Below are 55,831 nucleotides of genomic sequence, written 5' to 3' on the forward strand. Positions count from 1 at the left end.
CCGGCTGAGCGGACCGGACGCTCCGGCCGGGCCGGCGTCCTGTGGACCTGCGGCTAGCGCACGACGGCGCGCTGGTGGATCCGGCAGTGACGGTGCTTCTTGCAGATGGCGTTGTTCCTGCTGATGGTGGTCTGGTTGTTCTGGTCGGCCGTGGTCTGCACGCCATGGACGTGGGAGGGGCTTCGGATCGTGAACGAGAAGATGTTGTGCCGGCCGTTTCCGAAGTTGTTGTGATCGCCCGCCGGCACCGTTCCCGGCGCCGTCCAGGGCATCGGCGCCGCCGCCGCGCCGGTCTCCATCGGCCCCGCGACCGCCGCGAAGGCCGCGAGGCCCACAAGGGCGCCGAGCCGGCCGGGGACGGTTCGTCTCATGAGGCTCTCCTTTCGCAGACGGATCATTGCGGCACCTCGCCGGACACGATGCGGTGAACGCCTCACGTCTACGACATCCGGTGCATCGGCCTGCATACCCGGTGAACGACCGTGGGTCGCGCTCGCGAACAGATGATGGGCCGGGCTTTGCCGCCCTCTCCGACAGCGTGGTCGGTCCTGGGCGGTTCATGGCAATGGGATGGACCCGCCGCCTATCCGGACGCCGGCCGGTCGACGCGCCGGATGCGGCGGCCGGTGATGCGGCTCGGGACGACGCGGAGGAACAGCTCCCGCTCTCCACCGGGCCACGGTTCGACGCCCGCCCGGCTCAGCGACGCGCGCTCGGCTCCGTGGATCGCCGTGTCGAGGTTCTCCTTCGTCCGCTGCGCGTGGACCTTGGGCGCACCGGCCGTGACCGTCACCGGGTGGACCTCCGGCGCCGTGGGGACGCTCCCGCGCCCGCTCTCGGCGACGCCGAGGGCCGTGGGGGAGTGTGAGGGAAAGCCGCAAAGATCAGACTTAGTTGCGGGATTCCATCAAAGAGGGGCTTGCGTTGCTGGAATCCGTCGGCGACGATGGGGCGATGGTCGATGAAGAGCCACTCGGCGAGGTGGACCGCCTCTTGATGGCGGCGTTGCAACTGGACGGCCGCGCCCCCTGGCACCTCGTGGCGCGCGCCGCCGGCGTGAGCGAGTCGACGGCGCAGCGGCGCTTCGCCGCGCTGCGGGAGCGCGGTGCGGCCCGCGTCATCGGCGTCGTCGATGTGCTCCGCTGCGGACTCGGGGTTCCGGTCCTGACCCGGGTCTCGTGCCGGCCGGGGACGGCCGAGAGCGTCGCCGTCTGCCTGGCGGCACGGCCGGAGGCGCGTTTCGTGGCGGTCGTGACCGGCGCCGCCGACGCGGTCGCCGAGTTCGTGGTGCCGACCCACCGTCACCTGACCCAGCTGCTGGCGCGGGACATGCCGGCCCGGGATCAGCTCACCGAGAGCGAGACGTTCACCGTGATGCGGACGTTCACCGCCGCGCACGACTGGGACCCGGGGCTGCTCGACCCGGACGCCGCCGCGCTGCTCCGCCCGGAGCCGGTGCGTCCCTTCGAGGACCAGGTGTGGGAGCGGCCGCCGGACCGGCTCGACGATCTGGAGCTGGCCATCGCGGCCGAGCTCGGTGAGGACGGCCGGCTGCCCGTCAAGGAGCTGGCCGGCCGGGTCGGCGTCAGCGAGTCGACCGTGGCGCGCCGCATCGACTCGATGGTCGAGCGCGGCTGCCTGCGATTCCGCACGTTGGTCGAGCCGGTGCTCCTCGGCTTCGCCGTCGAGTTCATGCTCTGGCTCGACATCGAGCCGGCCCTCCTCGCGGCTGCCGGGCGTGAGCTGGCCTCCCGGCCCGGCGTCAAGTACCTGTCGGCGACGGCCGGCCGGTTCAACCTCTGCGGGCAGGTGTCCCTGCGGCACTTCGCCGACCTCTACGGCTTCATGACCGACGTCGTCGGCGCCCTGCCGGGTGTGCGGCGCGCCGACACGACCCTGCAGCTCGAAACGCTGAAGCGCGCCTGGGTGCCGACCGCGCCCGAGCGGCCGGCCGAGCCCCGGAAAGAAAGGAGTGGCCGTTGAACGCAACGATCGAACCCTGGCAGTGGGATGAGGCGACCTGGCGCGGCCATGTGAACCGGGTGCGGGCCGGCCGCCGGCTCGCACCATCGTGGCCCGGCGGGGCGACGGTCGCGGTGGCGCTGTCGTTCGACTCCGACCACGAGACCATCCCCCTGCGGGAGGGAGAGACCCGGCCCGGCAAGCTCTCCCAGGGCGAGTACGGCTCGCGGGTCGCCGCGCCGCGGATCCTGGCCGCCCTCGAGAAGCACGGGGTGCCGGCCACCTTCTTCATGCCGGCGGTGTCCGCGCTGCTGCATCCGGAGGAGGCCCGCGCTTACGTCGCGGCCGGCCACGAGATCGCCGCGCACGGCTGGATCCATGAGCGGAACATGCTGCTGTCGCCGGAGGACGAGCGCACCCTCGCCGTCCGCGCCCTGGACACCCTCGAGGAGGTCACCGGCGTACGCCCGGTCGGGGTGCGCACTCCCTCGTGGGACTTCTCCGACAGCACCCTGGCGATCATCCGTGAGACCGGGCTCGTCTACGACTCGTCCCTGATGGCCGACGACGAGTGCTACGAGCTCCTCGCGGACGGCGAGCCGACCGGAATCGTCGAGCTCCCGGTCGAGTGGATCCGCGACGACGCCCCGTACTTCATGATGGAGCGGTACGGCTCACTGCGCCCGTACACGCCGCCACGCGAGGTGCTGCGGCTGTGGTGCGACGAGTTCGACGCCGCCCGTGGCGAGGGCGGCCTGTTCCAGCTCACGATGCACCCGCACATCATCGGGCACCGCTCGCGGATGGGGGTGCTCACCGAGTTGCTGTCCTACATCGGCGGCTTCGGCGACGTGTGGTTCGCCACCCATGCCCAGATCGCCGAACACGTCCGCACCGCACTCACGGCTTCGCCGGACACCGAGCGGCAGGAGCCGGGCGCATGAGCGAGCGCAGCGAGCGAATCGGTGACGCAGTGCCTCTGGTCACTTCTCCGACGGAGGAGGGCGCATGAGCGAGCGCAGCGAGCGAATCGGTGACGCAGTGCCTCTGGTCACTTCTCCGACGAAGGAGGACGCATGAGCGCACGTATCGCGCACTCCCGTGCAGGGACGACCGCCGCCGCGGCGGGCGAGCGGACGGCGCGGATGACCGACAAGCAGCGCCGGGCGGTCGTCGCCGGGGCCGTCGGCAACACCGTCGAGTGGGTCGACTGGGCGGTGTACTCGGCGTTCGCGCCGATCTTCGCGACGCAGTTCTTCCCCAAGGGCGACAAGACGGCGGACCTGCTGGCGACCCTGGCGGTCTTCGCCGTCGGGTTCGGGATGCGGCCGATCGGCGCGGCGGTGCTGGGTGGTTTCGCCGATCGGCGGGGCCGCAAGGCGGGGATGACACTGACGATCTCGATGATGGCGGTCGCGGCCCTCGTGGTCGCGGTCTGTCCGCCGTACAGCGCCATCGGCATCGCCGCCCCGGCGGTGCTCGTCATCGCCCGCCTGGTGCAGGGCTTCTCCGCCGGCGGCGAGTTCGGCACCTCCTCCGCGTTCCTCATCGAGTCGGCGGCGCCGGGCCGGCGGGCGTTCGTCGGATCGTGGCAGCAGGTGTCCGTCGGCGCCGGCACGCTGATCGCCTCCCTGCTCGGCACCCTCCTCACCAGCACACTGAGCGACGGGGCGTTGACGACGTGGGGCTGGCGCGCCGCGTTCGCCGTCGGCGGGCTGCTCGGGCTCGTGGGCCTGTGGCTGCGGACCGCCGTCGAGGAGACCGACGCGTTCGCCGAGGTCGCCCGGAACCGTGAAGGCGACGCCCGGCCGAGGCCGCTCCGGGACATGGTGAAGAAGCATCCGCGAGCCGCGTGGCGCGTCGTGGCGATCACGATCGCGGGCACGCTGCTCTACTACATCTGGGTCAGCTACATGCCCGGCTACGCGCACGCCGCCGAGGACGTTCCGCTCAGCCGCGCCTTCCTGGCCAACACTCTGGCGATCATCGCCTTCCTCGTGATGCTGCCGTTCGGCGGGATGCTGTCGGACCGGTTCGGCCGCAAGCCGACGATGACCGTCTTCGCCGCCGGCTTCCTGCTGCTGTCGTGGCCGTCGTTCCAGCTCGTCGGGGGTGGCTTCTGGTCCCTGCTGGTCGTCGAGCTGGCCGGGATGTTCTTCCTGGTCGGGTACTCGGCCAACTGCGCGGTCGTGATGGCCGAGCAGTTCCCGGCCGAGGTGCGCACCACCGGGATCGGCCTGCCCTACGCCCTGGCCGTCGCCCTCTTCGGCGGCACGGCGCCGTACGTCACGACGTGGCTGGCCACGCACGGGCACCGCGACCGGGTCTGGATCTACACCGCGATCGCGGCGGCCATCGGCGTCGTCGTCTACGCCACGATGCCCGAGACCAAGGGAAAGGAGCTCGAATGAGCCCGCACGTCCTCGTAACCGGCGCGGCGAGTGGCATCGGCGCCGCCGTCGCGGCCTCGTTCGCGGCGGACGGCTGGGCGGTCACCGGGGTGGACCTGCGGGAGGCTCCGCTCCGCGCGTCCCTGTCGGGCCTCGCCGCCACGCCCATCGTCGCGGACCTGGCCGAGCCGGAGGCGCCGGAGGACGTCGTACGACGGGCATGGGAGTCCGGTGGGCCCCTGGACGCGCTCGTCAACGCCGCCGGCATCTACCCGGCCCGTCCCTTCCTCGACCTGGACGCGGAGCTGTGGGACCGCGTCCAGGCGGTGAACGTCCGGGCGCCCATGCTGGCCACCCGCGCGTACGCCGAACTGGCCGTCGCGGCGGGCCGGCCCGGCAGCGTCGTCAACATCAGCTCCGGGGCCGCCCTGCGCGCCCGGCCCGGCGCGGCCCACTACAGCACGTCGAAGGCGGCGCTGGAGATGCTGACGAAGGCCGCGGCCGTCGAGCTCGGCGGCGCCGGCATCCGGGTGAACGCGGTCAGCCCGGGTTTCGTCACGGTCGACAGCGCGGCCAACCCGGTGACCGAGGAGTATGCCGCCGCCGTCTCGGTCAACCCGCTCGGGCGGCGCGGGCGGCCGGACGACATCGCCGCGGCGGTCCGCTGGCTCGTCTCGCCGGCCGCCGAATGGGTCACCGGCTCGATCCTGCGGGTCGACGGCGGCGCGTCGGCGGGGACGACCACTCTGCCCGCGCACTGGCCCGGGCTCACCGACGTCCAGGCGCCGGGAACCGTGACCGACGACAACGAAGGAGTGAAGGCGTGAGTTCTCGGGAGTACACCGTCGTGGGCGCGGGCGCGATCGGCGGCACCCTCGCCTGGCACCTGGCCCGGGCGGGCCATCCGGTGACCGTCGTGGACGCCGACGCGGAGCACGTGGCGGCGATCGCCCGGGACGGGATCATCCTCGAACGCGACGGCGTGCGGACCCCGCAGCCGGTCGCCGCGGCGTACACCCTCGAGCAGGTGAGCGCGCCGCTCGGCCGGGTGCTGCTCGCGGTCAAGGCCCAGGCCACACCGGCCGCCGCCGAGTGGCTCGCCGGCCGGCTCGCCGCGGACGGCTACGTCGCCAGCCTGCAGAACGGCCTGAACGAGGAGCTGATCGCGGAGTACGTCGGCGCCGAACGCACGGTCGGCGCGTTCGTCGACCTGTTCGCCGACGTCGTCGCCCCGGGCGTGATCAACGACGGCGGCGCGGGCGCCATCGCGATCGGGGAGATGGACGGCGCTGCCTCCGCCCGGGTGCGCGACCTGGCGGCCGACCTGGGCGCGTGGGGGCCGGTCACGGTCACCGGCAACGTCGCCGGGTACCTCTGGGCCAAGCTGGGCTTCGGCGCCATGCTGACCGCGACCGCGCTGGCCGACGACGCGATGGGCGACCTGCTGGACCGGCACCGGCCGGCCGCGCACGAGCTGGCCCGCGAGGTCTTCGCCGTCGCGGCAGCCGAGGGGATCACCCTGGAGCCGTTCGACGCGTTCGAGCCCTCGGCGTACGCCGACGGCGCGGACCCGGAGAAGGCCGCCGCCGCGACCGACCGCCTGGTGGCGTGGCTGCGCACGCAGACCAAGACCAGGAGCGGTATCTGGCGCGACATCGTGGTGCGCCGCCGCCCGACCGAGATCCCGACCCAGTACGCGCCCGTGCTCGCCGCCGCCGACCGGCACCGGATCGACGTGCCCGTCCTGCGGGTCCTGCTCCGCCAGCTCGCCGAGGTCGAGGCCGACGTCGCCACCATGTCCGAGAAGCGCGTCGAACTGCTCGACGCCGTCGCCGAGAGGGAGGTCCGATGAGCGCTCCGACGACCTCGACGGCGCTGGTGGAGTGGGTCCGCGACGGCATCGGCGACATGCTCCGGGACCTGGAGGAGTACGTCCGGCTGGAGACCCCCAGCGACGACCCTGCCGCCCTCGCGGCCGGCCGGGACTGGGTGGTCTCCTGGATCGAGCGTCGCCTGGGCGCGCCGGCGTCCGCGCGCACCGAACCCGGCGCTCCCCACGGTGACACGGTCGTCCTGGACTACCCGGGAACGGGCTCTGGGACCGGTGCAGGGACGGTGCTGATCCTCGCGCACTACGACACGGTGTGGCCGGTCGGCACTCTCGCCGAACTGCCGTTCGGCGTGGACGGTGAGGTGATCCGCGGTCCGGGCGTGTTCGACATGAAGGCCGGCCTCGTCCAGGCGGTCTGGGCGCTGCGCGCGATCCGTGCGGGCGGTCTGGCCTGCCCGCCCGTGCGGTTCGTCCTGAACGGCGACGAGGAGATCGGCAGTCCGGCGTCCCGCCCGGTGATCGAGGAGTGCTGCCGCGACGCCGCCGCCGTGCTCGTGTTCGAGGCGAGAGCGGACGGCGCCGTCAAGACCGCGCGGAAGGGCGTGGGCCTGTTCGACGTGACGCTGACCGGGATCGAGGCGCACGCGGGCCTGGATCCCACGGCCGGTGCCAGCGCGGTGACGGCGCTCGCGGAGTTCGTCACCGCGGCGACCGCGCTGACGGACGTCGCGGCGGGCACGACCGTGAACGTCGGCGTGATCGCCGGTGGTACCCGCCCCAACGTGACGGCGGGGTCGGCCCGCGCCCAGCTCGACGTGCGCGTCGCCGACGAGGCCGAGGCCGCCCGGGTGGAACGGGCGCTGACCACGTGGCGGCCGGCCGACCCGCGGGTGACGGTACGGCTGGACGGAGGCTGGAACCGCCCGGTCATGACCCGGACACCCGCCGTGGCCGGCCTGTACGAGCGGGCCCGGGCACTGGCCGCGACGCTCGGGTTCGACCTGCGGGAGACCGCCGTCGGCGGTGCCAGCGACGGCAACTTCGCGGCCGCGCTCGGCGTCCCCGTGCTCGACGGGTTCGGCGCCGTCGGCGGGGGCGCCCACGCCCGGCACGAGCACGCCACCGTGCCCGGCATGATCGAGCGCTCCGCCCTGGCGGCCGCCGTGCTGACCTCGCTCGCCGACAACGGCGCGGACCTGCCCGCGGCCGGGTGACCCGGCCTCCGGCGCGCCGCGCGACACGAGCTCCGGGCCGTCCGGCCGCCACGCCCGGCGGCCGGTCCCGGGGGGAGAGGCGGGAGACGGCGGATCCGCCGGGCGGCGGAGTGATCGCACCGGGCCGGAGGTCCGTCCGCCGGTCCGTTACGGGACGATGGCCGCATGCTGGTCACCACAGGAACGGACGTCGCGGAGGAGACCCGCGCGTTCAACGACAGGCTCGCCGCCTTGTACGCCGCCGGTCCGCAACTGCACGAGGTCGACGATCCACCGGCGTCCCGGGCGGCCCGCGCCCGCGGAGAAGGACCGTTCGCCATGCCCGAGCGGCTCGCCGAGGGCAGCGCCCGCACGATCCCCGGGCGCGCCGGTGAGATCCCGGTCCGGGTGTTCACGCCCGCCGAGGTGCGGGGCGTCTACCTGCACTTCCACGGCGGCGGCTGGACCCTCGGCACGGCCGACTCCCAGGACCCCACGCTCTGGCGGCTCGCCGCCGAGGCCGGGGTCGCGGTGGTCAGCGTCGACTACCGGCTCGCTCCCGAGCACCCCTACCCGAGCGGCCCGGACGACTGCGAGGACGCCGCGCGCTGGCTCATCGCCGCCGCCGGCCGGGAGTTCGGCGCCGAGCGGCTCGTCATCGGCGGCGAGTCGGCCGGCGCGCATCTCGCCGCCGTCACGCTGCTGCGGCTGGGCGACGCGGCGAGCGCCTTCCGCGCGGCCCAGCTGACCTTCGGCGCCTACGACCTGTCGATGACGCCGAGCCAGCGCGGTTGGGGCGAACGGAACCTGGCGCTGTCGACGCCGGTCCTCCAGTGGTTCACCGGCAAGTTCCTGCCCGGGATGAGTCTCGAAGAGCGCCGCTCCCCGGACGTCTCCCCGCTGTACGCCGACCTTTCCGGGCTGCCGCCGGCCCGGTTCGTCGTCGGAACCCAGGATCCGCTGCTGGACGACACTCTGTTCATGGAGGCGCGCTGGCGGGCCGCCGGCAACGAGACCGAACTGGAGGTCGTCGCGGAGGCGCCCCACGGTTTCGTCGGCTTCCCGCTGACGGTCGCCGAGCGAGAACTGGCCCGCCAGCGCGAGTACATCGCCCGCGCCGTCGGCTCCTGACGCGCCGGACTCCGAGGCGGCAGGATTCCCGCCGCGGCGGGCTCCTGACGTGCCGGGCTCCTGACGTGCCGGATTCCTGGGGCGGCCGGGCGCCGGTTCGCTGAAGGCGGTGCTCGCGCGGCCACCTGTGGCCACGCGAGCACGCCGTGACATGGCGTTGTTACGGACGGTCCTTAACCGATTCTTGACTGCGGCATATCGTGGGGATTTGATACCGGCGATCGCCGGGAGAGACGAATGCGACGAAGGACGACGGCGCTGATCGCGGCGCTGGCGATGCTGACCCCGCTCGCCGGAGGCGCGGTGTCCGCCACCCCGCAGTCCGGCGACGAGGCCGCGACGCGGCCGGCGCGCCCCGCCCCGAACGCGACCGTCGAGGCCCGGGTGAACGCCCTGCTGGCGCGGATGACGCTCGACGAGAAGCTGCAGCAGCTCCAGCTGCTCTCCGACGGCCAGGTGACCGACGAGGACGCCGAGAAGGGCGTCGGCGGAGTGTTCAGCCTCACCGACCCGCAGAAGATCGACCACCTGCAGCACGTCGCCGTCGAGCGGTCGCGGCTGCACATCCCGATCCTGTTCGCCTACGACACGATCCACGGGTACCGCACCGTCTTCCCGGCCCCGCTCGGCGCGGCGAGCAGCTTCGATCCGGGCGTCGTCTCCGCCGACGACACGTACGCCGCGCGCGAGACCGCCGCGGTGGGGATCAAACAGATCTACGGTCCGATGGTCGACGTCTCCCACGAGCCGCGCTGGGGACGTGTCGCCGAAGGCGCGGGGGAGGACCCGTACCTCGGCTCGGTGTTCGCGGCGGCCCGCGTCAAGGCCGCGCAGGGCGGCGACTACAGCGCCCCCGACAAGGTCGTCACGAGTCCCAAGCACTTCGCGGCGTACGGCCAGCCGGAGGGCGGCCGTGACTACAACACGACCGACCTGTCCGAGCAGCGGCTGCGCAACATGTACCTGCCGCCGTTCAAGGCGGCGGTCGACGCCGGCGCGGACACGGTGATGTGCTCGTTCAACGCCATCAACGCCATCAACGGCTCACCGGGCTGCGGCGACGGCCACACCGAGACCGACATCCTCAAACGCGAGTGGGGGTTCGACGGCTTCATCGAGAGCGACTACACCGCGGTCGCGGAGATGCGCGTCTGCCCGCCGAAGACGCCGGACAGCGGACCGTGCGGCCACGGCGTCGCCGCCGACGGTCCCGGCGCCGCCGCCCTCGCGCTCAACTCCGGCACCGACTCGGAGATGGTCAGCACCAACATCCGCGACTACGGCAAGACGCTGCTCGCCCAGCACCGGATCTCGACGGCCCGCGTCGACGACGCCGTACGGCGGATCCTGCGCGTGAAGTTCCGCGCGGGCCTGTTCGACCACCCGTACGTCGACCCGGGCAAGGCCGAGGCGGCGCAGCTCCGGCCCGACGCCGTCGCCGCCGCGCGCAAGGCGGCCGGGCGGTCGATGGTGCTGCTGAAGAACGACGGCGGCACGCTGCCGCTCGACCCGTCGAAGTCGACGGCCGTGATCGGCCCGCTCGGCGACGATCGGCACGACATGCTCGGCCCGTGGTGGGGGCAGGGCCGCGACCAGGACGCCGTCTCGGTCTACGAGGGCATCAAGGCGCAGCACCCGAAGACCACCTTCACCCGGGCCTGCCAGATGATCGACAAGGATCCGCCGGACGTCACGCCCGCCGACGAGTGCGGGTCCGACGCGGACTTCCCGAAGGCGGTCGCGGCGGCCGAGGCCGCCGACCAGGTCGTGCTCGCCCTCAGCGAGACGCGGGGGCAGAGCGGCGAGGCGGCGTCCCGCAGCGACCTCGACCTGCCCGGCAGGCAGCAGGAGCTGATCGACCGGATCAAGGCGACCGGCAAGCCGTTCGTCGTCGTGCTGTTCAACGGCCGGCCGCTGACGCTGTCGAAGGTCGCCGCGAGCGCCCCGGCGATCCTGGAGGCGTGGTTCCCCGGCGTCCAGGCCGGCAACGCGGTCGCCGACGTGCTGTTCGGCAGGGTGAACCCCGGAGGCAAGCTTCCGGTCACCTTCCCCCGCACGATCGGGCAGGTGCCGATCTACTACGACCACGACCCGACCGGCCGCCCCTGCGACCCGAACACCAAGTACGGCTCGCGGTACCGTGACCTGCCGAGCTGCGACCCGCTCTACCCGTTCGGCTACGGCCTCAGCTACACGACGTTCGCAGTCTCCAGCCTCAGGCTGAGCTCGGCGACGATGGCGCCGAACGGCACCGTCACCGCCTCGGTCCGGGTGAAGAACACCGGAGGCCGTGCCGGCGACGAGGTCGTGCAGCTCTACCTCCACGACCCGGTCGCGAGCGTCGAACAGCCCGTCCGCCGGCTGCGCGGGTTCGAGCGCGTCACGCTCCGGCCCGGCGAGAGCAGGACCGTGACGTTCACCCTCGGCCGGAACGACGTCGGCTACTACGACAACGGCGGCCGGTTCGTCGTCGAGCCCGGCACCATCGACGTGTACGCGGGAACGAGCTCCACCGGCGGCCTGCACGCCTCCTTCGAGGTCACCGCGCGTTAGGGCGCCCGGCTCCGCGCCGGGCCGCCGGGCGCCGCCGATCGCGTACGTGGCAGGCTGACGGGTGAGCGCTTTCACCGGCCGCGGGCCGCCCCCGGACGCCGCGGCCCGACCGTAGGAGAGACCCGTGCGACCCGTCGTGCTCCCGCCGAACATGCCGCGTTCGTTCTACCGGGGCGCCGGACGTATCGGCCGGTTCCGCGACGCGCCGACGCCCGCCGAGACGGATCCGTACTTCCCCGAGGACTGGGTGGGGTCGGTCACCGCGCGGCACGGGGCGGCGCCCGCCGGGCTCACGACGCTGCCCGACGGACGACCGCTGGCCACCGCCGTCGCCGAGGACCCGGAGGCGTGGCTCGGCCCCGCGCACCTCGCCCGGCACGGCGCCGACCCGGCCATCCTGGTCAAGCTCCTCGACGCCGGGGAACGCCTCCCGGTCCACGTCCACCCGGACCGCGGGTTCGCCACCGCCCACCTGGCCTCGCCGTACGGCAAGACCGAGGCGTGGGTGATCGTCGACGCGGCTCCGGAGGCGGCCGTGCACCTGGGGTTCCGGCGGGACGTCGCCGCCGGCGAACTGCGCCGGTGGGTGACCGAGCAGCGGACCGGGGACATGCTGGCCGCCACCAACCGGATCCCCGTCCACCCGGGCGACGCGATCGTCTGCCCGGCCGGCGTTCCGCACGCCATCGGCGCGGACATCCTGCTGGTGGAGGTCCAGGAGCCGACCGACTTCTCGGTGCTGCTGGAGTGGGAGGGCTACGACGTCGACGCCGAGGCCGGTCACCTGGGTCTCGGCTACGACGCGGCGCTCGGCTGCGTGGACCGTTCCGCGTGGGACGACCGCCGGATCGACGCGGTGCGCGGCGCGGACCGCGCCGGCCGCGGCATCCGGCCCGGGGTCGACCGGCTCTTCCCGGGGGCGGCCGACCCCTTCTTCGCCGCCGAGCGCGTCCGGCCGGACCCGGTCGGCGTGCTCGACCCGGCCTTCTCGGTGGTCGTCATCACGGAAGGGTCCGGCGAACTGGACCCCGAACACGGCGACCGACTCGCGGTCCGCTCCGGCCAGACGCTGCTCGTCCCGTACGCCGCCGGGCACTGCGCCCTCCGGGGCGACCTGCGGGCGATCCGCTGCCGTCCGCCGTACGACACGCCCGGCGACGGTGCCTGACCTCCCACGAGGGAAGGATCTAGCCTTGGGCCGATGTCACGGACCGCGCTGACGCTGGGCCTGGCCGGCCTGGCCCTGGTGCACGCCGGGCCGGCGGCGAGCTGGCTGCCGGTCGTGCGCCGCCGCCTGCCGCGTCTGGCGGGGGAGGGCGACCGCGACCACGTCGCGCTGACGTTCGACGACGGTCCCGACCCGGACTCGACGCCCCGTTTCCTCGACGAACTGCGGAGGCTGGACTGCCGTGCCACCTTCTTCGTCGTCGGGGAGACCCTGCTGCGCCATCCGGACGTGGGCCGCCGCATCGTGGCGGACGGCCACGAGATCGCCGTGCACGGCTGGCGGCACCGGTACGCGCTGCTGGCCCGTCCGGGCCGGGTCACCGCGGAGATCGGCCGGTCCGTCGACCTCGTCGCCGCCGTCACCGGCGCCGAACCGGTCTGGTACCGGCCGCCGTACGGCGTGCTCAGCGCGGAGGCGCTGGCCGCGGCCCGCCGGCACCGGCTGCGGCCGGTGCTGTGGACGGCGTGGGGGAGGGACTGGACCCGCTCGGCGAGCCCGGCCTCGGTCCTGGCGGCCCTGGGGCCGGGCGTCCGCGGCGGGGCGACGATCCTGCTGCACGACTGCGACCACACCTCGGCCCCGGGCGCGTGGCGCTCGGCCTTGGGTGCGCTGCCCGAGCTGGTGGCCCGGTGCCGCTCGGCCGGGCTGCGCGTCGGACCGCTGCGAGATCACGGCCTGCGGTGAACCGATGCTGGGAGACCGACATGCCGGGTAGAACAGACCCATGGCGGAACGCGCGATCGAGCCGGTGACCAACGGACAGGGGCCGGCGGACGACATCGACGCGGTGACCTCCGCGGTGCTCACCGCGTCGCGTCTGCTGGTGGGCATCTCGCTGCGGTCGCTGACTGCGGTGCGGGAGCAGGTGACGTTGCCGCAGTTTCGCCTGCTCGTGGCGCTTGCGACCCATGAGGACACCAAGCTGGTTACCCTCGCCGATCACCTGACGGTCAACCCGTCGACCGCGATGCGGATGGTGGAGCGGCTGGTGGCCGCGGGGCTGATCGACCGGCGGATCAATCCCGCGAGCCGACGTGAGGTCCTGCTGCGGCTGACCGAGGACGGCCGGCGACTCGTGGAAGAGGTCACCGCCCGCCGCCGGGAGGAGCTCGCGGCCATCGTCACCGCGATGCCCGCCGACCAGCGGGCCCGCCTGGTCGAAGCGCTCCGGGCCTTCACCGACGCCGGCGGCGAGCCGCCCGTGGGCGAGACCAGGGCCTGGGACTGACGGCACGGTCACGGCGGCGGCTCCGGCTGAACCGGCGCCGAGGCGCGCCGTGGTTCAGGCTGGGCGGACGCCGAGGCGTGCGCGGTAGGCGGGGCGGACACCGAGCCCTGCGGCGGTTCAGGCTGAGCAGACGCCGAGGCGTGCGGCGGTCTCCAGGAACAGGGCGTGCACGAACGCCTGCGGGAGATTGGCGCGGAGCTGGCGCTGCCGGATGTCGTACTCCTCGGTGAACAGGCCGGTGGTGCCGCAGCCGGACCGGATGCGTTCGAAGCGGCGTACGGCCTGAGCGGTGTGGCCCTGCTGCTGTTCGGCCAACGCGAGGAAGAAACCGCACAGCATGAACGCCCCCTCGGCGGCGCCGAGCGGGCGATCATCGATCTGATAGCGGTAGACGAATCCGTCGTCGACCAGTTGGTCCCGGACGGCGTCGAGGGTGGCGACCGTGCGCGGGTCGTCGGCGGGCAGCGCGCCCCTGACGGGCGGGATCAGCAGGGACGCGTCGATCCGGTCGTCGTCGGGCGCGCGGCGCCAGTGGCCCGCGGGGCTGAGACTGGTACGGGTGGTGTCGGCGAGGATCGCCTCGGCCAGCGCCAGCCACTCGCGGAGCTCCGGAGGCCCGGCGATGGCGGCCGCGGCCGCGCGGAGCCCGCCGACGCAGCTCAGCCGCGAGTGCGTCCAACATCGATCGCCGGTCTCCCAGATCCCGGCGTCGGGCCGGCGCCAGTGCGCAGCGATGGCGGCCACGGCGACACGGGCGGCGCGGGCCGCCTCCACCGACAGGCGGTCCGCGCGGGCCGCGGCGGCGAACAACTGCAGCGCCTCGCCGAAGGCGTCGAGCTGGAACTGGCTCTGGACGCGGTTGCCGGTGACGAGCCGGGACCCGGGATAGCCCGGAAGGTCGTGGTGTTCTTCCGCCGGGATGGGGCCACCGGTGACCGTGTAGGCGGGACGAAGGCGATCACCGTCCGCGAGGAGCCGCTCGGCCACGAACCGCACCGCCGTGTCGAGGAGAGCGGGCCGTGCCCCGTGGACGGCGATCGCCTGCCCGGCATAGCACTGGTCGCGGATCCAGGCGTAGCGGTAGTCGTAGTTGCGGTCGTCTCCCATCCGTTCGGGCAGGGAGGTGGTCGCGGCGGCCACCATTCCGCCGCAGCGGCTCGTGAGCCCGGTGAGCACCGCGTAGGCGAGCTTGGTGTCGCGTGGGGCGAGCGTGTCATCGCACCGGGGCACGTGCGTCTGCCAGTCGGCCTCGGTCGCCGCCCACAGATCTCCCGCGTCGAGAGGTTCGTCGGACCGGCCGGTCGACAGTTCGAGCACCAGGTCATGCGTCTGTCCTTCGGCGAGCTCCAGCTCCAGCACCAGCCCGCCGTTCTCGGCGGCCTGCGCCGCGCCGGTCCAGCGGAGGTGGACGGGGCCACTGCGCGCGCTCCAGACGCCGTCATCGGCGCGCAGACCGGTCACCTTGTCGGCCCCGAACCCGGCGTGCGGCTCCAGATGCGCGCGAAAGCGAGCCCGGCCGCGGACGGCCTTCAGCCGGCGGAGGAGGATGGCGCGGTCGCGGCGCGCCGGGAGGGCCAGCGCCTGCCGGCACTCCACCACGCCGCCGCCGGTCACCCAGCGACTGCGCCAGATCAGGCTGCCCTCTTCGTAGTAGCCGCCCCACACCCGCCACTCGTCGACCGGGTGGACGCTGTAGCGGCCCCGGGTGCCGACCAGACCGCCGAAGATCGCCGGGGACTCCCATGACGGGAAGCACATCCACGCGACGTCCCCCTGCGGGCCGATCACCGCGCCGCGTTCCCCGTCGGCGATGAGGGAGTACTCGCGGAGCACGTGCGGCGACGTGACGTCCTGACCTGTCATAACCGCTGCCTTTCCCGAACCCGGCCCCCTATGCATCGGCCGGCGCCCGCTCACGGAGCGTCGGTACCCGCTTGAAAGCGACCGCAACTTCTGCCAAGGTTCGGCGCCTTGTATGGGAGGTTTTCGCCAATATGTGGCCCAGTGTCCGACCGCTAGGTTGGGCGTTCGTCTCAACCTCGGGAAGTAAGGAACGCCGTACGTCATGCAGAGCTCAGGGGGACGTTTCAGTCCGGTGCCGCGATGGTGCTCGTGCCGGGTCCCGGAGGAGACCGCGGAGGACACGGGTGTCAGCCGGCGGAAGGTGCTCGGCGGGCTGACCGCCGCGGGCGCGCTCGCCATGGCGGGCTGGCCGGGCTCGGCCGAGGCCGCGACGGCCGGCAAGGGCGGGAACGGGCCGGTGACCATCACGGTCATGGGCACCTCCGACCTCCACAGCCACGCCGTCGACTGGGACTACTACAACGACGCCGCGTACAGCGACAGCGCCCACAACGTGGTCGGCCTGGCGCGGGTGTCGAGTCTGGTGAAGCAGATCCGCGCCGACCGGGGACGCGAGCGCACCCTGTTGTTCGACGCCGGGGACACCATCCAGGGCACCCCGCTCGGCTTCTACTACGCCACGGTCGAGCCGATCACCGAGACCGGTCAGGTCCACCCGATGGCACTGCAGATGAACGCCATCGGCTACGACGCCGTGGCGCTCGGGAACCACGAGTTCAACTACGGCCTGCCGCTGCTGCGGAAGTGGATCGGCCAGATGCGCGCCCCGGTGCTGGCCGCCAACGCGGTGCACGCGGGCACCGACCGGCCGGCGTTCCGCCCGTACATCATCAAGACGATGCGCGTGCCGGGGCATCCGCCGATCCGGGTCGGCCTGCTCGGCCTGACCAATCCGGGCGTCGCCATCTGGGACAAGGCGAACGTCTCCGGCGAGCTGGACTTCCTGGACCTGGTCGAGACCGCTAAGAAGTGGGTGCCGATCATCCGCGCGCAGGGCGTCGACGTCGTGATCGTCAGCGCGCACGCCGGTGACAGCGGCCTGTCGTCCTACACCGGCGACATCCCGGTGGAGAACGCCTCGGCCATGGTGGCGCAGCAGGTGCCCGGGATCGACGCCATCCTCTTCGGTCACGCGCACAACGACGTACCGCAGCGGTTCGTCACCAACGAGACCACCGGCCGCACCGTGGTGATGAGCGAGCCGAAGTGCTGGGGCCAGCGGCTGTCGGTCTTCGATCTCACGCTGACCCGGGAGCGCGGCCGCTGGAAGGTCGCCGGCGGCTCCGCGACGACGGTGAACACGAACACGGTCCAGGAGGACCCGGCGCTCGTGGCGGTCGTGAAGAAGCAGCACGACGCGGTGGTCGCCTACGTCAACCAGGAGGTCGCCACCTCCACCGAGGCGATGTCCGCCGCGGAGTCCTGCTGGAAGGACACCGCGATCCTCGACTACGTGAACCTCGTGCAGACCGAGACGGTCAAGAAGGCCGTCGCCGGCACCGCGTACGCGTCGCTCCCGGTCCTGTCCATCGCCGCGCCGTTCAGCCGTCTCGCCACCTTCCCCGCCGGCAAGGTGACGATCAGGGACATCGCCGGACTCTACATCTACGACAACACGCTGCTGGCCAGCGTCCTGACCGGCGCCCAGATCAAGGACTACCTGGAGTACTCGGCGCAGTACTTCAAGCAGGTCGCCGCGAGCGCCCCGGTCGACCCGGCGTCGTGGACGAACGCCCACGACCGTCCCGACTACAACTACGACCAGTTCTCCGGCGTCACCTACGACATCGACCTCACCCGGCCCGAGGGCTCCCGGATCCGCAACCTCGCCTACAACGGCACGGCGGTAGGCGGCGACCAGCAGTTCGTGGTCGCGGTGAACAACTACCGGCAGTCCGGTGGTGGCGGGTTCCCGCACATCGCCACCGCCCCGGTCGTCTACAACGCCCAGGTGGCGATCCGTGAGGCGATCGTCGCCTTCGCCTCCGCCGCCAAGACCATCGACCCGGCGACCTTCCACGTGGAGAACTGGAGACTCGTCCGCGACGGCGCCCCGGTCTTCTGATCAGGAGAGAATCGGCGGTTGACGCTGATGGCGGGGACGCGGCCGCGGGCGAGGTCCCCGGTGGGGAAGGGATGCCCGGATGAGTCTGCTGCTCGGAGTCGACATCGGCACCTCCAGCGCCAAGGGGGTGCTGACCACTCCGGACGGTGAGGTGGTCGCGACGGCGGTGCGCGAGCACGCGGTGTCGCGGCCGCGTCCGGGCTGGGCCGAGCACGACGCCCGCACGGTCTGGTGGGCCGGGTTCGCCGCCGTCACCGGCGAACTCATCGCGCGGGCGGACACCCCGATCGCGGGCGTCGGCGTCAGCGGCATCGGGCCGTGCGCGCTGCCCGCGACCGCCGTCGGCGAACCGCTGCGGCCGGCGATCCTCTACGGCGTCGACACGCGCGCGGTCGCCGAGATCGAGGAGCTGACCGCCCGTTACGGCGCCGAGACGATCGTCGAACGCGGCGGCTCGCCGCTGACCACGCAGGCGGTCGGGCCCAAGCTCGCCTGGCTGCGCCGCCACGAGCCGCGGGTGTGGGAGCGAACCCGGCGGCTGTTCATGGCGAGTTCCCACCTCGTGCACGAACTGACGGGCGAGTACGTCCTCGACCACCACTCGGCCAGCCAGTGCTCGCCGCTGTACGACAGCCGCGAGCACGCCTGGATCGCCGACTGGGCGGCGGAGATCGCCCCGGGCCTGGACCTGCCGCCGCTGGCCTGGCCCGGCGAGGTCGCCGGTACGGTCACCGAGGCCGCGGCCGAGCGCACGGGCCTCACCGCCGGCACCCCGGTCATCGCCGGCACCATCGACGCGTGGGCCGAGGCGGTGAGCGTCGGAGTGACCGAGCCCGGCGACGTCATGGTGATGTACGGCACGACCATGTTCCTCATCGAGGTCCTCGCGGAACGCCGCACCTGGCCGGGCCTGTGGGGCACGGTCGGCGTCACGCCCGGCACGTACGACCTGGCGGCGGGCATGGCGACCTCCGGCGCGGTCACCGACTGGCTCCGGCAGCTGACCGGGGCGGCGTACGAGGAGCTCACCGAGGAGGCGCGCGCGGTCGGACCCGGAGCCGGCGGGCTGCTCATGCTGCCCTACTTCGCCGGTGAGCGGACGCCGCTGTTCGACCCGGACGCGCGCGGCCTCGTCCTCGGTCTGACGCTCGACCACGGTCGCGGGCACCTGTACCGCGCCGCGCTGGAGGGTACGGCGTTCGGCGTCCGGCACAACCTGGAGGCCATGCGGGCGGCGGGCGGCGAGGCCGCCCGGCTGGTCGCGGTGGGCGGCGGCACCAAGGGCGGGCTGTGGACCCGGATCGTGTCGGACGTGCTCGGCCGGGCGCAGGAGCTGCCCTCGGTCACGATCGGCGCCTGTTACGGCGACGCGCTGCTCGCCGCGCGCGCCACCGGCCTCTCGGACGGCGCGGGGTGGAATCCGCCGGCGGGCACGATCGAGCCCGACCCGGTCGCCGGGCGGATCTACGACGCGTTGTACGAGCTGTACCGCGGCCTGTACCCGGCCACCCGTGACGCGGCCCACGCCCTGGCCGCGCTCTCCCGCGACCCGGCCTGAGCCCGGCCGGCCGCCCCGGCCTGAGCCTGGTCGCCTCGGCCCGTCCGGCCCGGATGGGCCGGTGACCGTGAGACGCCGACGAGGATCGGGCGGCCCGCCTGGATCAGCGCCGGTCCGCCATGGCGGCCTCGATGCGCCGGGCCGCCGTGGCCAGCGCGTGCACCCACGCGGGCAGCAGGTCCCGGTCGAACCGGGCGGTCGGCAGCGCGATGGACACCCCGGCCAGCGGGTCTCCCACCGCGTCCCTGACCACGACGCCGATCGCGGTCAGGCCGGTCTCGGTGAGCTGGTCGTTTATGGCGAACCCACGCTTGCGCACCAGCCCGAGCTCGGGCCTGGGCATCGCTGGTCGCGATGAACAACGCGTTGCCCAGGCCCCAGCCGGCGCGGAAGCCGACGATGCCGCCGATCGAGTTCGAGGCGCCGGCGAGCGCGGCGAGAACACGACGATGAGCGCCAGGCCGATGACCAGCGTGCGCTTGGCGCCGAAGCGGCTGGACACCCAGCCGACCACCAGCATCGCGACCGCCGTCACGACGAGGTAGCTGGTGAACAGCAGCGACACCTGGCTCGGTGTGGCGTGCAGGTTCTTCGCCAGGGCGGGCAGGATCGGGTCGACGAGCCCGATCCCCATGAACGAGATGACACAGGCGAAGGCCACGGCCCAGACGGCACGTGGCTGTTTGAACGGACTGGCGGCCGTCTCATGGGGGGAACTCATGCGCGGGCTGCTCCGAAAGGTGATCTATCTGATCGGTGCGCGTTCCATGCGGGTGGCGAGATGTGTCATTGCGGGCTGGGAGATGCCCGGTTATGCATAAGCGCATTATGTAATTGATTAGATAGCCTACGCAAGCTTTTCTTCGCGGGCGCCCGCTGGGCCCCGGTCACGGCGGCGGACCAGGGGCGTAACGTCGGTAAATGGAGGACACGACCTCACCTACCGACGTCGACCGGCTTTCCCGGCGGATGATGCCCGCACCTGATCAAGATTCGCAGGAACGGCGATGCCCACACTGATCGCCGGACTTCTCCTTGGCCTGGTGGCCGGGCTGGTCGCCGGCCTGATCGCGGGCGTCGCGATCGGGCTCGTCGTGTTCCTGACGATCGGATTGGTGGCCGGGCTCGTCGCCGGCCTGCTCGTCGGCCTCATCCTCGGCCTGGCCATCGGACTGCTGCTGGGCGGCTTCCTGGCGCGTGCCCGCCGATGACCGCCGTCACTGCTCGCGCATGCCCCAGGGTGATCCGTACTCGCCCAGCAGGTCGAGGAAGGGCCGCGCCGGGAACGCCTCGGGGCCGAGCACGCCGGCGCCGGTCCAGGCTCCGGTGGCGACCAGTTCGAGGGCGACGACCGGGTTGATGGCGGTCTGCCAGACCACGGCCTGGGAGCCGTACTCGCGCATCGACCACTCGTTGTCGACGACGTGGTAGAGGTACACCTCGCGCGGCCGGCCGTCCTTGGTGCCCTTCACCCAGGTGCCGGCGCAGGTCTTGCCGCGCATGCGGTCGCCGAGCGTGGCCGGGTCGGGCAGGGCGGCGGCGACCACGTCGCGCGGCGAGACCCATGCGGGGCCGCGGTCGGTGGGCACGGTGAGCGGGTCGGTACGGTCCAGGCCGAGCTCGTGCAGGGTCTTCAGCTTGGCGATGAAGTCGTCGCCGAGCCCGTACTTGAAGGTGACGCGCCCGGCGTCGACCCAGCGCGGGATCAGGAGCACCTCCTCGTGCTCGACGTTGACGCACTCGACCGGGCCGATGCCCTCGGGGAAGTCGAAGACCTCGGGCTCGCTGAAGGGCGCCGTGGTGAACCAGCCGCGCTCCTTCTCGTAGACCACGGGCGGGTTGAGACACTCCTCGATGGTGGTCCAGATGCTGAACGACGGCGCGAAGTCGTAGCCGTCGACGGTGAGGTTCGCGCCGTCGCGGACGCCGACCTCCTCGATCTCGTCGAAGAGCTCGTCCGCGGCGTGGCGGGCGAAGACGTCCGACAGGCCGGGCTCGACGCCCATCCCGACCAGGGCCAGCAGCCCGGACGCGTGGTACTCCTCGGCGCGGGCGAACTGGTCGTCGCCGAGCTTGACCCCGCACAGCTCGTACGGGCGCTCCGGATGCGGGTGGGAGAGCGACATCGCCATGTCCAGGTAGTGCGCGCCGACGTCGTGCGCCGCGGCGAAGAGCGGCAGGACGAAGCGGGGGTCGGTCGCGTTCAGCAGCACGTCGCAGCGGTGCTCGCGCAGCAGGCCGGCGACCGCGGCCTGGTCGCCGGCGTCCACCTTGGCGGAGCCGAAGCGGCCCGCCGCGCCGACACCGGCCACGGCGGCCACCGCCGCCTCCGCGCGGCCGAGGTCGTAGTCGGCGACGACCATGTGCTCGAAGTAGTCGCGGCGGGCGGCGATCCGAGTGATCGCGGACCCGACGCCTCCCGCACCTACCAGCAGGATTCGCACTGGGACGCATCCCCTTCCACATTCACGCGCACAGCGCCGCTCGCTCGCGCTGGCACGATCCAACGACCCGGCCTCGAATAACGTCAACCCTGTTGGCATAAGGTCCTGGCATGGGGAAGAAGGCGGTGCGGGACGGGGAGCGCCGGCGACGCCGGCGGACCAAGCAGGGGCAGGTGCTCAGCCACGCCCTGATCATCGAGACCGCGCTGCGGCTGCTCCGCGAACACGGTGCGCACGGCCTGACCGCGCGGCGCCTCGGCCTGTCGCTCGGCGCCGACCCCAGCACCGTCTACCGCTACTTCGACGGCATGGACGACCTGACCCTCGCCCTGGCGGACGAGCTGATGGGGCGGGCGTTCAGCGGCTGGAGCGCGACCGGCGACTGGCGACGCGACCTGCGCGAACTGGGGCTGCGGGTACACGCCACCTACCTCGCCCATCCCCAGGCGGCCGTGCTCACGGCCGCCCGCGTCAGCGGACGGTCGCAGGAGGTCGCCGCGGACGAGGCCATCCTGGGTCTCCTGCGCGGTGCGGGGTTCCCCGACCCGTCGGCGGTGCGGATCTACCACGCCTTCATCGATCAGGCCCTGGCCTTCGCGGCGCTGGACGCCGCCTCGGCGACCCTGCCGGAGCCCGCCCGCCACGCCGACCGGACGATCTGGCGCGCGACGTACGCGCGGCTGCCGGAGCGGACGCATCCCAACATCACCGCGGTGGCGGACCTCCTGGCGGCACGGATGAACTCCAGCGCCTACCCGGCCGCCCTGGACATGATGCTCGCGAGCGCCGCCGGGGAGCTCGCCTCCGTCGCGCACCACGGCTCCGGCGATGACCGGGGGAGGGCGGTAACGAAACCGTACAGTCCGCCTGACTGACGGTCCGGGGCCGCGAAGATGGACCGGTGTGCCCTGCCGAGCGGAGGAGACGCGATGGCGTCAGGTCGTACGAGGCTGGAGCCACTGGCCCGGCAGGACCCCCGGCGGATCGGCGGTTACACGCTGCTGGGGCGGCTCGGGAGCGGTGCGATGGGCCGGGTCTACCTCGGCAGGTCGGCCTCGGGACGGCTGGTCGCGGTCAAGACGATCAGGGGCGAGTTCGCCGGCGACGCCGAATTCCGCTCCCGCTTCGCCCGTGAGGTCGTGGCGGCGGGCCGGGTCAGCGGCGTGTTCACGGCGGCGGTGGTGGCCGCCGACCCGGAGGCCGAGATCCCGTGGCTGGCCACCGCGTACATCCCGGCGCCCTCCCTGGAGGAGCTCGTACGGACGTGCGGGCCGTTGCCGGTTCCGGCCCTGCGCTGGCTGGCCGCCGGGTGCGCCGAGGCGCTGGACTCGATTCACCAGGCGGGGCTGGTGCACCGGGACCTGAAACCGTCGAACGTGCTGGTGTCGATCGAGGGGCCACGGGTCATCGACTTCGGCGTGGCGCGGGCGACCGAGCGCGTCACGGCCACCGCGACGCACCAGGCCGTCGGCACCCCCGCGTACATGGCTCCCGAGCAGGCGCGCGACAGCAGGCGGACGACGCCGGCGAGTGATGTCTTCGCCCTCGGTTCGACCCTGCTGTTCGCCGCCACCGGACACCCGCCGTACTCGGGGAAGTCGGTGACCGACGTCCTGCTCCGCCTGGCGAGCGATCCACCGGACCTCACCGGAGTACCGGATGAGGCCGCCGACCTGCTGCTGGACTGCCTCCGGCGCGACCCGGCGGACCGCCCCACGGCGGACGCCCTGCTGGCCCGCCTGGCGGCCGAACTCGACGGCAGCGGCGCGGCGCCGCTGCCCGAGGAGGCCCTCACCCTGCTCGAGGAGTACCGGCGGGAGCCACGGCCGGGGGAACCGCCGCGGGCGGATGACCGCGCCGCCGGCGAGGACACGCTGGACTCGCCCACCTCGATCAGAGCGCCGGAGCGATCGCCGGCGGCTCCCCTCCCGGACCCGGATGCCCCGGACCGGCGGCGTACGGTCCCGCCCCGGCGGAGCGGCCGGGGCGGGCGGATCCTCATGGTGCTGCTCGGAGCGGTGGCCGTGCTGCTGACCGGGGTCACGCTGGGCCGGATGGGCGACGACCGGCCACAACGGCCGCTCGGGCCGCCACCGCCCGGGGCCGTCCCCGCCGGAGCACCCGGCGTCGCCCGGACGGCACGGCCGTCGGGACCGCCGGGGATCACGCTGAACCAGGACTACGGCGACGGGCGCACGGGGTTCGTCGTCCACGGCACCGGCCTGACACCCGGCCGGACGGTCACGGTCCGGCTCGACCGGGACAGGGTGTCGGCGCTGACGCCGGTCGTCGACTTCGCTGGCACGTTCAACTACGTGATCAACCAGAGCCACGAGTTCTACTCCGGAAAGATCCCGCCCGGCCGGCATCGCCTCACCGTGACCGTGCCCGGCGTCGGCGCCCCGTTGGAGGCGGCGTTCACCGTGAACGACCTGTAGCCCGGCTACCGCGAACGGTCCCACCACAGGTCCTCCTGCCGCGAGCACCAGGACGGGTCGGCGAGGCGGTCCAGGTCGGCCGGGGTGACGATGGCGTGCTCGATCAGCACCCCGACGACCACCTCGTCGGAGAGCCGGGTCCCGGCCCGCGCGAGCCCACGCAGGTTGATCTTGCGGCGGAGCACCTTGAGATGCTCGCCGACGCGCGCGGCGAGCCGGTCGCGGAAGACCGGGTCGTGGTCGAACTGCTCGATCTCGTAATAGGCGTCCGTCACCTCCAACGCCGCGCGGGCGATCTCCGGCGTCCGGGGCAGCGGAGTCGTACGGGTCGGGTCCAGCAGCCACGGGCGGCACAGGAGGAGCGCCACCAGGAAGAGCTTGGTGTGCGGATCCAGGTACAGCGGGAGCAGCGTCGAGTCGTCGTCCGGCCGGGCGACGGGCGGGCTCCCGAGGGCGTCGGTCGCGGTGGACAGGACCGTCACGCGGACGGCCTGACCCTCGTCGAGCATGCCCCGCGAACCCACCAGCGTCGTCCCCGTCCGGATGAACCAGCCGGCGGACGGCTCACCGCCCGCCTCCAGCGGCGGCAGCCGGATCTGGTATCCGTCGCTCTCGGTGTACAACGCGTGGGTCCGGCTGAGGTTGGCCACCCACGCGCCGCCGCACAGTGCGCTGATCACGCCCGCCCGGCGGGAGAGACCACGGTCGGCGGAGATCACCAGGTCCGCGTCCGGCCCCCGGCCGAAGACCAGCCGCTCGTGCTCAGAGAGCTCCCGGACCAACCCGGACGGCGCCGTGACGCGCGTGACGGCGGGAGCCGCGGCGCGCGGTGTCATCGAGGCACCCCGCCAGTACTCATGTGCGCCGAGTGTAGGACCGGCGCTTCCGGCCCGCCCATCCCCGAATCCGGGGGTAGCCGGAGTCGCCCCCCGGAGCTTTGCTGTGAAGGCCTCGCAAGTGTCAGAACCCAGGCAGGGGCGGCCTGGTCCATCATCGCCGGCTCGGCACCGGACGCGCGGGGGCGGTTCGGTAGGGGCGGCACCGTCCGGGGTGATCCGGAGCATTCTGGAGGGGTGCTCCGGATCCACCCTGACGGCCCGCACAAGGATCCAGAGCCAGGTCTGCGCGCGTACGCACCGGATCCGGGGCCGGGACCGGTCTGTAACGCGGACGTGTCGGATCGCCGCCGCATTCCCCGGACCTCGGGGACGAGGAGGGTGGCGGCCGTGAGAACGGCGATGAGGATCGCCCCGGCCGCGAGTACGGCCCGGACCCCGAAGGCGTCCGCGGCCGGCCCGGCGGCCACCGCCCCGACGGGGGCGAGGGCGAGGCCGCCGAGAACGTCGTAGGAGGACAGGCGGGACAGCATCGCCGGGGGGATCTCCTGCTGCACGGCCAAGGCCCGGTTGACCGCGGACACCTCCAGGCAGCCGCCGGTGAGGAGCGCGGCCGCCGCGACCCAGGGAACGGTGAGCGGAACCGCGAGCGTGCCGAGGAACAGCGCGAACACCGACGCCGACAGGCTCGCCGCCACCAGCAGCCGCCGGACCCGGAGCCTGACCAGGACGGCGCCGCCGAGGATCGCTCCGATGGCGAAGGCGGCCGTGACGATCCCCCAGCTCCGGGCGCCGCCGAGCCGGACCTGAGCGACGAGGGGACCGAGGACACCGGCCGCGGAGTAGATGGCGGCGACGAGCGCGGACTGGACGACGATCGCCCAGAGCCAGCGCCGGGAGACGAAGTCACGCCAGCCCTCCCGCAGTTCGTGCGGCAGGCTCGCCCGGGGTGCTCGTGGCAGGTGGGGAAAGCGCATGAGGGCACGGAGCGCACCGGCCACCGCGAAGCTCGCCGCGTCGATCGCCAGGCCCCAGCCCGGCCCGGCCCAGCCGACCAGCGCACCGCCCAGCGCGGCGCCGCCGATCTGGGCCCCGTTCCGGCCGATGCGGTCCATCGCGTTCGCCCGCGCCAACTGATCGGCGGTCACCGTCTGGGGAAGCAGGCCCTCGGCGGCGGGGAAGAAGAAGCCGAAGCCGACCCCGCGCACGGCGGCCAGCACCGCCAGGCCCGCGATCCGGGCTCCACCGCCGCCCGTCAGCACCAGAAGCGCCGATCCGGCCTGGGCCAGTGCCTGCAGGGCGTTCGCCGCCATCATGACCTGGTGGCGGGGCAGGCGGTCCGCGACCACTCCGCCGAGCAGCAGCAGAAGGATCGTGGGGATCAGCGATGCCGTCGCGATGTACCCCACGCCGCTCGCCGAGCCGCCGACCGAGAAGACGGCGAACGGAAGCGCCACGGCGGCGATCGCGGTCCCGGTCACCGAGATGACGTCGCACGCCAGCAACAGCCGGAAGTTCCGGCTGTGCAACGGCCCGCTGGGCATCTTCTTCAGCAGGAGGGCGCCCGGCCCGTCTTCGTGTACACGGAGACGTGCCGGGCACTGGCCGCGTGGAAGGGCCCGCCGGTCCAGTCGCCGTGTCGGGCCGTCAGCTCGAGGTCTCCCAACCGCGCCATGAGGTCCAGCTCCGTCAGGTGGACGAGACGGTGCGTACTCGCCATGACCTTGACCCCGTCGGCGTTCAGGAAGACGTGCCGGTACTCGACGATCTGGTCGAGTTGGTCGTACCGCATGAGCTGGAACGTCGCGGCGTTCAGGCCGGTGAACGGGCCGACGCTGATCGGTCGCTGCTCGGTGAGGGCGCGGTGCGCCACGGAGGTCTCCAGGACGAGACTGCCGCCGTCGCGCAGCAGCCGGGCCGCCGACGCGACGCAGGCCACCTGCCGCTCTTGCGTGTGCAGTTCGCAGAAGGAGTTCCAGACCGCGTAGATGACGTCGAACTCCCCGTCCACCTCAGGGGCTGTCATGTCCGACCGCAGCGCCTTGACCTTTCGGCCGGGGTCCTTCGTCCTGAGCATTCTGAGCATGTCGGGAGACGCGTCCACTCCCGTCACGTCGCAGCCGCGTTCGGCCAGCGGCAGGGCGACCCGGCCGGTGCCGACTCCGAGCTCGAGTACCCGACCGCCGGAGGCCAGTTTCGCCAGAAAGGAGACTGTTTCTTCCGTCTCAGCGGTGAAATCGTAGAGGTCGTCATAAATCGCTGAAATGTCGCTGTAGCGATCCTCGGGGGTGCCGTAATCACTGCTCATGGACATCCTTCGCCGCGATCGCCGAACGTCTCAGTGAGAAGAACGAGTGTCGCGCCTGGTCATCGGACTGGCAACATTCGGTCATATCCGGTATAGCGTCTTGTCAGCTCTGATGTTACGGTCTGTCGGTAAGGTTCTGATGGCTGTCTAGCAGGAGGGAGGCGACATGTCCACACTTCTGGAGATGGAGCCCCGACTGGCCGGAACCGACGTGGTCGAGCCGGCCGTCGACTTCGAGAAGCACTGGGATGACCTGACGGAACGCGCCGAATGCCCGGCGACGGTTCCGCACGTGACGAGCCCGAACTGCTGATCGCAGTCGCGGCTCGCACTCGTCGGAACGCGGGCCGGTGATCGGCCTCGGTGAGATGGGCGAAATGGGGTACCAGGAACCGGTAGACCAGGTCGTCAGGCGATATGCCGGGGCCGACCACACGGTCACGAGCGGCCCCGTTTGGCTCGTCGTCAGGCCGAACGGGGCCGTGCTTCCGGAGCACGGCTGGAAACTGCACATATCCTCCCGCTCGGCCGACTATCCCGCGCTGGTGGAAACGCTTCTTCCCCTCCTGGTGGCCGAAGGCTGCGTGTTCAAGCTCGCGCGTTCGCAGCAGGTCCTCGATGAGCTGAACGACGGCCGGACCGCACCGGCGAGTGTCGGGAAGGCGTTCACCGTCTATCCCGACCAGAAGCGGGTCCGCGAGCTCGGAACCCACCTCGCCCGGACGTTGCGCGGCCACCCGGGACCACGGGTGCTCAGCGATCGACGGGTGCGCGCGGACGCCCCGGTGTACTACCGGTACGGCCCGTTCGCCGTCAGGTGGAGCGACGACGCGCGCGGCAGACCGGTGAACCTGCTGTACGGGCCCGACGGCGAGGAGTTCGACGCGCTCGCCGGACTCGGCTACCGGCAGCCCTCCTGGGTCACCGACCCGTTCACCGGCCGGGCCGGCGGCGCGGTACCCGACGGCGGCGACGTCCTGCTCGGCGGCCGTTACCGGGTCGTCGGCGGCATCCGGGAGGCCGCCCAGGGCAATGTCTACCGCGCGATCGACGGGCGCGAGAGCCGCCCTGTGGTCGTCAAGCAGGCACGCGCCCTGATCGCCGAGCACGGTGACCGGAACGACAGCCGGCTGCGGCTGCGCAACGAGCGCCGCGTGCTGGAGGTCCTGGACGGGGTGGCCGGGGTGCCCCGGTTCATCGACCACTTCCGGCACGGTGACGACGAGTTCCTGGTCACCACCGACTGCGGCCCCCGGTCGCTGGACGACGACGTGCGGCGGGACGGCCCGTACGAGACCGGTCCCGGCACGGGCGCGCGCCGTCTCGACCGGCTGGCCGTCGACCTGGCCCGCATCCTGCTCCGGGTGCACGAACGCGGCGTCATCATGCGGGACCTCACCCCCGCGAACGTCGTGGTCGGCGGCGAGGTCGCCGTCGTCGATTTCGGGCTCGCGGCGTACGACGGCCTGCACCTGCCCGGGAAGACGCCGGGCTACGCGCCCGCGCGGCAGATACGGAACGAGCCGCCACGCGACACCGATGACCTTCACGCGCTCGGCATGACCCTGGCGTTCGCGGCGACCGGCCTGCACCCGGTCGCCCTGGGAGAGGATCCCGGGCTGCCGCGGACCCGAGCGTTGCAGACCCTTTCCCGGCACCACGGCCGGACACCGTGCGGAATCATCGCCGCCATCGCCGACCTTCTGGGGGACGACGATCGGCGCGCCCGCGCCGCGGCGCGTCGGATCGCGTCCGAGGACACCGATCGGCGACCGGCCGGGCCCCTCCCGGCGTTCCCCGCCGTCACCGAGGAGACCGCCGCGGAGGTCGCCCACGGCTTGGTGCGCGACCTGGTCGGCCGCCTGAGTGACGTGCTGGACGCTCCGGACACCACTCAGGCCGCCCGTGACGTCAGCGTCTACAGCGGCAGCGCCGGCATCGGCCTCGAACTGCTGCATCACCTCGCCTACCCGCCGGCCGCCGCGAGGGCGCGCGAACTCGTGGCCTTCACCGCACGCGTCGCGGGTCGGAGGAACCTGCCGCCCGGCCTGTTCACCGGCGTCACCGGAACGGCCGTCTTCCTCCAAGAGGCCGCCGATCGCGGCATCGGCGCCGATGAGCGGCCCGGCCGGAGCCTCCCGTCACCGGACTGGAGGCCCGACACTCCCGACCTGATCGACGGAACCGCCGGTGTCGGCCTGGGACACCTGTACCTCTACCGGGCCGGCGGCGACCCGGCGGATCTCGAGGTGGCGTTGCGCTGCGCGCGGGAGGTCGCGGCGGACCGCCCACCGGCGTCCGGCTCGGCGCCGGGCGAGGCCGACTTGGCCGCGGGACGGGCCCATGGCCTCGCGGGTACGGCGGAGCTGCTGCTCCGCGTCGCCGAGGAGACCGGCGAAACGCCCATGCTCGAACTCGCCGCGGGCCGGGTGCGCCGCCTCGCGGAGCGCGCGCGTTCGCTGATTCCCGAGGCGAAGAATCGGGCGGCCGAAGAGCTGACCGTGTCCTGGTGCCGCGGACTGTCCGGGATCGGCCGGACCCTCCTGCACGCGAGCGCGGTGCTGGGCGACGCGTCCCTGGCCGACCTCGCACGTCAGGCCGCCGACGCCTGCATCCTCCGGGTTCCCCGGCTCAGCGCGCCCGGTCGATGCTGCGGCGCGGCCGGCGTCGGTGGCTACCTGCTCGACGTGGCCGTTCTCGAGCAGTCCGCGCGGTATTGGGACGCGGCACGCGACGTCGGCACCCACCTCCTGCTCCGAAACGCCGGTTCCCCCGAGCATCCCCGATTCTTCGCGGCCGGCGCACCTCCCGACCGCGCACTCTCGTGGGCGCATGGGCTGACCGGCATCCTGATGTTCTTCCGGCGGCTGGCCCACGGAGGAGCCGAGGGACCGCAGGCCCTTCGGTGACGCCGGAGGAGAAGGTCCCCGTGCTCATCGTCGGCGCGGGGTACGCCGGGCTCTCCGCCGCCGTCTCACTCGCCTGGCGCGGCATCCCTCCGCTGCTCGTCGAGCGTCACCCGGGCACGTCCGTCCGGCCGAAGGCGTACGGGCTCAACCACCGGGCCATGGAGCTGCTGCGCCAGGCGCCCGGCCTCGAGGAGGCTCTCCGGACGGAGGCGCTGACCTTCCACCGGCTCGTCGAGAGATCCTTCGCCGGCTGCGTGCCGCCGATCCCGCTGCCCGAGCCGGGCCGGCCGAGCGGGCTCATCGAGCGGCTCACCCCCGTGGCGGACCTGGGGCTGTACCAGGATCACGTCGAGGGGATCCTGCGCGCCAAGGCGGAGGACCTCGGCGCGAACCTGCGCTTCGCCACCGAACTGACCTCGCTGCGGCAGGACCCGGACGGCGTCACCGCGACGGTCGAAGCGGCCACCGGCGTCCGGCGTACCATCCGGGCCGAGTATCTGATCGCGGCGGACGGGCACGACAGCCCCGTCCGGACCGCCCTGCGAACGCCCACCCGCGGAATGGGCGAGCTCGCCCGAACCCATCTGGTCGCGTTCCGGGCCGGCCTGTCCGGCGCCGCCCCGAACGTCGACCTCGAGCTCTACCATCTGCTGCACCGGGACCCCATGGTCGCGGTCGCGTTCGGATCGACCCGTGCCGACACGGACACCCATCTCCTCCGGCTGACGTGCCCGCCGAACCGCGAAGCCGTCCGTGCGGGACTCCGCCCCGAGCGGTGCGCGGAGCTGATCCGCTCGGCCACCGGCCTGCCCGGCCTGGACGTCGAGGTGCTCGACCAGTCCGCGTTCTCGGTCGGTCACCTGCTCGCCGAACGCTTCTCAACCGGCCGCGTCTTCCTCGCCGGGGACGCCGCCCACGTGATGCCGCCGAGCGGCGGCCAGGCGTCGAGCGCGGCCGTCCACGACGGCTGGGACATCGGGTGGCGGCTGGCGCTCGTACTGACCGGGCAGGCCGGACCGGACCTCCTCGACACCTACGACGCCGAACGTCGCCCCGTCTGCCACCTCATCGCCGACTTCCAGCTCGCGAACTGGTTCGCCCGGACGCCGGGCACCGTGCCCCCCGCCGAGCCGACCGAGCCCGTCGACCCGGCGCGGCTGACGTTCGGCCACCGCTACCGGTCTGGCGCCGTCATCCAGGACGAGGGCGCGGACGAGGACGGCCCGGTGACCGAGGACCCTTTCGCGCAGACCGGGCGGCCGGGTGGCCGTGCGCCGCACGTGATCCTCGAACGTGGCGGCGAGCCGCTCTCCACGCTCGACCTGTTCGGACCGGACCTCGTGCTGCTGGCCGGGCCGTCCGGCGCGGACTGGGCGGACGCCGCCCGCGATGCCGCCGCGCGGCTCGGGGTCCGGCTCACGGTCCATCGCATCGGCACCGACCTCTCCGACCCCACGGGCACCTGGTGCGCGCGGTACGGGGTCGGGCCGGCCGGCGCCTCGCTCGTACGCCCGGACGGGCATGTGGCCTGGCGGTCGCGCGGCCGCGCGGACGACGCGCCCCGTGTGCTGCGCGAGGCGCTCGCCCGGATTCTGGCCAGGGTCGCCTGAGCGCTTCCCGCGCACGCGGGGGGAGGACACCCGGTGGCCGGGGAGTACCGTTGCCGGCGATGACAGATCGAGAGCGGTCGAGCGCCGCGACGTACGAACCCGTCCTCCGCCGGTTCCCCGACCCCGAGGCGCTGGGCCGCGCCGCCGCGCGCGACATCGCGGCGGCGATCACCAGGCGGCTGGAGACCCGCCCCGAAGTCCGGATGATCTTCGCCGCGGCGCCGAGCCAGGAGGCGACGCTGCGCGCGCTGGCCGCGCGGCCGGGCGTCGACTGGACGCGGGTGACCGCGTTCCATATGGACGAGTACCTCGGCCTGGACGACGCTGCCCCGCAGCGGTTCGGCGCCTGGCTGCGGCGGACGTTCTTCGACCGGGTGCCGCTCAGGGCGGTGCGCCTGATCGACCCGGACGCGCCCCCCGAGGCGTACGCCCGGTCGCTGTCGGCCGCGCCGATCGACATCACCTGCCTGGGGATCGGGGTCAACGGGCACCTGGCGTTCAACGACCCGCCCGCCGACCTGGACGACCCCGCGTCCGTCAAGGTCGTCGAACTGGACGAGGTCTGCCGCCTTCAGCAGGTCGACGACGGCTGCTTCGCGGCCCTGGCCGAGGTGCCCCGCCGGGCGATCACCCTCACCGTGCCGGCGCTGCTGTCGGCCGAGGAGGTCTTCTGCATGGTGCCCGGTGCGCGCAAACGGGACGCGGTGACCGCCGCGCTGCGCGGCCCGATCGGAGGACATCTGCCGGCGAGCGCGCTGCGCACCCACCCGCGCTGCGTGGTCTACGTCGACGAGGAGTCCGCGCCCCGATGAGGATCAGCGGCCGGGATCCGGCGAGCGGGCGCACGCTGTGCGTGAGCGTCGAGGACGGGCGGATCGCCGCGATCACCGAGGCGGACGGGCCTGCGGAGTTGTGGCTCGCGCCGGGACTGGTCGACCTGCAGGTCAACGGGTTCGCCGGGCACGACGTGAACGCCGCCGACGTCGACGAGACCACGGTGACCGCGCTGGTGAGCGCGTTGCGCCGCGTGGGGACGACCACGGTGGTCCCGACGATCGTGACCGCGCCCGAGGAGCGCATCCGCGCGGCGCTGTCCGCGATCGCGCGGGCGCGCGGGGCCGATCCGCTCGTCGCGCGCGCGATCCCGTACGTCCACGTGGAGGGGCCGTTCCTGTCGGCGGAGGACGGCCCGCGCGGCGTGCACGACGCGCGGTATCTGCGGCCCGCCGACCTCGAGGAGCTGCGCCGCTGGGGCGACCTCGTCCGCATGGTCACCATCTCGCCGCACGACGAGGCGGCGATCGACTTCATCGCCCACGCCACCCGCAGGGGCGTGCGCTGCGCGATCGGGCACACCCATGCCACGCCCGAGCAGATCACCCGGGCGATCGACGCCGGCGCCGAACTCGCCACGCACCTGGGCAACGCCACCTACACCATGCTGCCCCGGCACCCGAACCACCTGTGGACCCAGCTCGCCGATGACCGCCTGCACGCGGGGTTCATCGCGGACGGGCACCACCTGCCCGCCGACACCTTCCGCGTCATGCTGCGCGCCAAGGGCGTCGAGCGCGCCCACCTGGTGTCCGACGCGACGGCGCTGGCGGGCATGCCGCCGGGACGCTACCGGACCCCGGTGGGCGGGGACGTCGAGCTGTCGGCGGACGGCCGGCTGTCCTACGTCGGCACGCCCCTGCTGGCCGGTGCCTCCCGGTCCCTCGCCGACGGGGTGGCGACCGCGATCACGATGGCCGGCCTGACCCTCGACACGGGGCTGCGCCTGGCCACGGCGAATCCCGGACGCTTCGTCGGCGGCCGTGGCCTGCTGCGGCCCGGCCGGCCCGCGGACCTGATCGTCTTCGCCTGGCGGCCGGGGGACGCCACGCTCGACATCCGCGAGGTCCTCGTCGCCGGGCAGCCGGTGATCTGACCGGCGGCGTGGGACTTTCGCCCTCTGGCGCCCGGGGCTCGTCGCGAGGGACGATTCGAACGAGGGGCTGAAAGGGGGAGATCGATCATGACGACCGCACGTGAGGTCATGCACCAGGGTTGTGAGTGCCTGTCGATCAACGAGAATCTCACCACGGCGGCCCGCCGCATGGCGGAGATGGACGTGGGCGCGCTGCCGGTCTGCGGAGAGGACGGCAGGCTGAAGGGGATCATCACCGATCGCGACATCGTCGTGAAGGCCATCGCGCAGGGCAGGAACCCCTCCGACTGCCGGGCCGGAGAGCTCGTCGGCGAAGGCGAGGTGTGGTACGTCGACGCCGGGTCGGACATCGAGAGCGTCCTCCACCAGATGGCCGAGCACCGGATCCGCCGCCTGCCCGTGCTGGAGGAGAACGAACTCGTCGGGATCATCAGCCAGGCCGATCTCGCGGCCAAGTTGCCCGATGAGATGGTCGGCGAACTCGTGACGGCCATCTCCAGCACGTCACACTGACCGCACGTCCCCGCGCCGGGCGGCCGGTCACCTGCCGCCGTCGAAGTCCTCGCGGTTGCGGGAGATGTCGGCCTGGTGCGTCCGTACCCAGAGGACGAGATGGTCGACGGCCGCGGCCAGGGAGCGGCCGAGGGGGGTGAGCGCGTACTCGACGCGCGGGGGGACCTCGGCGTAGGCGGTCCGGGTGATCAGGCCGTCGCGCCGCAGGGCGCGCAGGGTCTGGCTGAGCATGCGCTGAGAGATACCGGCGATCCGCTCGTGCAGGGCGGTGAAGCGCATCGGGCCGGGTGCCAGCGTCGTGACGACCAGGACGGTCCACTTGTCGCCGACCCGGGTGAGGACGTCGCGGACGAGCTCGATCGTCTCCGCGCAGTCGGGCGTCATCCCTCGCGCGACCAGGTCGGCGCGCAGCACGGCGTCCATGGCGATTCCGCCTTCCGGGTGCGTTGCTTACGGGAAAGTGCGTATCAGAAAGGCGGATTAACACGGGGCCTTCCGCGATTCCTCCCGATGGTAACCATCGACGACCGCCGCGGCGGTCAGCGGGCGGAGGGACGCGGATGAGCGCACGGCAGGCCGAGGTGAAGCCGGAGGACGGGCCCGGCGTCCGGCACGACACCTTCACGATCGTCCGGCGTCTGGACGCGGCCCCGGCCGTCGTCTTCGCCGCCTTCGCCGACTCCGATGTCCGGCGCCGCTGGTTCCGGCTTCCCGGGTCGGGGGCCGTCTACCACCACGAGTTCGGGGTGGGCGGCGGCGAGACGGCGCACAGCACCTTCTCCGTCCTGGACTCGGTCCCGGAGCGGCTGGAGTACCGGTCCCGCTACCTCGACATCGTGCCGGACCGCAGGATCGTCTTCGGGTACGAGTCCACCGTCGACGACCTGCTGCGCTGGACCTCCCTGGTCACGGTCCTGCTGGCCGACGACTCCGGATCGACCCTGCTGACGTGGACCGAGCAGGTCGCCTTCCTGGTCGCCACCGGCGACGGCAGCGCCGACCTGCCCCACCTGCGCGGCGGCACGACGCTACGCCTGAACGCCCTGGCGGCGGCGCTCGCCCCGGACCCCGTCCCGCGCCGGCGGGGTCCGGAGTGACCGACGGTTCAGCCGTCGCCGGCTCGGCGGCCCGCGCGCACCAGGGCGCTGAGGTCGCCGACCCGGTCGAAGTGCTGCAATTTGTCGGGGTTGACTACGGAGTGAATCGTCTGGACCTGACCGTCGGCGATATCCAGCCCCATCACCCCGACCAGCAGGTCCCGCGTGTCGAACACCAGGGCGCCCGGCTGGCCGTTGACCTCGGTGACGTGGAAACGCACGCCACCGGCACGCGCCAGCATGGGCGCCACCGCAGCCAGAACACGCGCCACCCGCCGACGTCCGTTGACCGGCCGCCCCAGCGCCGGCACCTTGCCGCCGCCGTCACCGTGCATCGCCACATCCTGCGCCAGCAGTTCTTCGAGCGCCCGCAGGTCGCCCTGTTCGACGGCGGCGAAGAAGCGCCGAGCCAGCTGTTGCCGCTGTCGCCGAGAGGCGTAGTAGCGCGGTCGGCGCTCCTGGAGGTGTTTGCGAGCCCGCGCGACCAGGTGCCGCGTACTGTCCACGTCGGTGCCGACGATCTCGGCGACCTGGGGGTACGGATACTCGAACACCTCGCGCAGCAGGAACGCGGCCCGCTGCCGTGGCGACAGACTCTCCAGCAACACCAGGACGGCCAACGACAGCGAGTCGGCGGTCTCCGCGTGCTCGCCTGGTGACGGATCGGTGGCCAGCGGTTCCGGTAGCCACTCGCCGACGTATCGCTCCCGGCGCGCGCGTGCCGAGCGCAGCTGATCGATGGCCAGGCGAGTGACCAAGGTGGCGATGTACGCCCGCGGCGAGACGATCGTTTCGCCCCCCTGCTGGGTCTGGTGCAGCCGCAGGAACGCCTCCTGTACCACGTCCTCGGCTTCGCTGACGCTGCCGAGCATCTGGTAGGCGATGGCGAAGGCGCGCGGCCGCAGATCGCCGTAAAGGTCCGAGGTGGACATGCCGAGTCAGCTCAATCCGTCGGTGAAACCCGTGCGCCAGCTCGGGTACCGCGGTTTCCAGTCCAGTTCGCGCTTGGTCTTGCCGGTGGAGATCCCGCGGGCCCGCGTCATCATGTCCACCGCGCCCTTGCCGGCCAGCGGGCGGGCGAGCCAGGCCGGTACGCGACGCGGCGGTCCAGCGCCGAGTGTCCGGGCGAGGTAGGGCAGCCAGTCACGCACCGGTGCCGGATCGTCATCGGCGACATGGTAGATCCCGGGCCTGCCGCGTTCGATGGCCGCGACCGTGGCCGAGGCGGCGTCGGTGATGTGCACCAGCGACCACACCCCGCGGCCGCCGCCGACGATAGGGAACCTTCGCTTGCGGATCTGCTCGGTCATGACCGCGTCCGGCGCGGCGCTGAGGGCGGTCCCAGGGCCATAGAAGGAACCGTAGCGAAGCACGATGCCGTCGGCCCAGGTGATGCCGGTCACCGCGTCCTCCACGTGGCGCAACGCGGCCACCGCCGCCTCGGCGTCCGCAGGCGGGTTCGGTTCGATCCGGCCGTTCTCGTCGGCGACCGGCCCACCGCTGCGTTCCATCCACAAAGAGTTGCTCTGTGCCACGAACCTGCGGACGCCGACCGCACGCGCGGCGGCCAGCAGGTGGTCGGTTCCCTCGGTGCGCAGCCGGTTGGTGGCGGCCGCCATCCGTTTCACCTGCCGCATGGTCGACGGTCCGCTCAGCGCGGTGAGCTGATGGACGATCACCGCGGGCTCGGCCTTGGCCACCACATCGGCCACCGAGTCCGGATCGAGCGCGTCCACGATGACCGGCTCGGCGCCCAGCGCCCGCAGCGCGCCGGTCTTGGCCGCCGAGCGAGTCGTACCGACGACCTCATGGCCGCGCGCCACGAGCTGGGTGACGAGATGGCCGCCGATCGCGCCGGACGCTCCGGCGATGAGGATTCTCATGACGTCTCCGTTCGTCGCGTCACCGACAAGAGACGAGAAGCCCTCTCACTCCATGACCGGCAGTGACCCGGTTCACAGGCGAAGGACTTCGGCGGCCGGTGCGACCGGCGACGGTCACAGCACCTGGTTGCCGTACATCTCGCCGAGCGGGTCGGAGATGAGCTCGATGCGGGCGCCGTCGGGGTCGCGGAAGTAGACCGACACCTCGCTGTGGACGACGTGCTCGACGCCGGCCTCGTCCAGGCGGCGCACGATCTCGTCCCAGCGTGCCGGCTCCACGGAGATCGCGCAGTGGTGGAGGCCGCCGAGGACCTCGGCGTACGGGCCGAGGTCGAGCCCGGGGAAGTCGAAGAAGGCGAGCAGGTTGCCGTTGCCGATGTCGAAGAAGAAGTGCGAGGAGCCGGGGTAGTCCCGGTTCTCGATCAGCTCGGTGAGGGGGAAGCCCAGCACGTCCTGGTAGAAGCGGACGGTGCGCTCCACGTCGCTGCTGATCAGCGCGGTGTGATGCAGTCCGCGCGCCGTGGACCGGGGACGCTCGGCCGCGGGACGGAGATGGGCGTCCCGGAGGCGCTGCCGCTCGGCCTCGATCGCGCCGAGATCGGTCGGGGTGTCGGTCATGGTTCCTCCGATGCGGGGTCGTGACGGGTTCCCGGCCGGTGGCCGGGTGGTGGGTTCCCTGCCCATGGGCGGGGCCCACGTCACCCGGTGTTTCCGGCCGGGCGGTCAGGCGGCGATGGTGGCGTGCATCTCCCATACCAGGATCTCCGCGGGCTCGGTCGCCGTGACCCGCTGCCCGCCGACCGCGGTGAAGCGCACGGCGTCACCGGTGCCGAGCGGACCGGCGTCTTCGAGATTCACGGCGCCGCGCGCGACGAACAGGTGCAGGAACGGCGCCTCGGGCAGCTCGACGCTCTGGCCGGGTGCCAGACGGGCGGCGTAGAGCGCGGCGTACCGGTTCTTGATCCGGATCGCGGCCTCGCCGTCGTGCCGCTCCAGTCCGGAGGCGACGGGGACGAGCGCGCCGGAGGACAGCAGTTTCTCGTCGATCTCCAGCTGCTCGTAGCCGGGGGTGATGCCGGCCTCGTCGGGCACCACCCACATCTGCACGAAGTGCACCGGCTCGTCGTGCCGCTCGCCCCGCAGGTGCCAGGAGTCGTTCTTCTCGGAGTGCAGGATGCCGGTGCCGGCGCTCATCCGCTGGGCGAGCCCCGGGTAGATCACCCCGTTGTGGCCGGTGGAGTCCTGGTGGACCAGCGACCCGCGCAGGACCCAGGTGACGATCTCCATGTCGCGATGCGGGTGGGTCTCGAAGCCCATGCCGGGCGTGACCACGTCGTCGTTGTTGACGAGCAGCAGCCCGTGGTGGGTGTTGCGAGGGTCGTGGTGGTGGCCGAACGAGAACGAGTGCTTCGAGTCGAGCCAGCCGATCTCGGTCTTGAAGCGTTCGTCCGCGCGGCGGATGTCGATCTGCGGGCTCATCTGGGTGCGCATGGGACGGCTCCTCATTCCGACGTCTAGGTAGATGATGAATCATCTACGCGGCTCACAACCTACATGACGCGTCATATATTTCCCAACCGGATGACATGTCATTGATCACGTTAGGGTGGAGGTCATGAGCGGCACACGATGGCTCGATGACGAGGAGCAGCGCGCCTGGCGTGCGTTCATCCGCATGCACGGGCAACTGACCGCACGGCTCAGCCGGCAGCTGCAGGCCGACTCCGGCCTCTCGCTGGCCGACTACGAGGTGCTCGTCCAGCTCACCGACGCCCCGGACGGGCGGCTACGGCCGTTCGAGCTGCAGCGCGGCCTGCAGTGGGAGCAGAGTCGCCTGTCGCACCACCTCACCCGGATGCAGCGCCGCGGCCTGGTCGCGCGAGAGGAGTGCGACGAGGACGGCCGCGGCGCCGTGGTCGCGTTGACCGACGCGGGCCGGCGCGCCATCGTGGCCGCCGCCCCCGGGCACGTCGACACCGTACGACGCCTGTTCTTCGACGGGCTCACCCGCGACCAGGTCGCCCTGCTCCGCCAGGTGTCCGACCACGTGCTCGGCCGGCTCGACGCCACGGCCGGCTGAGCCCCGGCCCGGCCGCGGCGCAAATTCGCCGCACCTGAGGGCGATGGTCGCTCCGGGAATCGTTACGATCGGGGACCACGGTCGCTCTGGTGGAAGGGAATCATGTCCGATCAGTACGAGGCGGTGTTCGCTCGGTACGACACCGATGGGGATGGGCGGCTCACCGCGGACGAGGTGACCGCGGCGATCGCGGGGATGTTCCCGGCGGCCGAGGTGAACGATCTGTCGGGGATCGTCAGGGCGTTGTTCGTCCAGTACGACACCAACGGTGACGGGCTGCTGTCGGCGGCCGAGTTCGTGCCGCTGGCCGAGAACCTCCCCGAGCTCGGTTCCTGAGGCCGGCCCCCGTCGACGACGCGTGCCGAACCCCTGGCGACGAGCGGAGCTCCGTCGCCAGGGGCCTCCTCGGGGATCAGGCGGCTCGTGCCAGTGCGTCCCCGCCGCCGGCCGGAACCTTCCGGTGGTTCACCGCGGCGGGGTCTTGACCACGACCGTTCGGGCGACCTTGTCATGCAGGCACTGGCGGTACGGCTTGTCCCAGAGCAGCCAGAGGACGTTCAGCAGACCGAACATGCCGCCGACGGTGGGGACCTGCGGCACGAGCGCGTAGAGCGCGGCCCGCTTGGCGGCGGTGCCCCCGGTGATCGGAGCGCGGTCCGACAGCGTGACCACCTTGATGTTCATGACCCGCTTGCCCACGGTCCGGCCCCACCGGGAGAGCGCGAACGCCTCATAACCGAAGGCGACCACCCCGCTCGCCAGCCCGATCAGCAGGCTGTACCCCATCAGGCTCAGCTCCGTGTGCAGCATCTCGCCGACCGGCGGCGCCGGGGCGTCCGGATCGGACGGGAGGGTGGTCCTGATCCGGTGGAGGTACCAGAGGAAGTACCAGACCAGCAGGGGCGCCGTGACCACCGAGAGGATGAGGCCGTCGATGATCCGGGCGACGAGACGCTGCCACCACTCGGCGAGGGTCGGGTCCATCGCCGTCGGCGGACCGTAGGCCGGGTACGGCCCACCGGGCGGATAGGACGGATACGGCGGTGCCGGCGGCGGACCGCCGTAGTGCCCCGGACCTGAAGACCCGTACGCCCCGGGCGGCGGACCGCCGTAGTGCCCAGGGTGCGAAGACCCGTACGGGCCGGGCGGCGGACCGCCGTACGCTCCCGGCGCGGCGTCGGCATAGGGCTGGCCGGGAGGAAGTCCGTACGGCCGGGGATGCGGGCCTGGCTGGTCCGGCTGAGAGCCGCCCGACGGAGGCTCCGCCTCCGGGGCCTCCGCCGCCTCGTCTTCGGGTGGATCCGTCGCCATCGTTCGCACCATCCCCGTCGGTTCCAGCCGGCAGGAGGAGACCTGACGGCGCACGCGCGAGAATAGGGCAGATCCCTCCGGACGTGGAGGTTTTCGGGCGATCAGGAATCAGCAGGACAGGTTGCCGCCGGCGCCGACGCCGAGGATGCCGGCGAACCTCTGGTAGAGGTTGATGCGGTCCTGGCGCTGGTCCGGATTCTTTCCGTCGCACTCCAGGTCGCCGTTGATGCTGCGGATCGTCGCGCCGAAGCCCTTGTCGCTCACCATCGCCTCGTGCGAGGTCATGGTGCCGGCGCCCTTCTGGGTGTTCCAGAACCACAGGCCGGTCTGCCACGAGACGGCGGCGTCCCTCTCCACTCTGTACGGGTCGTGCAGCAGGTCGAGGTGCAGGGCGTCCCCGGCGGCCTTGTAGTTGAAGTTCCAGCTCAACTGCAGCGGGCCGCGTCCGTAGTAGGCGTTCGCGCCCGCGGGACAGCCGTAAGGTTGGGTTCTGTCGCAATAGTGGCTGTAGTTGGCTTTGTTCTGCTCGACGACGTATCTCAGGCCGCCCGTCTCGTGGCCGACATTGGCGAGGAAGGCCGCCGCCTCGCGCCTTCTCGTGACCTCGCCGCCCGTCCGCGCGAACCCCGGGTAGGCGCGCAGCGCGTCGGTCAGGCCCTTGTAGGTGTAGAAGGGATTGCGGCCCGGGAACATCGCGTCGAATTGCGCCTGGCCGACCACGAAGGCGACGCCCCCGGCCGGGCCGCCGCCGGTCGCGGCGGTGGCCGGGGTGCTCAGGGCCAGCATGCTCGTCAGGGCGACCGAGGTCATGGCGGCCGGCACGCGACGTACGGACATCTCTCGCTCCTCGCGCAGCGTGGCCGGGCCGCCGAGCGACCGGTCCTCCGGTGTCCGCGGCCCGGACGACGGAGGACCCGTCGCGACTACTATCTGTAGCAGAGATCTCGCCGATCGTGGCGCTCTGATCGTCGTGTCACGTCGTCTCGGCGTCGTCGGTCCCGTCGACGGGCGCCCACAGGCTGGGCAGGTTCACCACGATGCCCTCCTGGGTGCTGCGCGCGATGACCACGACCGCCTCTTCCTCGGATGAAGGGTTCTCCTCCCGGTGCGGGACGTACGGCGGGACGAAGACGTAGTCGCCGGGCGAGGTCTCCAGACGCACCTCTTCCTCGCCTTCGGCGAAGACGAACACCGGATGTCCGGACACGACGTAGATCGCGGTCTCGGCCTCGCCGTGGTGATGGTCGCCGGAGTTGGTCGCCGGGTCGACGTGCGTACGGCCCATCCACAGCCGCCGGGAGCCGACGGTCCTGCCGGAGATCGCCGCGAAGCGCCGCATCCCCGAGGTCTGTGCGGTTTCCGGGTCGAGGTCTCCGCCGCGGATGTGCTCGAGACGCCGGTGCCATGCCGAAGTGCCGGACGTGCCGGCGTCGGCCCGCTCATCGCTCATGTCATCCATCCTTACATTCCTACCTATCTTGACCGGATTAGTAGGTTTTTTCTACAGTGGCATGGGCTCGCTGATCTCGCCTGCTCGGTCGGGCGACTCGCGAGTTCACGCCCGACCCCTCGACAGGGAGAGGTTTCGATGACACCCAGACAGGTGCACCTCGCCGCGCACTTCCCCGGCGTGAACAACACCACCGTCTGGACCGACCCCCGGTCCAAGAGCCAGATCGACTTCGACTCCTTCGTTCACCTCGCCCGTACGGCCGAACGCGGCAGGTTCGACTTCTTCTTCCTAGCCGAGGGGCTCCGGCTGCGCGAGCTCAAGGGCCGGATCCACGACCTGGACGTCGTCGGCCGGCCCGAGTCGCTGACCGTCCTGTCCGCCCTCGCGGCCGTCACCTCACACCTGGGCCTGGCCGCGACCGTCAACTCGACCTTCAACGAGCCGTACGAAGTGGCCAGGCGGCTGGCGACGCTCGACCATCTGAGCGGCGGCCGGGCGGCTTGGAACGTTGTAACGAGCTACGACGCGTTCACCGGGCAGAACTTCCGACGCGGCGGCTACCTGGATGAGGCGGACCGGTACACCCGCGCCGCCGAGTTCCTCCGGACTGCGCGGGAGCTGTGGGACTCCTGGCGGCCCGACGCCGTGGTGGCCGACGCCGGACGCGGCGAGTTCGTCCGGTCCGACGGCATCGAGACCTTCCGTCACCGGGGACGGCACATCGCCATCGAGGGAAGGTTCAACGTGCCGCGCGGGCCACAGGGCCACCCGGTCATCATCCAGGCGGGGGACTCCGACGAGGGCCGGGAGTTCGCCGCCTCCGACGCCGACGTCATCTTCAGCCGGCACAGCAGACTGGAGGAGGGCCGCGCGTTCTACAAGGACGTCAAGGCCCGGCTCGCCAAGTACGGCCGTCGGCCCGACGAGCTGAAGATCCTTCCCGCCGTGACCTACGTCCTCGGCGACACCGAGGAGGAGGCGGCCGAGCGCGCGGCGGAGATCCGGCGGGCGCAGGTGAGCCCGCAGACCGCGATCGCCTTCCTGGAGGGGATCTGGGGCCGGGACCTGTCCGACGTCGATCCGGACGGGCCGCTGCCCGACATCGACCCCGACTTCACCGAGGGGGTCTCGAAGGGCCGCGCCCAGTTCCGGGGCGACCGTCGGGCGACGGTCGAGCAGTGGCGGGAGGTGGCCCGGCAGAAACGGCTGACCGTACGTGAGCTGGTCATCGAGGTCACCGGCCGGCAGACGTTCGTCGGGACCGCGCGGACCATCGCCGACCAGATCGACGAGTTCGTCCAGACGGAGGCCGCGGACGGCTTCATCTTCGTGCCGCACCTCACGCCGGGCGGTCTGGACGACCTGGTCGACAAGGTCGTGCCGCTGCTCCAGGAGAAGGGTGTCTTCCGCACCGACTACACCGGCCCCACGCTCCGCGACCACCTCGGCCTCGCCGCCGTCCCGCACCGTCAGGAGGCCACCCTGTGACCCACCTCCACCTCGCCGTCGCGCTGGACGGCGCCGGCTGGCACCCGGCCGCGTGGCGGGCGCCGGACGCGCGGCCGAAGGACCTGTTCACCGCCGGGTACTGGGCCGACCTGGTCGCCGAGGCCGAACGCGCCCGCATCGACTTCGTGACCATCGAGGACTCGCTGGGCCCGCAATCTTCGGCCTTCGACGGCCAGGACGACCGCACCGACCAGGTGCGGGGCCGGCTCGACGCCGTGCTGCTGGCCGCCCGGCTCGCCCCGCTCACCTCCCGCATCGGGCTGGTGCCGACGACGAGCACCACCCACACCGAGCCGTTCCACGTCGCGATCGGCATCGCCACCCTCGACCACGTCAGCCGGGGCCGGGCGGGGTGGCGCCCGCAGATCTCCGGCCGGGCGAGCGACGCCCGCCACTTCGGCCGCCGCGAGTTCCCCGAGCTCCGCCCCGGCGCGTGGAACGACCCGGAGTTCGCCGGGCGCGTACGCGCGCTGTTCGCCGAGGCCGCCGACGCGGTGGAGGTCGTCCGGCGGCTGTGGGACAGCTGGGAGGACGACGCCGAGATCCGCGACGTGCCGACCGGCCGGTTCGTCGACCGCGACAAGCTGCACTACATCGACTTCGAAGGCCCGTACTTCAGCGTCAAGGGGCCCTCGATCACGCCACGGCCGCCGCAGGGGCAGCCGCTCGTCACGGCGCTCGCCCACGACGTCGTGCCCTACGAGTTCGCGGCCGGGGGAGCGGACGTCGTGTACGTGACGCCGCACTCCCGGGACCAGGTCACGACGATCATCGGACAGGTACGCGCCGCCGAGGAGCGCGCGGGCCGGGCCGGTGAGCCGCTGAAGATCTTCGCCGACCTGGTCGTCCTCCTCGACGGTGACCTCTCCACGGCCGAGGCCCGCAAGGGCCGGCTCGACGAACTGGACGGCGCTCCCTACTCCTCGGACGCCCTCATCTTCACCGGGACCCCCGGTGACCTGGCCGACCTGCTCCTGGACTGGCGGGCCGCCGGGCTCGACGGCTTCCGGCTGCGGCCGGCCGCCCTCCCGCACGACCTGACCGGCATCACTCAGGGGCTGGTGCCGGAGCTGCGGCGGCACGGCGCGTTCCGCGACGAGTACGAGGCCGACACCCTGCGCGGCCTGCTCGGCCTCGCCCGGCCGGCCAACCGGTACGCGGGGGCGTCGTGACGCCCCCGGTCCGCCGAAAGATCCTCAGCAGGCCGTCCCCGGCGGCCCCGGCCGGAAGGTGACCATGCCCGTACCCCTGTCCATCCTGGACCTCGCGCCGGTCACCTCCGGTGGCACGGTACGCGACGCGCTGCGCAACACGATCGACCTGGCCCGGCGGGCGGAGGAGGCCGGCTACCACCGGTACTGGCTCGCCGAGCACCATCTCGCGCCCGGCGTCGCCAGCTCGGCGCCCGCGGTGCTCATCGGCCTGGTCGCGGCCGCCACCCGCCGGATCCGGGTCGGTTCGGGCGCGGTTCAGCTCGGCCATCAGACACCGCTGGCGGTCGTCGAGCAGTTCGGCACCATCGACGCCCTGCACCCCGGCCGGATCGACCTCGGCCTGGGCCGCTCCGGACAGCGCGGCGCCGAGCTCGCCCGGGCCGCGACCACACCGCCGCCCGAGCGTCCGGCGACCGTCGTCGACGGTCTGCTCATCCCGTCCCCGTTCTCCTTCGCGTCGCTGGTGAAGGCCCCGCTGTTCGCCCTGTCCCGCGCGCTGCTGCAGCAGCCGGGCGCGCAGTCACCGGACTTCGCCGACCAGGTCGATGAGATCATCGCGCTCCTGGCCGGGACCTACCGTTCGCCGGACGGCGATGAGGCGCACGCGGTCCCCGGCGAAGGCGCCGCGCCGCAGGTATGGATCCTGGGCAGCAGCGGCGGGCAGAGCGCCCAGGTCGCCGCCGAGCGCGGGTTGCCGTTCGCCGCGAACTACCACGTCAGCCCGGCCACGGTGCTGGAGGCGGTGAACGCCTACCGGGAGGCTTTCAAACCGTCCGAAGGCCGCACCGAGCCGTACGTCCTGGTCTCGGCCGACGTCGTCGTCGCGCCGGACGACGACACCGCCCGCCGGCTCGCCTCTCCCTACGGGCTGTGGGTCCGGAGCATCCGCAAGGAGCTGCGGGCCATCCCCTTCCCCACACCGGAGGAGGCCGCCGCCCACGAGTGGACGGAGGAGGACCGGGCGCTGGTCGCCGACCGGATCGACACCCAGTTCGTCGGCTCGCCGGCGACGGTCGCCGAGCGCCTCCGGGTGCTCCAGCGGGTGACCGGCGCGGATGAGCTCCTCGTCACCACCATCACCCACGACCACACCGACCGGGTCCGCTCGTTCGAGCTGCTGGCCGAAGAGTGGAACGCGTGAGCCGGGCCCGGCACCGGAGAGAAGGAGTCTCGGCATGACCGAGCGAAGCGAGGGAATCGGCAGGCACAGCACCTTGGTCATGGGGCCGACGAAGGAGGTTCCATGACCGCGGTGCGACTGGAGCTGCGTCGTGTGTACGGCGCCTATCCGACGGGTGTGACGGTGGTGGCGGGGCTGGCCGGCGGACGGCCGGTGGGGATCGCGGCGAGTTCGTTCGTTCCGGTGTCCCTGGATCCGCCGCTGGTGTCGGTGTGCGTGGCGCACACCTCGACGACCTGGCCGTTGTTGCGGGGCTTGCCGCGGATCGGGATCAGTGTGCTGGGCGCGCACCAGGAGGAGGTGGGACGTCGGCTGGGCGCGCGCGGTGGTGACCGGTTCGCCGGTGTGGGCTGGCGGGCGACCGCGGACGGGTGCGTGCTGATCGAGGACGCGGCGGCGTGGTTCGAGTGCACGATCGAACAGCAGGTGCGTTCCGGTGACCACGACATCGTCGTGTTCCGGGTGCACGATCTGGACGCCCGTCCCGAGGTCGCGCCGCTGGTCTTCCACGCCAGCGGCTTCCGGCGGCTGAGCCAGGCATGAGGAGGGGTCCTTTCGTGAGTCGAAGCACCTGGGTGTCCGCCGCCACACTGGTCGTCGCCGTCGGGACGACGGCCGCGTGCGGTTCCGGTGGCGATGCCGGTGGCGGTGGCGCCGCCGGTCCGAAGACCGGCGGCACGCTCACCTTCGCGGTGGGGTCGGACGCCGGCTGCGTCGATCCGCAGCAGGTCGGCAGCAACGACACGATCTACTCCGTACGCCAGCTCGTGGACTCGCTGACCGACCAGGACCCGTCGTCGGGTGAGATCGTTCCCTGGCTAGCGCAGAGCTGGCAGGTCAGCCCCGACGCGCGGACGTTCACCTTCCACCTGCGGCCCGGCGTGACCTTCAGCGACGGCACACCGCTGACCGCCCAGGTCGTCAAGGCCAACTTCGACGCCATTCCCGGACTGGGGGCGCTCGGGATCCTGGCGGAGGGCTACCTCAGCGGGTACACCGGCACCACCGTCGTCGACGATCGGACGGCGAAGGTGACGTTCAAGCAGCCGAACGCCCAGTTCCTCCAGGCCACGGCCACGCACTCACTCGGGATCGTCGCCGAGTCGAGCACCCGGAAGTCGCCGCAGCAGCGGTGCGCCCAAGGCGTCGTGGGGTCCGGTCCGTTCGTGCTGGCCAAGTACGCGCCGAACCAGGAGATCACGCTCGCCAGGCGCCGGGGATACGCCTGGGGTTCCTCGCTGTGGCGGAAACAGGGCGAGGCCTACCTGGACCGGCTCGTGTTCAAGGTGCTGCCCGAGTCGGGCGTACGGACCGGCGCGCTGCAGTCCGGGCAGGTCGGGGCCATCGGCAGCGTCGGGCGCTCCGACGAGGCGGCGCTCAAGGCGTCCGGTGTCCGGCTGCAGGCCCGGGCCAATCCCGGGGTCGTCTTCGGGCTCAGCCCGAACAACGCCCGGTCCCCGCTGAACGACGAGAAGGTACGGCAGGCGATCTCACTCGCGATCGACCGCCGGCAGATCGCCGAGACCGTCTTCCCGGCCGGCACCCGGCCCGCCACCAGCGTCCTGGCCCACACCACCCCCGGCTACACCGACCTCGGAACGCTCCTCGCCTACGACCGCGCCAAGGCGGCGTCGCTCCTCGACGAGGACGGGTGGACGGCCGGGAGCGACGGCGTCCGGCAGAAGAACGGCACGGCGCTGCGGCTGACCGCCACCTGGTTCTCGAACGCGGCCACCAACCAGCCGACGCTCGAGCTGGTCCAGCAGCAGCTCAAGGCCGTCGGGGTCCGGCTCGAACTCAAGGAACTGCCGATCGCCCAGCTCGTCCAGGTCCAGCAGAGCGGCCGGTTCGACCTGGTGTGGGGCAACGTCACCCGCGCTGATCCGGACATCCTGCGCAGCTCGTACTCGACTCACCTCGCGAACTCCTACAAGCTGCCCAAGACCGGGCTCGACGCGCTCCTGGACGGGCAGGCCGCCGCGGCCGACCCGGCGAAGCGGCGCCCGCTGGTGGCGCAGGCGCAGCAGGAGATCGCCCGGAACGCCTACGTCATCCCGGTGGTCGAGTTGCAGACCGAGCTGGGAGTGGCGAAGAAGGTCCACGACCTGCGGTTCGACGCGTCGAGCCGGGTCCAGTTGCATGACACCTGGATCGGCTAGCCGATGCGCCGCTACGTGCTGAGACGTCTCGCGCAGGCGGTCGGGGTGCTGTGGGCCGCCTACACGGTGTCGTTCCTGGTGCTCGACTACCTTCCCGGCGACCCGGTGTCGGCGATGGCCGGCCAGGGGGCCGACCAGGGGACCGTCGACCACGCGCAGCTCGCCCGGCTGAAGGCGCAGTACGGATTCGACAAGCCGGTACTGGTCCAGTACGCCGACTACCTCGGGAAGGCCGTGCGCGGCGACTTCGGCGACTCGGTCGCCACCGGCCGGTCCGTCACCTCCACCATCGCCGAGGCGCTTCCGCAGACGCTGGAGCTGACCGGAACCGCGCTGGCGCTCGCGCTGATCTTCGGAGGCGGGCTGGCGCTGCTGGCGACCTACGCCCCGCTGCGCCGGCTGCGGCAGGCACTGCTGGCGCTGCCGCCGCTGGGAGTGTCCGTCCCGACGTTCTGGGTGGGACTGATGCTGGTGGAGCTGTTCTCGTTCCGGGCGCACCTGTTCCCGGCCTTCGGCAACGACGGGGTGCGCGGACTGGTCCTGCCGGCCGTGACCCTGTCGATCCTCAGCGGCGCGATGATCGCCCAGGTGCTGTCCAAGAGCCTGTTCACCGCCCTGGGCGAGCCGTACGTGCAGACGGCGCGCGCGAAGGGCGCCGGGTGGGTACGGGTCCACCTCGCGCACGCGCTCCGTAACGCGTCCCTGCCCGCCCTGACGGTCGTCGGGGTGCTGGCCGGGCAGCTCATGGCCAACTCCGTGGTGGTCGAGACCGTGTTCTCCCGCAACGGCCTCGGGCGGGTCACCGCGAGCGCGGTCGCCACGCAGGACCTCCCGGTGGTCCAGGGCGTCATCGTCTTCGGATCGCTGGTCTTCGTGCTCGTCAACCTGGCCGTCGACCTGATCTATCCCCTGCTCGACCCGCGGATCGTCGTGGTCGGCCACAGCCGTTGGAGACTCACATGAGCCGGACACCGGACGAGGACCTCGTGGCCGAGGCCGCCCTCGGCGGGCCGGTCGGGCCCGGTACGAGTAGCGGGCCCGCGTACCGCCGGTTCGACGTCGCGCGTACGGGCCGGTCCCTGCTGCGCCGCCCGGGGCTCCTCCTGTCGATCCTCCTGGTCGCCGCGGTGTGCACGGCCTCCTTCGGGCCCGGCCTGTTCACCGCGCGCGATCCCCTCACCGGGACGCCGTCGCAGGCGTTCCGGCCGCCGAGCGCGGCGCACTGGTTCGGCACCGACGAACTCGGCCGCGACCTGTACGCCCGGGTCGTGCACGGCGCCGCCCTCTCGCTGAAGGCGACGCTCATCGCGGTGGCGGTCGCCTTCGTCCTCGGCGGACTGCTCGGTCTGCTGGCCGGGTTCGTCGGCCGCTGGGTCGAGGACGTGCTGATGCGGTTCGTCGACGTGCTGCTGTCCATCCCCGCGCTGTTCCTGTCGCTGGCCATCGTCACCGCGCTCGGCTACGGGACGGTCAAGGTGGCGGTCGCCGTCGGCGTGGCGAGCGTGGCCACCTTCGCCCGCGTGATGCGGGCGGAGGTGCTGCGGGTGCGCCAGGCCGTCTTCGTCGAGGCGGCCCGCTCCTGCGGAGTGCGCTGGTCCGGGGTGCTGGCCCGCCACGTGCTGCCCAACGCGATCGGCCCGGTCCTGGTGCTGGCCACGCTGGACTTCGGGACGGCGATCCTCGCGGTGTCCGCGCTGAGCTTCCTCGGCTACGGCGCGGCGCCACCGGCGCCCGAGTGGGGCACGCTGATCTCCGAGGGCCGCAACTACCTCGCGAACGCCTGGTGGATGACGGCGCTGCCCGGGCTGACCATCGCGGCGACCGTGCTCGCCACCAACCGGATCGCCCGCGCGCTGGACGGCGAGTTCGCGAGGGCCTCATGACCGAGCGAAGCGAGGGAGTCATTAGGCACAGCACCTTGGTCATGAGGCCGACGAAGGAGGCTCCATGACCGAGCGAAGCGAGGGAGTCATTAGGCACAGCACCTTGGTCATGAGGCCGACGAAGGAGGCTCCATGACCGGTGCCCCACTGCTGGAGATCCGGGGGCTGACCGTCTCCTACCGCACCAGGACCGGCCGGCTCACGGCCGTACGCGGCGTCGACCTCGACGTACACCCCGGTGAGATCGTCGCGCTCGTGGGCGAGTCGGGGTCCGGCAAGAGCACGACCGCACACGCCGTTCCCCGGCTGCTCGCCGACAACGCCGTCATCGACGCCGGCCGGATCCGGTTCGCCGGCCAGGACCTCACACGGCTGCCCGAACGCGGGCTCCGCGCCGTACGCGGAGCGCGGATCGGCCTGGTGCCGCAGGATCCGACCGTGTCACTGAATCCGGTGAAACGGGTCGGCGAGCAGGTCGCGGAGGTGCTGCGCCTGCACGGCCTGGCAACCCGCCGCTCGGCGCCGGCGGCCGCGGTCCAGGTGCTGGAACGCGCCGGCCTGCACGACCCGGAGATACGCGCCCGGCAGTACCCGCACGAACTGTCCGGTGGCATGCGGCAGCGTGTGCTGATCGCGATCGCCGTCGCCGCCTCGCCAGAGCTCATCGTCGCGGACGAGCCGACCAGCGCGTTGGACGTCACGGTGCAGCGCCGGATCCTCGACCACCTCGAGCACCTGACCGGCGAACTCGGCAGCGCGGTCCTCCTCGTCACCCACGACCTCGGCGTGGCCGCGGACCGGGCCCAGCGCATCGTCGTGATGTCCCAGGGACGCGTGGTCGAGGCCGGTCCCACCCGAAGGGTCCTCGACGACCCGCGGGACGCGTACACCCGGCGGCTGCTGCGGAGCGCGCCGAGCATCACCGCCGTCCGGCCACGCGTCCGGCCGACGGGCCCCTCCTCGTCCGGCACAGCCTTGCCCGGCACAGCCTTGCCCGACACAGGCTCGAACGGCACGGCGCCGCTGGTCGTCGCCGAGCATCTCGTAAAGGAGTTCCCGCTGCCGCACCGGCGGGACGCCGCGGGTACGGTGCGGGCCGTCGACGACGTCGGCCTCACCGTCCATCGCGGCCGGACGCTGGCCCTGGTCGGTGAGTCGGGCTCCGGCAAGTCGACCACGGCGCGTCTGGTGCTGCGCCTCGCCGAGCCGTCCTCGGGACGGATCGTCTTCGATGGCGAGGACGTCACCGCCGTCGGCGGCGCGGCGCTGCGGCGGCTGCGGCGCCGCGCCCAGCTCGTCTACCAGAACCCGTACGCCTCGCTCGACCCGCGGTTCTCGATCGGTGAAGTGATCACCGAGCCGCTGCGGGCCTTCCGAATCGGCGACCGGGCCTCCCGCACGGCACGCGCGCGGGAGCTGCTCGACCGGGTGGCCCTCCCCGTCGCGACGCTGGACCGCCGACCGGCCGAGCTGTCCGGTGGGCAGCGTCAGCGGGTCGCGATCGCCCGCGCGCTCGCCCTCGAACCCGACCTGGTCGTGTGCGACGAGCCGGTCTCGGCGCTGGACGTCTCCGTCCAGGCCCAGGTGCTGGAGCTGCTCGCCGAGCTACAGGCCGACATGGGCGTGGCCTACCTGTTCATCTCCCACGATCTCGCCGTCGTACGGCAGATCGCGGACCGGGTCGCCGTGCTCAAAGACGGGCGCGTCGTCGAGACCGGACCGACCGAGCAGATCTTCGGCACCCCCGCACACGCCCACACCCGCGAACTGCTGGCCGCCATCCCCGGCCGGAGAGCACGCGCCGGGACCGACCCCGGGCGCACGTCGACTGGAGGAGCCGAGATGACCACCGCCGGAACCGACGCATGACCGCGATCCGTTCGCTGTCCTTCCTCACCCCCGGCAACTATCCCGACGACGACCCGTACGCCGGGCTGGAGGCGACGCTCCGGCTGTTCGAGTTCGGCGAGCGCGAGGGCTTCGACGGCGGCTGGATCCGGCAGCGGCACCTGGAACACGGCGTCTCGTCGGCGGCGGTGTTCCTCGCGGCCGCGAGCCAGCGCACCACGCGCATCGAACTGGGAACCGCGGTGATCCCCATCGGCTACGAGAATCCGTTCCGGCTGGCCGAGGACCTCACGACCGTCGACGTGCTCGCCCGCGGCCGGCTGCAACCGGGGTTCAGCACCGGGATGCCGCACGCCGACCTGCTGGGCGACCTGGTGCACGACGGCGACTGGCGTTCCTACGACCTGTCGTACGGGCGGATCGGCCGGTTGATCGACAACCTGCGCGGCGACCACCTAGGCGGCCCGGACACCGTCATCCACTCGCCCGGGAACGTCCAGCGGCCACGACTGCAGCCGCGGAGCCCGGGACTGCTCGACCGGATCTGGTACGGCGGGGGCAGCCTGCGGTCCGTCCGCTGGGCCGCCGGGCACGGGCTGAACCTGCTGACCGGGAACATCGTCCAGGGGGAGGGCGCCGACGACTTCGTGACCGCGCAACTCGCGCTGATCACGGAGTATCGCCGCCTCCTGCCCCCGGGCCGGCCCGGCCGGGTGGCGCTCGGCCGGGTCATCGTGCCGCTCGACGGCGCGGACACGGCGACCCGAGAACGCTACCGCCGCTACGCGGCGAGCCGGCACGAACGCACCCTCAAGCCCCAGGGGGAGCGGCGGATCCTCTTCGCCCCCGACCTGGTCGGTACGGCCGAAGAGATCGTCGAACGCCTGCGCGCCGATCGCGCCGTCGCCGCGGTCTCCGAGCTGCGCCTGGAGCTGCCCTACGAGTTCGACGAGCGGGACTACGCGCAGATCCTCCGCGACGTCCGCACGCTCATCGCGCCGGAGCTGGGCTGGCGGCCCGCCGAGGAGGCCCGGTGACCGGCGACGGCCGCCGGCGCGGGCCTCGGCCGGCGGCCGCCGTCGGTCACCGGCCGTGGGCTACCGGCCGCTGTAGGCGTAGTGGCTCTCCTCGCTCTGCGGTCCGCGCCCCAGCCGCTCTCCCTCGATGTCGAGGTCGGGCAGGACACGGTCCAGGCGGCGGGGCAGCCACCAGGCGGCGCGGCCGAGCAGAGCCATGACGGCGGGTACGAGCGTCATGCGGACGATGAAGGCGTCAATGAACACGCCGATGGCCAGGGCGAAGCCGATGGACTTGATGATGGGGTCCGGTGTGATCACGAATCCGGCGAAGACGGAGATCATGATGATGGCGGCGGCGGTGACCACGCGGGCGTTGGCGCCCAGGCCGTTGATGCTGGCCTGACGCGGGCTGTCGCCGTGGACGTGGTCCTCGCGCATCTTCGAGACCAGGAAGACCTCATAGTCCATGGCCAGGCCGAACAGGATGCCGATCAGGATGATGGGCAGGAAGCTGATCAGCGGGCCGGGGGTGTCGATGCCGACCAGGGACGCCAGGTGCCCCTGCTGGAAGACGGCGGTGGTGATGCCGAAGGTCGCCCCGACGGTCAGCAGGAACCCGGCCGCGGCCTTGATCGGTACGAGGATGGACCGGAAGACCAGCATCAGCAGCACGATCGACAGGCCCACGACCAGCGGCAGGTAGACGGGCAGGGCGCCGGCGAGCCTCTCGGAGATGTCGATGCCGACCGCGGTCGTGCCGGTCAGCGCGACATCGGCGCCGTGGACGGCGGCCACCCTGTCCCGGATGGCGTGCACGGTGTCCTCTGTGGCGGCGTCGCTGGGGCCGGTGGTGGGGATGACGGCCACCAGGGCGGTGGTGCCGGCCTGGTTGAACCGGGCGGGGGCGACGGCCCGTACGCCGTGGACGCCGCTGATAAGGGTGGCGGTCTGCTGGGCGGCGGCTCGGGCGGCCGCCGGGTCCCGGTCGGTGACCACGGCGATGAGCCGTCCGTTGAAGCCCTTGCCGAATCCCTCGCTGATCAGGTCGTACGCCTTGCGCTGGGCCGAGTCCTTGGCCGCGGTGCCGGCGTCGGGCAGCGCCAGGCGCATGTCGGTCACCGGCAGGGCCAGCGCGCCGAGTGCCAGCACTCCGGCCAGCAGGATCGGCAGGCGCGAACGCGTGACGATCCGGCCCCACCGGTACCCGAATCCCTCCTTCTCGTGAGCGCCCACGCGGCCGGTGCGGTGGCGGCGGGGCAGGACCCGGGCGCCGGCGAAGGCCAGCACCGCCGGCAGCAGGGTGAGGGCGACGAACACGGCGACCGTGACGGTGGCCGCGGCGGCCAGGCCCATGGCGGTCAGGAAGGGGACGCCGACCACTGACAGGCCGGCCAGGGCGATGACCACGGTGGCGCCGGCGAAGACGACGGCCGATCCGGCGGTGCCGATCGCCCGCCCGGCCGCCTTGGGGGCCGCCATCCCGTCCAGGAGGTACTGGCGATAGCGGGAGGTGATGAACAACGAGTAGTCGATCCCGACGGCCAGGCCCAGCATCAGCGCGAGCACCGGAGTGGTGGAACTGAGCTGCATGACGCCGGTCAGCGCGTACAGCCCGGCCATCCCGACGCCGACGCCGAGCAGCGCGTTCAGCAGGGTCATCCCGGCGGCCACCAGGGAGCCGAAGGTGATGAGCAGGACGACGGCGGCGATCAGCACGCCGATCCCCTCGGTGGCCTCCCCGCCCCCGTTGTTCTTGGCGACGTCGCCGCCGACCTCCACCCGCAGGCCGCCGTCCTCGTGCGCGATCTCCTTGTACGCGGTGCGCTGGGCGTCGGTGATGTCGGCGATCGGCGCGGCGAACTGGACCTGGACGAGGGCGTAGCGACCGTCGGGCGAGACCGACTGGGCCTGGAAGGGGTCGGCGGCGGCGACCACGCCGGGGATCGCGCCGGCCTGCCGGACGATCGGCGAGACCTGTGCCTCGGTCAGCCTCCCGCCCGGTGGGGCGGCGACGACGATGGTGCCGGTGGCGCCGCCGGCGGCGGGGAACTGTTTCTGCAGGGCGTCCATCGCCCGCTGCGACTCGGTTCCCGGCATGCGGAACTCGTTGGTCGTCGAACCGCTGAACGCGGCCGCCGCCCCACCGAGCACCGCCAGCAGGAGCAGCCAGACGGCGATGACCCGCCCGCGGCGCCGGAAGCACACGCGGCCGAGCCGATACAGCAGACTCGCCATGAGGGGGAAGCCTTTCGTTCTTCGAGATCGGGCGGAGCGGCAGCGGGGAACGGCCGCGGGTGGTCGCGGATCATCGAGACCGGGGATCCGGTCGCGGTCCGGGGAGTGAGTGGTCAAAAGCGACCCGACGGCGCTGCGACGGCCGGATGAGGGGCTCAGCCGCGAGCGCGGCCGATCGTCCGCAGCGCGGTGCCGATCAGCGCCGCGCGCAAGGTCTCGTCGTCCAGCGGCAGATCGGCGGCACCGGTGACGAACATGCCGCCCAGGGCCATGAGGGCGGCGACCTCGTCCTGCGGTTCGGACGAGCCGCCCGCCATCGCGACGACGAGCCGCCGCCCGATGCCGTCCACGCCCTTGACGCGGAGCTCCGGGAGGGCGGCGGCGTCGGACATGTTGTCGAACAGCAGCTTGAACTCCTGCCGGAACCGTACGGCCAGATCGGCGACGCCGGAGACCGCCGCCTCCGGGATCGTCTCGCCGGCCAGGGTCGCCAGCCGACCGTCCAGCGCGACCAGTTCCTTGCCGACCGGCAGCAGCAACTCGGCCAATATCGCCTCCTTGTTGCTGAAGTGGTACAGCAAGGACGCCTTGGAACAGTCGACGTCCGCGGCGATGTCGGCGAGAGACGTCCCACGGAATCCGTGTCGGACGAACAACTTCAACGCCGAGGCGAGGAGCCGGTCGCGTAGTCCAGTGGGTGACCGAGACATGCGTCCACCTTAACTGTCCGATCGGTCAGATCTGACCGATCGGACAGGAAGCGGCTGTGGCCTTGATCACCGTGCCGACGGGGCCGGGGACTCGCCGGGGACTGCTTCTCGCGAGAAGGCGGCGCTCGGCGGGGTCCGCCGGCCCCGGTCGGCGCACCCGCGCCGCCCTGATCACCCCTTCCGGTACCGCTCGGCCCGGGCGACGGGAGCGTGTCGCCCGGGCCGGCTCATGGATCAGGCCACGAGCGAGCGCGGCGAGA

The 55,831-nt window shown here is 72.4% G+C and carries 54 protein-coding genes and 1 pseudogene (2 of these 55 only partly in view); 35 read left to right on the top strand and 20 right to left on the bottom strand.

What is annotated here, in order from left to right:
- Window positions 1–8, top strand: the final stretch of a protein-coding gene (locus AB0K82_RS07260; protein ID WP_364393838.1) for a hydrogenase maturation protease. It extends 478 nt beyond the left edge of the window; the window shows 8 of its 486 coding nt (coding positions 479–486); the start codon falls outside the window, past its left edge; the stop codon is at window positions 6–8.
- A 45-nt stretch (window positions 9–53) separates the two neighbouring features.
- Here the strand turns inward: AB0K82_RS07260 and AB0K82_RS07265 are convergent, their stop codons facing one another.
- Window positions 54–371, bottom strand: a complete 318-nt coding sequence (locus AB0K82_RS07265; protein ID WP_364393841.1) for a hypothetical protein — start codon at window positions 369–371, stop codon at window positions 54–56.
- Window positions 372–583: 212 nt separating this feature from the next.
- Complete coding sequence (locus AB0K82_RS07270) at window positions 584–793, bottom strand: hypothetical protein (protein WP_364393844.1); 210 nt, start codon at window positions 791–793, stop codon at window positions 584–586.
- A gap of 161 nt (window positions 794–954) precedes the next feature.
- On the opposite strand from AB0K82_RS07270, the gene AB0K82_RS07275 reads away from it, so the two are divergent.
- The 11 genes from AB0K82_RS07275 to AB0K82_RS07325 all read left to right on the top strand — a co-directional run bounded on the left by AB0K82_RS07275 (window position 955) and on the right by AB0K82_RS07325 (window position 13,516).
- Window positions 955–1,983, top strand: a complete 1,029-nt coding sequence (locus tag AB0K82_RS07275) for an AsnC family transcriptional regulator (RefSeq protein WP_364393846.1) — start codon at window positions 955–957, stop codon at window positions 1,981–1,983.
- Window positions 1,980–2,906 carry a polysaccharide deacetylase gene (locus AB0K82_RS07280; RefSeq protein WP_364393849.1) on the top strand — a complete coding sequence of 309 codons (927 nt, stop codon included), beginning with the start codon at window positions 1,980–1,982 and terminating at the stop codon, window positions 2,904–2,906. Before AB0K82_RS07275 ends, AB0K82_RS07280 begins: the two co-directional genes overlap by 4 nt.
- Window positions 2,907–3,038: 132 nt before the next feature.
- On the top strand, window positions 3,039–4,373 hold the full coding sequence (locus AB0K82_RS07285) for an MFS transporter (RefSeq protein WP_364393851.1): 1,335 nt from the start codon (window positions 3,039–3,041) through the stop codon (window positions 4,371–4,373).
- On the top strand, window positions 4,370–5,179 hold the full coding sequence (locus AB0K82_RS07290; RefSeq protein ID WP_364393853.1) for an SDR family oxidoreductase: 810 nt from the start codon (window positions 4,370–4,372) through the stop codon (window positions 5,177–5,179). The genes AB0K82_RS07285 and AB0K82_RS07290 overlap by 4 nt, the downstream gene beginning before the upstream one ends.
- Window positions 5,176–6,204 carry a 2-dehydropantoate 2-reductase gene (locus AB0K82_RS07295; RefSeq protein WP_364393856.1) on the top strand — a complete coding sequence of 343 codons (1,029 nt, stop codon included), beginning with the start codon at window positions 5,176–5,178 and terminating at the stop codon, window positions 6,202–6,204. The genes AB0K82_RS07290 and AB0K82_RS07295 overlap by 4 nt, the downstream gene beginning before the upstream one ends.
- On the top strand, window positions 6,201–7,397 hold the full coding sequence (locus AB0K82_RS07300) for a M20 family metallopeptidase (RefSeq protein WP_364393858.1): 1,197 nt from the start codon (window positions 6,201–6,203) through the stop codon (window positions 7,395–7,397). The genes AB0K82_RS07295 and AB0K82_RS07300 overlap by 4 nt, the downstream gene beginning before the upstream one ends.
- Window positions 7,398–7,562: 165 nt before the next feature.
- A complete protein-coding gene (locus AB0K82_RS07305; protein WP_364393861.1) occupies window positions 7,563–8,507 on the top strand; it encodes an alpha/beta hydrolase in 945 nt (314 codons plus the stop codon).
- 237 nt (window positions 8,508–8,744) lie between these two features.
- Window positions 8,745–11,060, top strand: coding sequence for a beta-glucosidase BglX (bglX, locus tag AB0K82_RS07310; protein WP_364393864.1), 2,316 nt, complete (start codon window positions 8,745–8,747; stop codon window positions 11,058–11,060).
- Between the two features lie 124 nt (window positions 11,061–11,184).
- Window positions 11,185–12,228 (top strand): class I mannose-6-phosphate isomerase, encoded by a 1,044-nt coding sequence (locus tag AB0K82_RS07315; RefSeq protein WP_364393866.1) that lies wholly within the window; start codon window positions 11,185–11,187, stop codon window positions 12,226–12,228.
- Between the two features lie 33 nt (window positions 12,229–12,261).
- Window positions 12,262–12,972, top strand: a complete 711-nt coding sequence (locus tag AB0K82_RS07320) for a polysaccharide deacetylase family protein (RefSeq protein ID WP_364393869.1) — start codon at window positions 12,262–12,264, stop codon at window positions 12,970–12,972.
- Window positions 12,973–13,012: 40 nt separating this feature from the next.
- Window positions 13,013–13,516, top strand: a complete 504-nt coding sequence (locus AB0K82_RS07325) for a MarR family transcriptional regulator (RefSeq protein ID WP_364393872.1) — start codon at window positions 13,013–13,015, stop codon at window positions 13,514–13,516.
- Window positions 13,517–13,633: 117 nt separating this feature from the next.
- Here AB0K82_RS07325 and AB0K82_RS07330 read toward each other — a convergent pair whose 3' ends face one another.
- Window positions 13,634–15,379 (bottom strand): glycoside hydrolase family 15 protein, encoded by a 1,746-nt coding sequence (locus AB0K82_RS07330; RefSeq protein ID WP_364393874.1) that lies wholly within the window; start codon window positions 15,377–15,379, stop codon window positions 13,634–13,636.
- Window positions 15,380–15,611: 232 nt separating this feature from the next.
- On the opposite strand from AB0K82_RS07330, the gene AB0K82_RS07335 reads away from it, so the two are divergent.
- Together AB0K82_RS07335 and AB0K82_RS07340 are read left to right on the top strand one after the other, a co-directional pair.
- Window positions 15,612–17,444: a 5'-nucleotidase C-terminal domain-containing protein gene (locus AB0K82_RS07335; RefSeq protein ID WP_364393876.1), complete on the top strand. Its 1,833-nt coding sequence runs from the start codon at window positions 15,612–15,614 to the stop codon at window positions 17,442–17,444.
- Window positions 17,445–17,523: 79 nt separating this feature from the next.
- Complete coding sequence (locus AB0K82_RS07340; RefSeq protein ID WP_364393878.1) at window positions 17,524–19,002, top strand: FGGY-family carbohydrate kinase; 1,479 nt, start codon at window positions 17,524–17,526, stop codon at window positions 19,000–19,002.
- A 103-nt stretch (window positions 19,003–19,105) separates the two neighbouring features.
- On the opposite strand, the gene AB0K82_RS07345 is transcribed toward AB0K82_RS07340, so the two are convergent.
- Together AB0K82_RS07345 and AB0K82_RS07350 are read right to left on the bottom strand one after the other, a co-directional pair.
- A complete protein-coding gene (locus tag AB0K82_RS07345; RefSeq protein ID WP_364393881.1) occupies window positions 19,106–19,345 on the bottom strand; it encodes an IclR family transcriptional regulator C-terminal domain-containing protein in 240 nt (79 codons plus the stop codon).
- Window positions 19,341–19,723: pseudogene (locus tag AB0K82_RS07350) on the bottom strand (MFS transporter); the annotation flags it as partial. The gene AB0K82_RS07345 and the pseudogene AB0K82_RS07350, both read right to left, overlap by 5 nt.
- 286 nt (window positions 19,724–20,009) lie before the next feature.
- Between AB0K82_RS07350 and AB0K82_RS07355 the strand changes: the two are divergent.
- On the top strand, window positions 20,010–20,213 hold the full coding sequence (locus tag AB0K82_RS07355) for a hypothetical protein (RefSeq protein WP_364393884.1): 204 nt from the start codon (window positions 20,010–20,012) through the stop codon (window positions 20,211–20,213).
- Between the two features lie 6 nt (window positions 20,214–20,219).
- Here AB0K82_RS07355 and AB0K82_RS07360 read toward each other — a convergent pair whose 3' ends face one another.
- Window positions 20,220–21,446 (bottom strand): saccharopine dehydrogenase C-terminal domain-containing protein, encoded by a 1,227-nt coding sequence (locus tag AB0K82_RS07360; protein ID WP_364393887.1) that lies wholly within the window; start codon window positions 21,444–21,446, stop codon window positions 20,220–20,222.
- A gap of 110 nt (window positions 21,447–21,556) precedes the next feature.
- Between AB0K82_RS07360 and AB0K82_RS07365 the strand changes: the two genes are divergently transcribed.
- The gene (locus tag AB0K82_RS07365; protein ID WP_364393890.1) at window positions 21,557–22,321 is read left to right on the top strand and encodes a TetR/AcrR family transcriptional regulator; all 765 of its coding nucleotides are present in this window, start codon (window positions 21,557–21,559) and stop codon (window positions 22,319–22,321) included.
- 54 nt (window positions 22,322–22,375) lie between these two features.
- Window positions 22,376–23,884, top strand: a complete 1,509-nt coding sequence (locus AB0K82_RS07370; protein WP_364393893.1) for a serine/threonine-protein kinase — start codon at window positions 22,376–22,378, stop codon at window positions 23,882–23,884.
- 5 nt (window positions 23,885–23,889) lie between these two features.
- On the opposite strand, the gene AB0K82_RS07375 is transcribed toward AB0K82_RS07370, so the two are convergent.
- From AB0K82_RS07375 to AB0K82_RS07385, 3 genes are read right to left on the bottom strand one after another with little or no spacing between them, the layout of a single operon-like run.
- Window positions 23,890–24,720 (bottom strand): hypothetical protein, encoded by an 831-nt coding sequence (locus AB0K82_RS07375; protein ID WP_364393895.1) that lies wholly within the window; start codon window positions 24,718–24,720, stop codon window positions 23,890–23,892.
- The gene (locus AB0K82_RS07380) at window positions 24,717–26,264 is read right to left on the bottom strand and encodes an MFS transporter (RefSeq protein ID WP_364393898.1); all 1,548 of its coding nucleotides are present in this window, start codon (window positions 26,262–26,264) and stop codon (window positions 24,717–24,719) included. The genes AB0K82_RS07375 and AB0K82_RS07380 overlap by 4 nt, the downstream gene beginning before the upstream one ends.
- A gap of 5 nt (window positions 26,265–26,269) precedes the next feature.
- The gene (locus AB0K82_RS07385; RefSeq protein WP_364393901.1) at window positions 26,270–27,028 is read right to left on the bottom strand and encodes a class I SAM-dependent methyltransferase; all 759 of its coding nucleotides are present in this window, start codon (window positions 27,026–27,028) and stop codon (window positions 26,270–26,272) included.
- 166 nt (window positions 27,029–27,194) lie between these two features.
- On the opposite strand from AB0K82_RS07385, the gene AB0K82_RS07390 reads away from it, so the two are divergent.
- From AB0K82_RS07390 to AB0K82_RS07415, 6 genes are all read left to right on the top strand, one after another.
- Complete coding sequence (locus AB0K82_RS07390; protein WP_364393903.1) at window positions 27,195–27,341, top strand: hypothetical protein; 147 nt, start codon at window positions 27,195–27,197, stop codon at window positions 27,339–27,341.
- A 64-nt stretch (window positions 27,342–27,405) separates the two neighbouring features.
- Window positions 27,406–29,937 (top strand): class IV lanthionine synthetase LanL, encoded by a 2,532-nt coding sequence (lanL, locus tag AB0K82_RS07395; protein ID WP_364393905.1) that lies wholly within the window; start codon window positions 27,406–27,408, stop codon window positions 29,935–29,937.
- A 20-nt stretch (window positions 29,938–29,957) separates the two neighbouring features.
- Window positions 29,958–31,547: an FAD-dependent monooxygenase gene (locus tag AB0K82_RS07400; protein WP_364393908.1), complete on the top strand. Its 1,590-nt coding sequence runs from the start codon at window positions 29,958–29,960 to the stop codon at window positions 31,545–31,547.
- Window positions 31,548–31,606: 59 nt separating this feature from the next.
- On the top strand, window positions 31,607–32,359 hold the full coding sequence (locus tag AB0K82_RS07405) for a 6-phosphogluconolactonase (protein ID WP_364393910.1): 753 nt from the start codon (window positions 31,607–31,609) through the stop codon (window positions 32,357–32,359).
- The gene (locus tag AB0K82_RS07410) at window positions 32,356–33,477 is read left to right on the top strand and encodes an amidohydrolase family protein (protein ID WP_364393912.1); all 1,122 of its coding nucleotides are present in this window, start codon (window positions 32,356–32,358) and stop codon (window positions 33,475–33,477) included. The genes AB0K82_RS07405 and AB0K82_RS07410 overlap by 4 nt, the downstream gene beginning before the upstream one ends.
- A gap of 87 nt (window positions 33,478–33,564) precedes the next feature.
- On the top strand, window positions 33,565–33,990 hold the full coding sequence (locus AB0K82_RS07415) for a CBS domain-containing protein (RefSeq protein WP_364393914.1): 426 nt from the start codon (window positions 33,565–33,567) through the stop codon (window positions 33,988–33,990).
- A 27-nt stretch (window positions 33,991–34,017) separates the two neighbouring features.
- On the opposite strand, the gene AB0K82_RS07420 is transcribed toward AB0K82_RS07415, so the two are convergent.
- Window positions 34,018–34,413, bottom strand: coding sequence for a helix-turn-helix domain-containing protein (locus tag AB0K82_RS07420; protein ID WP_364393917.1), 396 nt, complete (start codon window positions 34,411–34,413; stop codon window positions 34,018–34,020).
- Between the two features lie 137 nt (window positions 34,414–34,550).
- Here AB0K82_RS07420 and AB0K82_RS07425 point away from each other — a divergent pair, with 137 nt between their 5' ends.
- Window positions 34,551–35,087, top strand: coding sequence for an SRPBCC domain-containing protein (locus AB0K82_RS07425; RefSeq protein ID WP_364393920.1), 537 nt, complete (start codon window positions 34,551–34,553; stop codon window positions 35,085–35,087).
- A gap of 8 nt (window positions 35,088–35,095) precedes the next feature.
- Here the strand turns inward: AB0K82_RS07425 and AB0K82_RS07430 are convergent, their stop codons facing one another.
- The 4 genes from AB0K82_RS07430 to AB0K82_RS07445 all read right to left on the bottom strand — a co-directional run bounded on the left by AB0K82_RS07430 (window position 35,096) and on the right by AB0K82_RS07445 (window position 38,461).
- On the bottom strand, window positions 35,096–36,019 hold the full coding sequence (locus AB0K82_RS07430) for an RNA polymerase sigma-70 factor (protein ID WP_364393922.1): 924 nt from the start codon (window positions 36,017–36,019) through the stop codon (window positions 35,096–35,098).
- Between the two features lie 6 nt (window positions 36,020–36,025).
- On the bottom strand, window positions 36,026–36,970 hold the full coding sequence (locus AB0K82_RS07435; protein ID WP_364393924.1) for an NAD(P)-dependent oxidoreductase: 945 nt from the start codon (window positions 36,968–36,970) through the stop codon (window positions 36,026–36,028).
- Between the two features lie 114 nt (window positions 36,971–37,084).
- The gene (locus tag AB0K82_RS07440) at window positions 37,085–37,588 is read right to left on the bottom strand and encodes a VOC family protein (protein ID WP_364393926.1); all 504 of its coding nucleotides are present in this window, start codon (window positions 37,586–37,588) and stop codon (window positions 37,085–37,087) included.
- A gap of 105 nt (window positions 37,589–37,693) precedes the next feature.
- Window positions 37,694–38,461 (bottom strand): pirin family protein, encoded by a 768-nt coding sequence (locus tag AB0K82_RS07445; RefSeq protein ID WP_364393929.1) that lies wholly within the window; start codon window positions 38,459–38,461, stop codon window positions 37,694–37,696.
- A gap of 124 nt (window positions 38,462–38,585) precedes the next feature.
- Between AB0K82_RS07445 and AB0K82_RS07450 the strand changes: the two genes are divergently transcribed.
- Entirely contained in the window at window positions 38,586–39,050 is a 465-nt protein-coding gene (locus tag AB0K82_RS07450) for a MarR family transcriptional regulator (RefSeq protein WP_364393931.1), read from the top strand.
- 102 nt (window positions 39,051–39,152) lie between these two features.
- Entirely contained in the window at window positions 39,153–39,386 is a 234-nt protein-coding gene (locus AB0K82_RS07455; RefSeq protein ID WP_345359204.1) for an EF-hand domain-containing protein, read from the top strand.
- Between the two features lie 129 nt (window positions 39,387–39,515).
- On the opposite strand, the gene AB0K82_RS07460 is transcribed toward AB0K82_RS07455, so the two are convergent.
- From AB0K82_RS07460 to AB0K82_RS07470, 3 genes are all read right to left on the bottom strand, one after another.
- A complete protein-coding gene (locus AB0K82_RS07460; protein ID WP_364393933.1) occupies window positions 39,516–40,361 on the bottom strand; it encodes an RDD family protein in 846 nt (281 codons plus the stop codon).
- Between the two features lie 108 nt (window positions 40,362–40,469).
- Entirely contained in the window at window positions 40,470–41,198 is a 729-nt protein-coding gene (locus tag AB0K82_RS07465) for a chitinase (protein ID WP_364393935.1), read from the bottom strand.
- Window positions 41,199–41,334: 136 nt separating this feature from the next.
- The gene (locus AB0K82_RS07470; protein ID WP_364393937.1) at window positions 41,335–41,811 is read right to left on the bottom strand and encodes a cupin domain-containing protein; all 477 of its coding nucleotides are present in this window, start codon (window positions 41,809–41,811) and stop codon (window positions 41,335–41,337) included.
- A gap of 138 nt (window positions 41,812–41,949) precedes the next feature.
- Here AB0K82_RS07470 and AB0K82_RS07475 point away from each other — a divergent pair, with 138 nt between their 5' ends.
- The 9 genes from AB0K82_RS07475 (at window position 41,950) to AB0K82_RS07515 (ending at window position 52,644) form a co-directional block, all read left to right on the top strand.
- Entirely contained in the window at window positions 41,950–43,302 is a 1,353-nt protein-coding gene (locus AB0K82_RS07475; protein WP_364393939.1) for an NtaA/DmoA family FMN-dependent monooxygenase, read from the top strand.
- A complete protein-coding gene (locus AB0K82_RS07480; RefSeq protein ID WP_364393941.1) occupies window positions 43,299–44,495 on the top strand; it encodes an LLM class flavin-dependent oxidoreductase in 1,197 nt (398 codons plus the stop codon). The genes AB0K82_RS07475 and AB0K82_RS07480 overlap by 4 nt, the downstream gene beginning before the upstream one ends.
- Before the next feature lie 64 nt (window positions 44,496–44,559).
- On the top strand, window positions 44,560–45,678 hold the full coding sequence (locus AB0K82_RS07485) for an LLM class flavin-dependent oxidoreductase (RefSeq protein WP_364393943.1): 1,119 nt from the start codon (window positions 44,560–44,562) through the stop codon (window positions 45,676–45,678).
- 102 nt (window positions 45,679–45,780) lie between these two features.
- A complete protein-coding gene (locus AB0K82_RS07490) occupies window positions 45,781–46,260 on the top strand; it encodes a flavin reductase family protein (protein ID WP_364393945.1) in 480 nt (159 codons plus the stop codon).
- A gap of 14 nt (window positions 46,261–46,274) precedes the next feature.
- Window positions 46,275–47,876: an ABC transporter substrate-binding protein gene (locus AB0K82_RS07495; protein ID WP_364393947.1), complete on the top strand. Its 1,602-nt coding sequence runs from the start codon at window positions 46,275–46,277 to the stop codon at window positions 47,874–47,876.
- Between the two features lie 15 nt (window positions 47,877–47,891).
- Window positions 47,892–48,839: an ABC transporter permease gene (locus AB0K82_RS07500; RefSeq protein ID WP_364393949.1), complete on the top strand. Its 948-nt coding sequence runs from the start codon at window positions 47,892–47,894 to the stop codon at window positions 48,837–48,839.
- Entirely contained in the window at window positions 48,836–49,759 is a 924-nt protein-coding gene (locus AB0K82_RS07505) for an ABC transporter permease (protein ID WP_364393951.1), read from the top strand. Before AB0K82_RS07500 ends, AB0K82_RS07505 begins: the two co-directional genes overlap by 4 nt.
- A gap of 132 nt (window positions 49,760–49,891) precedes the next feature.
- Complete coding sequence (locus AB0K82_RS07510) at window positions 49,892–51,628, top strand: ABC transporter ATP-binding protein (protein ID WP_364393954.1); 1,737 nt, start codon at window positions 49,892–49,894, stop codon at window positions 51,626–51,628.
- Window positions 51,625–52,644 carry an LLM class flavin-dependent oxidoreductase gene (locus AB0K82_RS07515; RefSeq protein WP_364393957.1) on the top strand — a complete coding sequence of 340 codons (1,020 nt, stop codon included), beginning with the start codon at window positions 51,625–51,627 and terminating at the stop codon, window positions 52,642–52,644. The genes AB0K82_RS07510 and AB0K82_RS07515 overlap by 4 nt, the downstream gene beginning before the upstream one ends.
- Before the next feature lie 60 nt (window positions 52,645–52,704).
- Here AB0K82_RS07515 and AB0K82_RS07520 read toward each other — a convergent pair whose 3' ends face one another.
- From AB0K82_RS07520 to AB0K82_RS07530, 3 genes are all read right to left on the bottom strand, one after another.
- Window positions 52,705–54,861: an MMPL family transporter gene (locus AB0K82_RS07520; RefSeq protein ID WP_364393959.1), complete on the bottom strand. Its 2,157-nt coding sequence runs from the start codon at window positions 54,859–54,861 to the stop codon at window positions 52,705–52,707.
- Between the two features lie 155 nt (window positions 54,862–55,016).
- Complete coding sequence (locus tag AB0K82_RS07525) at window positions 55,017–55,571, bottom strand: helix-turn-helix domain-containing protein (RefSeq protein WP_364393961.1); 555 nt, start codon at window positions 55,569–55,571, stop codon at window positions 55,017–55,019.
- A gap of 234 nt (window positions 55,572–55,805) precedes the next feature.
- Window positions 55,806–55,831, bottom strand: the final stretch of a protein-coding gene (locus AB0K82_RS07530) for a M14 family zinc carboxypeptidase (protein WP_364393963.1). It continues 2,776 nt past the right edge of the window; 26 of the gene's 2,802 nt are visible here — the last part of the coding sequence; its start codon lies off the right edge, out of view — the gene reads right to left on this strand; it ends in the stop codon at window positions 55,806–55,808.

Origin of the sequence: Actinoallomurus sp. NPDC052274 (genome assembly GCF_040679475.1) — a bacterium.
GTDB lineage: Bacteria > Actinomycetota > Actinomycetes > Streptosporangiales > Streptosporangiaceae > Actinoallomurus > Actinoallomurus liliacearum.

Bases quoted from the DNA above. Each gene is read 5' to 3' on its own strand.
- AB0K82_RS07265 (WP_364393841.1), bottom strand. From the start codon at position 371: ATGAGACGAACCGTCCCCGGCCGGCTCGGCGCCCTTGTGGGCCTCGCG.
- AB0K82_RS07275 (WP_364393846.1), top strand. From the start codon at position 955: ATGGTCGATGAAGAGCCACTCGGCGAGGTGGACCGCCTCTTGATGGCG.
- AB0K82_RS07285 (WP_364393851.1), top strand. From the start codon at position 3,039: ATGAGCGCACGTATCGCGCACTCCCGTGCAGGGACGACCGCCGCCGCG.
- AB0K82_RS07290 (WP_364393853.1), top strand. From the start codon at position 4,370: ATGAGCCCGCACGTCCTCGTAACCGGCGCGGCGAGTGGCATCGGCGCC.
- AB0K82_RS07300 (WP_364393858.1), top strand. From the start codon at position 6,201: ATGAGCGCTCCGACGACCTCGACGGCGCTGGTGGAGTGGGTCCGCGAC.
- AB0K82_RS07305 (WP_364393861.1), top strand. From the start codon at position 7,563: ATGCTGGTCACCACAGGAACGGACGTCGCGGAGGAGACCCGCGCGTTC.
- bglX (WP_364393864.1), top strand. From the start codon at position 8,745: ATGCGACGAAGGACGACGGCGCTGATCGCGGCGCTGGCGATGCTGACC.
- AB0K82_RS07320 (WP_364393869.1), top strand. From the start codon at position 12,262: ATGTCACGGACCGCGCTGACGCTGGGCCTGGCCGGCCTGGCCCTGGTG.
- AB0K82_RS07325 (WP_364393872.1), top strand. From the start codon at position 13,013: ATGGCGGAACGCGCGATCGAGCCGGTGACCAACGGACAGGGGCCGGCG.
- AB0K82_RS07330 (WP_364393874.1), bottom strand. From the start codon at position 15,379: ATGACAGGTCAGGACGTCACGTCGCCGCACGTGCTCCGCGAGTACTCC.
- AB0K82_RS07340 (WP_364393878.1), top strand. From the start codon at position 17,524: ATGAGTCTGCTGCTCGGAGTCGACATCGGCACCTCCAGCGCCAAGGGG.
- AB0K82_RS07345 (WP_364393881.1), bottom strand. From the start codon at position 19,345: ATGCCCAGGCCCGAGCTCGGGCTGGTGCGCAAGCGTGGGTTCGCCATA.
- AB0K82_RS07355 (WP_364393884.1), top strand. From the start codon at position 20,010: ATGCCCACACTGATCGCCGGACTTCTCCTTGGCCTGGTGGCCGGGCTG.
- AB0K82_RS07365 (WP_364393890.1), top strand. From the start codon at position 21,557: ATGGGGAAGAAGGCGGTGCGGGACGGGGAGCGCCGGCGACGCCGGCGG.
- AB0K82_RS07370 (WP_364393893.1), top strand. From the start codon at position 22,376: ATGGCGTCAGGTCGTACGAGGCTGGAGCCACTGGCCCGGCAGGACCCC.
- AB0K82_RS07375 (WP_364393895.1), bottom strand. From the start codon at position 24,720: ATGACACCGCGCGCCGCGGCTCCCGCCGTCACGCGCGTCACGGCGCCG.
- AB0K82_RS07380 (WP_364393898.1), bottom strand. From the start codon at position 26,264: ATGCCCAGCGGGCCGTTGCACAGCCGGAACTTCCGGCTGTTGCTGGCG.
- AB0K82_RS07385 (WP_364393901.1), bottom strand. From the start codon at position 27,028: ATGAGCAGTGATTACGGCACCCCCGAGGATCGCTACAGCGACATTTCA.
- AB0K82_RS07390 (WP_364393903.1), top strand. From the start codon at position 27,195: ATGTCCACACTTCTGGAGATGGAGCCCCGACTGGCCGGAACCGACGTG.
- lanL (WP_364393905.1), top strand. From the start codon at position 27,406: ATGGGGTACCAGGAACCGGTAGACCAGGTCGTCAGGCGATATGCCGGG.
- AB0K82_RS07405 (WP_364393910.1), top strand. From the start codon at position 31,607: ATGACAGATCGAGAGCGGTCGAGCGCCGCGACGTACGAACCCGTCCTC.
- AB0K82_RS07410 (WP_364393912.1), top strand. From the start codon at position 32,356: ATGAGGATCAGCGGCCGGGATCCGGCGAGCGGGCGCACGCTGTGCGTG.
- AB0K82_RS07415 (WP_364393914.1), top strand. From the start codon at position 33,565: ATGACGACCGCACGTGAGGTCATGCACCAGGGTTGTGAGTGCCTGTCG.
- AB0K82_RS07420 (WP_364393917.1), bottom strand. From the start codon at position 34,413: ATGGACGCCGTGCTGCGCGCCGACCTGGTCGCGCGAGGGATGACGCCC.
- AB0K82_RS07425 (WP_364393920.1), top strand. From the start codon at position 34,551: ATGAGCGCACGGCAGGCCGAGGTGAAGCCGGAGGACGGGCCCGGCGTC.
- AB0K82_RS07430 (WP_364393922.1), bottom strand. From the start codon at position 36,019: ATGTCCACCTCGGACCTTTACGGCGATCTGCGGCCGCGCGCCTTCGCC.
- AB0K82_RS07435 (WP_364393924.1), bottom strand. From the start codon at position 36,970: ATGAGAATCCTCATCGCCGGAGCGTCCGGCGCGATCGGCGGCCATCTC.
- AB0K82_RS07440 (WP_364393926.1), bottom strand. From the start codon at position 37,588: ATGACCGACACCCCGACCGATCTCGGCGCGATCGAGGCCGAGCGGCAG.
- AB0K82_RS07445 (WP_364393929.1), bottom strand. From the start codon at position 38,461: ATGCGCACCCAGATGAGCCCGCAGATCGACATCCGCCGCGCGGACGAA.
- AB0K82_RS07450 (WP_364393931.1), top strand. From the start codon at position 38,586: ATGAGCGGCACACGATGGCTCGATGACGAGGAGCAGCGCGCCTGGCGT.
- AB0K82_RS07455 (WP_345359204.1), top strand. From the start codon at position 39,153: ATGTCCGATCAGTACGAGGCGGTGTTCGCTCGGTACGACACCGATGGG.
- AB0K82_RS07460 (WP_364393933.1), bottom strand. From the start codon at position 40,361: ATGGCGACGGATCCACCCGAAGACGAGGCGGCGGAGGCCCCGGAGGCG.
- AB0K82_RS07465 (WP_364393935.1), bottom strand. From the start codon at position 41,198: ATGTCCGTACGTCGCGTGCCGGCCGCCATGACCTCGGTCGCCCTGACG.
- AB0K82_RS07470 (WP_364393937.1), bottom strand. From the start codon at position 41,811: ATGAGCGATGAGCGGGCCGACGCCGGCACGTCCGGCACTTCGGCATGG.
- AB0K82_RS07475 (WP_364393939.1), top strand. From the start codon at position 41,950: ATGACACCCAGACAGGTGCACCTCGCCGCGCACTTCCCCGGCGTGAAC.
- AB0K82_RS07485 (WP_364393943.1), top strand. From the start codon at position 44,560: ATGCCCGTACCCCTGTCCATCCTGGACCTCGCGCCGGTCACCTCCGGT.
- AB0K82_RS07490 (WP_364393945.1), top strand. From the start codon at position 45,781: ATGACCGCGGTGCGACTGGAGCTGCGTCGTGTGTACGGCGCCTATCCG.
- AB0K82_RS07505 (WP_364393951.1), top strand. From the start codon at position 48,836: ATGAGCCGGACACCGGACGAGGACCTCGTGGCCGAGGCCGCCCTCGGC.
- AB0K82_RS07510 (WP_364393954.1), top strand. From the start codon at position 49,892: ATGACCGGTGCCCCACTGCTGGAGATCCGGGGGCTGACCGTCTCCTAC.
- AB0K82_RS07515 (WP_364393957.1), top strand. From the start codon at position 51,625: ATGACCGCGATCCGTTCGCTGTCCTTCCTCACCCCCGGCAACTATCCC.
- AB0K82_RS07520 (WP_364393959.1), bottom strand. From the start codon at position 54,861: ATGGCGAGTCTGCTGTATCGGCTCGGCCGCGTGTGCTTCCGGCGCCGC.
- AB0K82_RS07525 (WP_364393961.1), bottom strand. From the start codon at position 55,571: ATGTCTCGGTCACCCACTGGACTACGCGACCGGCTCCTCGCCTCGGCG.